This is a genomic window from Amycolatopsis sp. NPDC031561, from assembly GCF_055580625.1.
The window spans coordinates 175,298-220,104 of sequence record NZ_JBVILA010000016.1 but is presented as its reverse complement, the minus strand read 5'-3'; the positions used below and the strand labels follow the sequence as shown (position 1 = coordinate 220,104).

Below are 44,807 nucleotides of genomic sequence, written 5' to 3'. Positions count from 1 at the left end.
TTCAGGTCGATCAGCACGCTCATCCAGAACTTCGCACCCTCGCCGCCAACGCCCATCCACAGCCCCAGGACGTCTTTGTGACCGTCCACGGTGACGCCGATGGTGGCGTAGACGGGCCGGTTGGCGACCTGCCCGTCGCGGACCTTGACATGGATCGCGTCGATGAACACGGCCACATACACCGGGTCGAGCGGGCGGCTGGCCCAGTCGTTCATTTCAGCGACGACCTTATCGGTGATCCGCGAAATCGTTTCCTTGCTGACCGAGGATCCATAGATTTCGGCGAAATGCGCCGAGATATCCCCAGTCGTCATTCCCTTCGCATACAACGACAGCACGATCTCATCCACTTCAGTGAGCCGACGCTGCCGCTTCTTCACGATCTGCGGCTCAAACGTGCTCTCCCGATCCCGTGGCACAGTGATCCCGACCTCGCCCGCCGCATCCGAGATCACCGTTTTCGGCCGGGTTCCGTTGCGCACATTCGTTGACTCACGATCCGGGTCGGCCTGATTCCTCTCGCGCCCGAGATGCTCGGTCATCTCCTCGTTGAGCGCAGTTTCCAGCACGTTTTTGGTGAACAGTTTCAGCAACCCGTCCGGGCCGGTCAGCACCAGCCCGCGAGCCTTCGCCTCGGCCACCATCGCCGCCGCGGCGGCCTGCTCCGGCGACAGCTCCCGCGCCGGCTTGGACTCACTCTTGCGTGGACTCACAACCTCAGATGTCATCACTCACAGCGCCCATCCCGCCGGACCTCAGCCCGGCGTGTCAGGCCGAAAACACCGATCTTGAAACAGTCCCACTTGGGGGACGACGGCTCAGAGTGACGTGATCTCTAGAGTCACGAGCGGGTAGATACTGGAGACCGTTCCCAGTCCTGCGGTGCATAGCAGCACGTCGGTGGCTGGGCCGGTTTGGATCTGCACGAAGGTGCTGCCGGAGAACAGTCCGGAGGTGACGGTCCCGGTGTGGGTGACCACCAGGGCGGCTCCCGCGACGGTGGCAGTACGGTTGGCGGAGATGGTCGAGGTCTGGCCCGTGTTCCAGGTGATGATGTAGGTGTCGGTTCCGCTGTCCAGCAGATCTAGACAGCTGTGTGCTGGGACGAGCGCTATGGCGGTGCGGGAGCCGGAGGTCAGGGCCGGGTTGCTTAGCGATACGCACGGCCCGTATTGCGTGGTGGTGCTGGCGGTGACGGTCTGGGGGGTCATGGTTAGTGGCGGAGTGTAGGTGGTGGTGCTGCTACTGGGCGGAGTACAGGTCACGTCCAACACTCCGGCCGCGGCCGGCCCGACTGGGCCGAGCGCGAGCAGAGACAAGGCGCATGTGGCCGCAGTCAGGACCACTGCAGCAGCGCGTAACAATCTGACTACCATTACTCTCCATTCGGTCGGTGCCGGCGAGTCCAGCGTGGGGCTTGAGCATGTGCCGCACCCAGGATGACCCCATCCGGCTTCGCTGCGAAAGGACCAGACGAGCGATCGCACACTGACGCCCACCGTCTGCCGCTGTCACAGTTCCCGCGGAAACCCCCGTGAGATTTCGCGGCTCGTCGCGCCTCGATGAGAAATTCCTCGAACGTGTCACCAGAATCAAATTCTGGTGGCTGTGGCCCACCTCGCAGGACCTCCACCGTTGCCATATCACAGTCGATACTAAATACTGGTCTATTCAGAGTAGATTGGCTGCCATGAATATCTGATGACTCGTCTTCATATGAGAACAATTCTTCACCTCTCCGAGGACGCCCCGAAGTCCGCCAACACCTTAACGTCACCTTCCATCGGTGAGTTCGACTTATATCCGTCCTCCCACAAGTCGGATCGCCGCGAAAAGTGTTACGCGCATCATGCGTTCAAGATCTGCCGCGAACGACTGGCCCGCTCACCCGATCGTCAAATAGCAACCTCGCATCCTTCCACGGTGCGACGGTGCCTCCATCGTCCATACTGGTTACTGACTGCGAACGGGTCCGAACAACGACCCTGTCCCGTGTCCGGTCCGCTCACCGCTTAGGGCGTGTCCTGGGGATCTTCATCGGAGGTGGAGGATGCTGGTGGTGGTGGTGAAGATGATTTCGGCGCGGTGGTAGGCGGCCCGTTTGGCGAAACGTGTTGCTAGGCCTCGGAATTTTTGAGCCGGTTGAAGCAGCGTTCGACGACGTTGCGGAGTTTGTAGAGTTCGGGGTCGAAAGCCAGTGGCCTGCCACCGGCGCTGCCTCGGTCCACGAACAGCTACTCATCGCCCACCCCGGGACGACCGTCGTCGTCTCCTGACCGAGCACTACCGCGACGTAACGGGACTGGGTCATGACGCCTGACCCCATTCAGATCCTCGCCGCCAGCGACTCGATCTTGGTCCATCCCTGGCCTACACGGTTGACATAAACGGCCCGCGTCTCGAGGGCAGACATGACCGGAGTAACACACAGAGCAGCACACACGACTACGAATCACCTCGCGCCAAGGAGGATCCTCATGATCAAGGGCGTCGCCCTTTTCGCCGCGGCGGCTGCGGCAGCGGTCACCCTCACCGCCTGTTCCGATCGTGACGCCGGCAACCTCGCTGTCGGCGTCACGACCTCCGTCCCTACGTCGACGCCCAGCTACACACCGCAAGCGTCCTGCCCTCCGCTGCAGACCGGACAGTCATGCCTCAACGGGCAACTGGTCCAGTCCAGCCCGACCAGCGAAGCTCCACAGTCACTGCCCCAGGTCGAGTCCAGTCCAGCCAGCAAGGCTCCGCAGTACCCACCCCAGGTCGAGCAGGCCCGAGGGTCCGCGGAGTCGTATCTCGACTACAGCGCTTTCTCGCGAAACGGTTTGATCGATCAGCTGTCCTCGAAGTACGGCGACAGCTACCCGAAGAACGTCGCCACCCAGGCGGTGGACAGCCTGAAGGTCGACTGGAACGCGCAGGCAGCCAAAGCAGCACAGTCCTACCTGGACTACACCTCATTCTCGTGCACCGGCCTGATCCAGCAGCTGTCATCGAGGTACGGCGGGCAATTCACCAACGCCCAGGCCAAGTTCGGCGCACACCAGACAAAGGCGTGCAAATAAGGTCCCTGCGATGCCCGGACAGGGGGCACAGAGGTCGCGACTGGTTGTGACGCTGTGCAGTTTCATCACTCCCCCAATCTCGCTTAAGACAGCGCGATGAGCCTCAGTCAACGGGCGAAGGGTCTCCGGCATGCAAGCTTCGAAACGCACCAAACCGCGCCAGACCACTAACAACCTCGGACCTCTCGCCCGGCACCGCTCACTCAATCTAGCGATAGCGCACTCCGACGACGGGTGCCACGATAAATAAGTCTCGCGACCTTCGCTTGCTGGCGAGCCGGTCACAGGCGAACCAAAAGTTACCGTCCTGTAACTTTCTTTGGCGGCCCAGAAACGGCCCAGAAATCCATTGTGGACGTTTGCGACAGCTAAACACAGCAGTTCAGGGGTGCCTCCAGGCGAGGCCCTATGCCCAACTTCGCTTAGTGCGACATGATCCCGAACGCCGAGCACTGGCGGGTTTCCGTGCACGAGGCGCAGGAGCTGCAGCACGCGATCATGGGGTACCTGCCGGGGTATGCCACCCCGCGGATCGTGTGCGACGTGCCGTATGTCGGGAAGCGGTGGGTGCACCAGCTCGCCGACTACGACCGCGAGTTGGGCATCTCGTACTGGACGAAGAACTACCGGACCGGGATCGAGCACGAAGACCCCGAAGCCTTGCAGCGCCGGTACCCGTACTACGACCCGATCTCGACGCTGCCGGAAGCCGGTCAGCGCTGGTGGCGCGAGCAGCCCCGGGTGCCCTGACCTCGTTCCGCGGTGGGTCGTGAGTGGGGTTAGGGCGGATCAGTATTTGCTTACTCACTGGAGTGCGACTTTGCCTCGGTGGTCCGTGGGGCTCATACGAGGTGGCTTGATCAACGGAGTATCGGGGACACTCAACGTCCCCGATACTCCGTTGATCAAGCGCCAAGGCTGGAGTGATCCCGCGACGATGAAGGATTTCGGACACTCAACGTCCCAAATCCTTCATCGTCGACACCCTGCACACGCTGAGCCGCCACCCTTCATACCCGTCAGGTGATCGCGTGAACTGAGTGTGGAGGATTCGGGACCTCCAACGTCCCACATCCTCCATACTCGAACATGCCGCGCCGAGGCTCTGAGCATCAAGCTCCGAGACAGCCCGACCTCACAACGACTGCCACTCACGACCCCTCGACCTCGACGAACCGGGTGATCGACTGCGACCTTTCTGACCGAGTGCGATCGCTACGGTTTCGTTCCCGTCCACTGAAGCCAATCGCCCTGCGGGGCCACCATGACCGCTCTCCCGATGTTGATCGCATGCATGACCGAATCAATGAGGGTTTGGTAGCGATTAGGGGCACCTTCGTAATGGGGGCTGTTCTCGAAGTCACTGGGTTTGAAGTTCGCGCCGATGGTCCGGCCGATCCAGTTGTTGTGAAGGTCCATCAACTCAAGCCAGTACTTGCCATGGTTATCCGATGTGGCCTCGTGGGCGTCGGTGAACTCCTTCGCCCTCGTCGGGCCGAAATATACTGTCAGTAGGGCACTCCAGTACACGTGCTGGAATGCATTACCGATTGTCCCATCTGCTGTACCATATTTTCCGTCCTCGTTTGCAATGCGCCCGAAAAGCAGGGCGGCAGTATTTTGAGCCTCACTTTTGAGCTCGCGAAACCGAACCTTTTCATGGTGGCTCAGTTTTCCGATCAGATCACTTTCCGCTTGAGTCACCGAAAATATGAAGTATTTCGTCATCGAACCCCCTTTACTGGAAGGGAGTTCCGAGAACTGGCTCTGTATTCTCGCCATCTCGTCGATGTCGAGCACTCCCACCCCAGGGGTGCGCTCAGTAGGGCTTTTGCCGGTGGGATCAGTGAGCTTGACGGGATTGTTGTGGGCATAGGTGTGAGTGGCAAGGTTGCGGGGGTTGCCGACGCCGCCTGCGAGGTTTGAATCGAGGTAGTCAGGCAGGGCCGGGTCGGCGCTCGCCCAGAGTTGCGTTCTCGGGTTGTAGTAGCGGGCGCCGTGGTAGTAGAGACCGGTTTCCTCGTCGAGTTCCTTGCCGGTGAACTTGTAAGGCGTACCGCCTTGGCCGGATTGCTCCTCCACCCAGGTTTCACCAAAGGGCATGTACTCGAGGTGTTCGGTGACGTTGCCTTGCCTGTCGGTGACGTAGCCGGACGAGCCGAGGTGGTCGGCGTGGAAGTAGGACTGGGTGTTCTCAGGGCCGCTGGGGGCGACGGTCTTGGTGGTGAGGCGGCTGTCGCCGATGAAGATGTGCTTGAAGCCGATGCCGTCACGTTCGCTGTAGCCGCGGTTGGGGTAGAGGGATTGGCCGTCGCCCTGTTTGATGACGCGTTCGCCGGCCGCGTCATAGGTGTAGCCGACGGTGGGGTCGGCGCAACCCGCTGGCGTTTGAGGGACCGTCGCCGTGGCGGTGTCCTGGTTGCAGGCGAGCCGGTTCTCCTCGTCCCACACGTACTGGCGTCGTTTGCCGTCCGAGGCGGTGTTCACCGTGTCGGTGAGGTTGCCGCTCGCGTCGTAGGCCTGGTTGGTCGGGCCGACCTTGCTCGGCGCGTGCGGTTTTCCGCTGCCGTAGTCGTACTTGTAGTCATAGCTGGTCTTGTCCTGGACCCCGGCGGAGTTGGTCGGGTCCTCGACCGGCTCGATCGGTCCGACCGACAGCGGGCCTAGTGACGCCGGGCTTCCTCCGCCGCCGTGGTTCAGGGAAGCCACTTGGGCGGACGGGGTGGTCGGGCCGGTGATCTCGTGGTGCTGGGTTTTGCTGGTGGTGTTGTGGATGGAGTCGTAGCCCAGCGCCAGGGTGTACTTGTCCTGCTGGTTGCTCTTCGTCGTGTACTGGCCGCTGGCGGAGGTGAGCTGGTAGAGGTCGTCGTAACCGAAGGTCTGACTGCTCGGCCCACCGATCGTCGGGTTCTGTGCCGTGCTGTTGGCCAGCTTCGTGATGTTGCCGACGTTGTCGTAGGTGTAGCCGAGGTTCTGGAACTCGGTGGCACCCGGTGTCTTCGACTTCAGAGTGGCGAGTCGGCGGTCGGCCTGGTCGTAGGTGTAGGTCGTGCGCACCCCGTTCCCGGCCTGCTGCAGCACCTTCTGGCCGAACTTGTCGTAGTCCAGGCGACCGAGGTAGAGGTAATCGGTGCCGTTCTTGGACCCGGAGGCGCGGGTGACCTCGCCACCGCTGTCGTAGTCGTAGCGGAGAACCTCGCCGTCCGGGTAGGTCATCTGCAGCACGCGGTTGAACGCGTCGAAGCGCCATCCGGTGGTGTAACCGCGGTCCGCCTGTCCGGCGATCTTGATGGTGCGGGTTTCCCGGGTGGTCTCGCCCAACGGGCCGTAACCGCGGGTGAGGGTCCCGGCCGCGTCGCGGATCTCGGTGATCCGCCCGGCGGTGTTGTCCGGCGCACCGGGTGCGCCGTGGGTGTAGGTGACGTTGTTGGCCGGGAAGGTCGGGTAGCGGACCGCGGTGAGGCGGCTGTGGTCATAGTCGTACTCGACCTGCTTGCCGCTGGCAGTGATCTTCGCGGTCGGGTTGCCGGCCAGGTCGAAGCGGGTTTCGGTGCGGCCTGCGTCGGGGCTGTCGAGCACAGTGCGGCGGCCGAGGGAGTCGTACTCGGACCGGGTGGTGTTGTTCTTGTCGTCCACCACGGTGGTGATCTGCCCGAGCGCGTCATGGCCGTAGCTGGTCCAGATCACCGGCTGCCCACCGGCAGGGTTGAACTCCTTGACCGCGGTGGTCTTCTCCCGCAGGTCGGTGTAGCTGCGCTTCTGTTTGCCGTTGCCGTCGGTCGCGATGGTTTCGAACCGGGCGACACCGGCGCGGTCAGGGCCGAATCCATAGGCCATGGCGGTCGTGACCTCGTCCGGTGCGACCGTCTTGACCGGCCGGTCCAACACGTCGAACCAGGCCCGGGTGGGCGCCACGGTGTCGAAGGCGGCATTGAACCTCGTGTTGCCGTCGCCCTTGGGCTCGGTCACGGGGTGGTACTGCTCCACCACCCGGCCGAGGAAGTCGAACTTCGTCCGCCCGGACACGGTCATGACCTGTTCGGGTGTGTCACCCGGATTGTTCGCGACCGACGCGTCCTTCTTCGTCTGCACGACGCGCTTGAGGCCGTCGGTGAAGGTGACCGTGTCGATGGTGTCTTCACGGACTCCAGCGGCGTCGCGATCAAGGTGACGCGTGGTGGCGTACGGAACGGTGGCTTCGGGGTGATAGTCGAAGTCGATCGTGGCCTTGCCCGACCCGATCTCGTACGGTCCGGTGACCGTGTCCAACCGGCCCACGCTGTCGTAGGAGCGCAGCACCTGCTGGCCGTTCTGGTCGGTGGTGCGGTCCGGTTGCCCGTATTTCAGGTTGTGCGTCGCGCCCGACCGCAGTCCGAAGTTGTCGGTGATGGATTCGATGTGGACGCCGACGACGGTGTCGTAGCCGTAGTCCAACCGGGACCGCTGACCGGTCCTGTTGGCGGGCTTGGTGACCGACTTCAGGTTCCCGTCCGGGAAATACTCCAGATCGATATCGGCCGAGGTGGTGTCGGTGAGGTACGCACGGACTTGCCGCACCGTACCGGTCACGCAGTCCACCGTGGATTCGCTGTGCCGCGACACGGCGCCGCCGGTGGTGCCGCGCTGTTTGTGCAGGTTGGCGGTTCCGATGAGGTTGCGCGCCCGGCAAGCCGGGTCGGACGCGGTGTAGCCATAGGTGGTCTCCACGTCGTCGGCGGCGCCTTCGTCGGCGGCGTCGAACGAGCGGATCAGGTTGCCGAAGTCGTCATACGACATTTCGGTGTAGGTGGACTTGCCGGGACTCTCGGCGCCTTCGTAGAAGCGTTTGTCCACGCGGGACAAACCCACGAACACGCTGCCCGGCGCGGTGTCGCGCGTCTGATAGGTGTTGACGGTTTCGGTGAAGGGCCGTCCCGCGCCGTCGGCGGAGAGGGTGCGGGCCAGCAACCCGCGGGTATACGGGCCGTCGGTGCGGTACTCGTCAGTGGTCGAGCGATAGAGGGCATCAGCCGCACCGGGGTCGCGCTGTTCGGTGACGACCTTGCCGAAGCCGTGGAACTCGCGTTCGAGCCGGTCGTACTTCCCCTGTTCGTAGCGATAGGTGGCGAGCTGGGTGTCGGCGCCGTCGCCGCGATGGCCGTCGGACACGCTGGTACGGGACAGCACCCAGTGGGACTCGGGCATCGCCTGCGTATTACCGGTACGGGTGTAGTCCAGATCGATCTTCCCGCCCAACGGCCGCGTCACCGTGCGGAGCAGGTTCGTACGGCCGGTTTTGTTGACCGCGACCATCAGCTCGTTGTCCCGAGTGGATTTGACATGGTCGGCGAGGCCGTCGCCGTTGACGTCACGCAGGCCGATCTCGGCGCGGCCGATGCCGGTGGAGGCGTTGACGCCGGGGTTGAACACGAACGTGCCGATCGGGGTGGGGACAGGGAACGTGAAGTAGACGCCCGCGCCGAGGGTGGCGTTCTTGTCCACGGCGATGTCGGCGAAGCTGCCGCGGAACGGAGTGGGCGCGGTGAAGCCGGTGCCGGTGTTGATGGCCACCTTGATCGGGTTGGCGCCATCGGTGAAGACGCGGTCGGTGAGGCCGTCGCCGTTGACGTCGAGCATGCTCGCGTTGGTGTTCGAAGTGCCCAGTTCGGCGGACAGCCCCCCGGCGAACCCGTAGTTGTCGACGTTGAAACCGAGGTTGACGCCGAGGTTGCGTGTGGAGGCGTCGTTGATCGGTCCCGCTGACCAGGGTTCCTTGGCGGCGAAGCTGTAGCCGAGGTTGAGTTGGGCGTCGCCGTTGGCGAAGACCTTGTCCGGTAGACCGTCGCCGTTGATGTCGACGAGGTCGACGCGGGTGTCGGACTCGCCGCCGCCGACGCTGCCACCGATCCCGAGTGCTGGTTGGACCGGGCCGGAGGTGGCGGTGTTGTTGCTGCTCCCGGCCTCCGGAGTGGCAAGGCCCAGTGCGCTGGCAAAGGTCGCCGATTCACTGCCGGCGGAGTAGGACACGTTGCCGGACAAGTTGTCGGACTCGCGGACGTTGCCGCCGAGCGTGCCGCGCCGGGCGCCGAGCCCGCCGTTGGCATCGGTGAACTGGATCTCCTTGGCGCCGACGACATCGGGAAAGCGATCACCGTTGAGGTCGACGTAGTCGACGGAACCCGCGGTGATCCCGCCGACGACCGTGCCCCCGAACGGACCGGCGGACAACGTGCCGGACACCTGGCCGGTCACGCCGCGGCGCATCACGGTGCGGTCACCGGCGACATCGGCGTCGGTGACCACGTCGATGGTGTCCGCGCCGAGCCGGGAACTGGTCGCCATGGTGGCGGTGAACCAGGACGACTCGTCCTGCGCGGCCCAGCCGCCCTTGGCCGGGTTCGGAGCGAAGATCGCCAGCCGGGGCATGGCGATCCGGGGATTCGCGGCGAACCCCGGGATGTCGGATTCCTTGGGCTCCTTGGGAAGGGCGTCCTTGAAACTCTGGTCGATCGCGAGTTCGGCCTGCTTGATGGGCTGGGTGGCGCGGTCGCGGTTGGCCTGGTAGCCGATCACACCCCAACCGCGATAGGGCTGCGGGAACGCACCCTGCTGGGCGGAGCCGTGCACCGCGCTCGGCGCCGGGCTGAACGTCGGCCATGGCGACGAAAGATCGTAGGTGACCTTCGCCGACTGTTCGGCGACCAGACCGAACAGGTAGGAATCCGTTGTGGAGTGGTCGAAATACAGCTCGTCGCCCTCGGTGACCGGGACGACCACGTCCAGGTCCTGACCGGGCGAGCCGTACTGCCCGTTGACGATGTCGACGACCCGCTTGCCCAGCAGTTGACCGCCGCGTTTCTTGACGGTGAACGCGATCTTGGTCGCCCCGGGAAAGCCGAAGTTGAGCTTCACACCCGGCCGGACCCGCAGTTTGCCGGTCTTGGTCACCTTGTACGTCTGCTGCGGCGCGACGAGGGAATCCGCGGGGTACATGTCCACGTCGAACGGCGGGCTGATCACCAGGGACGGCTGCCCCTTGTCGTCTACCAGCGACTCCACCCCCGGCGCCTCCGTGTAGTGCGCCTTCGGTACCCAGGACACCGCGGAAACGTCGATCGAGGAGTCGGTCTTGATGTGCCAGGACATCCTCTCGAACTGGCTGACCGGGAGGCTCATGTCGATCTTGGTGGTACCGGTCGACGCGGCGGGCAGGACCTTGCGGAACACCTCCGCCGGCGCGTGCACCCCGTTGCCCTTCGTGATCACCACGGTCACGTCGTCCGAGGTCACCTTGTTCTTGACCACGTCGCCGGTCAGCTGGAGCTTGCCGCTCACCGGCACCATGACCTGCGACGAGCGGCCGCCGAGCGTGAAGTCCGCCGACGCGCGGAACACGGTGTTCGCCAGCCCGTTCACGTCCGTACCGGCCGCCAGGTCGGTGTAGGTGATCGTCGGGTCCCACGCCACCGTGTCGTACTTTCCGTCCAGAATGGACTGTGTGCGGAAGTAGAGCGCATCGCCCTTCTTAACCGCGACCGCCGCCACATTGGCCGGGGTGAACTCGGTGTGGTCGTCCGGGCCGATTCGTTGCGCCCAGAGTTCGGCGTCCTTGGCCTGGATGGTGACCCGCACACCGTCGGCTTTGGTGTACTCGGCGCGCGCGGGCGAGGGGTCCACGGTCAGTTGCACCCGGCCGTCGACGCGGACGGTGCCGTCGAACGGCGCGACCCAGCGCCGCACCGAGTCCAGCAGCGGCGAGTTGTCGACCTGCTGGTTGAACTGCGCGGTCTGGTCACCGACGATCTCGCCGGTCACCGCGCCACCGCCGACCGGCACCGGGGTGCGGGTGGAATCCGCGCTGTAGGCGGGCTGGCCGTTGGCGTCCAGGTAGCCGAACAGCACACCGCCGTTGTTGACCAGGTCGGTGATGCCGTCACCGTTGACGTCGCTGAAGAACCGATCCGACGTGGTCGTGGTTCCCACGAAGTCCAGCTGCGCGGCGATGGCGGCGACGAACGCCTCGACACCGATCGTGCCCGACAACGTCCGCTCGGTCGAGATCCCCGGGAGGTCGCGCAACCTGACCGGCGGGTCACCGAACTTCGGTTCGCCCCCCGGGGTGCTCAGATTGGGGCGGTAATACACGTCGTTGTTCTTGCGGAAGACCTTGTCCGGCAGGTTGTCGCCGTTCACGTCCACCAGCGCCGACAGGCCGTCGGACTGGCCGGCGTTGAACCCGACCTTCAGCCCGACGCCACCCTGTTTGACCGGCCACCCCTGCACGTTGTAGCCCGCGAACAAGTGCGCACCGAACCCGACGGAGGTGTTCGCCGAGATCGCACTCGCCTCACCTTCCCGGATGTTCACGCCCAGATCGTCATCCGGGACCGACCAGCCGGCGACATCGGAGAACCCGGTGTAGTTGCCCGCCTGGTCACGTACCTCGTCGAAATAGTCGAACGAGTGGGTGTTGAACAGCTTGTTGTCCTCACCGAACTGGGACACCGACGCCAGCAACGTCTTCGCGAACGCGCCGGCCCGGTAGTTCAGCTCGTAGGCCCGGATCAGCTGGTCGTCCAGCTTGACCTCGACCCGCCGCAGCAGGTCCGCGGTCACCTTCTTGAACCCGCCACGAGCGTCGATCTGCACATCACCGCGGCGCGGTTCGCCCCGGTCACGGTCGCGCAGGAACGTCACCGAGTATTTGCCCTCGGTCGCACCGTGGCCGGTGTAGGTGATCCGCCGCGGATACAGGTTGCTGCCCGGCACCGTCGACTTCTCGGTGCCGCCGTCTTCCACCCGGGCGTAGTGATAGCGCAGCACGTTGTCGTTGGTGTCACGGACCTCGCGCGCCGCCCACGTCGCCACCCGACCCGAGGCGTCGGTCAACGTGGTGTTCTCCGCGCCGCCGAACACCGTGCGAGTGCCCGACTTGTCGGTGACCTCCCACCAGTAGTTCGCGGGCTTGTCCCCATGGCGCACGATCCGATCGAACCGGCTCTCCACCTTCGCGTGGAACACCTTCTCCGCCGTCCGGGCCTGCAACGGACCCCGATGGGCCACCGGCGTCAACTGCTCACCGCCCAGCACATAGGTCTCGGTCTCCAGCCCGGCGTCAAAGCGCGGCACCCCCCAACGGGTGTCCACCGAAATGGACGGCACGGAGACGTCCCACCCGACGCCCAGCCAGCCGTTCGCACCTCCGGAGCTGTACGACACCGCCAGTTTCGGCTCCAGGCCCGCTCTCCCCTTGGGTACCTCCAGCGGATACGACATCCGGGCATCGCCCATGGAGTTCGCCGTCGGTGGCCCGATCAAATTCACCCCGGCCCCCGGATCGGCCGCCTTGATGTCCTTGATCTGATTCGGATCGAACGCCGTTCCCTCCGGATGCTCGGGAGCCGTCACCGCCCCGTCCGCGCCCGAAGCCAGCCCCGCCTCACGTACCGAGGCAGGAGGACCCGCACTCGGGACGGCCATCGCCACCAACGCCAGTAACAACACGACCACCACGGCCTTGTGGCGATGACGAACCGGACGAGCCCACGCGAAGGCAGACATGCCCCCGACCCCCTCTGGATCAATGGATTCGACTATCGGGTCCCAGCGGCGAGCGACATTTTTTGTCGCGCGCGGGATCGAACGGTGACGCGTCTGACGAAGACATTCGATCGAATAGTCGAAACGAACTAGTGCGTTCGGGCGAACTTCCCCCGCCGGGATCAGCGCATGATCCCTGCAAAAGACGAGACTTCGATCTCCGGTGACGCTATCGACGGCTCATGAAATTTCGATGAAACGCCTGTTTTGACACAAGAATCACCTGCGACCCGACCAGACGGCCACGCTCATCCGAGCGAAGGCCCACAGGCAATCCGGTCAGCGGCCGCGGAATCGCGCGGCCAGCGCGGCGATCGGTGAACGCCTGGTCCGGACGGGAAGCCTGCCGGAGGTGATGTCCCCCAGCAGGGTCCCCACGGTCTCCTTCGCGCAGGTGCGGTTCGCGCCGATCCCGCCCGAAGGACCGCGTTTGATCCAGCCGACGACGTAGGCGCCGAGGCGTCCGTCGACGCGGCCGGCGGTGTTCGGGATCGTGCCGCGGCCGTCGTCGAACGGAAGGCCCGGCACGGGGACGCCGCGGTATCCGACGGCGCGCACGATCTGGCCTGCGGCGATTTCGGCGTGCCCGTCCGGGCTCGTGACGCGCAGGCCGCGCACCTGCCCGTCCCCGACGATTTCCGTGGGAGCGGAGTGGAAACGCAGGACGATGCGGCGTCGGTCCGCGTCCGGCGGCGCGGTCCAGTCGACGGTCTCGCGGCCGAGTTCGCGCAGCAGTTTCGCCTTGCCGGTGCCCGCGTCGATCGCGGCCGCGGTGTGCGGGTCCGCGTCGTCGACGACGAGTGGCACGCCGGTGCGCCCGGCGAGCGCGAGCAGTTCCTGGGTGGAGTAGGCGGCGTCCTCCGGCCCTCGCCGGGCGAGCAGGACGACTTCCCGGATCTTGCTGGTGCGCAAGCGTTCCAGCGCGTGCGGGTCGATCGTGGTGCCGGCCAGGGTGTCCGGGTCGGCGGTGAGGATCCGGGCCACGTCGAGGGCGACGTTGCCGGTGCCGATCAGCACGACGCGTTCCGAGGACAGGTCCACCGCGTTCGCGGGGACGTCCGGATGGCCGTTGTACCAGGCGACCACGGTGGTCGCGGCGATACTGCCGGGCAGTTCCTCGCCGTCCAGACCGAGGCTTCGCGCGGACGAGGCGCCGACCGCGTAGACGACGGCGTCGTGGCGCCCGGTCAGTTCGTCGACGGTGACGTCCCGCCCGACCTCGGTGCCCAGGACCAGCCGCAGCCTCGGGTGCTCGTGGAGCCGCGAGAACGTCTCGCCGATCCGTTTCGTGGCGGGGTGGTCCGGGGCGACACCGTAGCGGACGAGCCCGCCCGCGACCGGCAGCCGGTCGATCAGGGTGACCCGCGCGTTCGTGTGCAGGAGCAGGTCCTCGACGGCGTACATACCGGCCGGGCCGGAGCCGACGACGGCGATGTCCGGCGGCGCGAAGTCGCTCGGAATGGCCCTGTCGAACGACGGCGGGCTCCAGCGGTGGAAGTTCGGCGCCGGGTCCGCCGAGGACACGACCTCGCGGTCCGCGAAGTACTCCGCGTTGATGCCCGCGTAGACCTGGAGTGGTCCGGTCAGCAGATCCGCCGGGAAGATCGCGTCCACCGGGCAGGCGTCCGCGCAGGCTCCGCAATCGATGCACGACGCCGGGTCGACGTAGAGCATCTCGGTGGTGCCGAAATCCGGCTCGTCCGGCGTCGGATGGATGCAGTTGACCGGGCAGACCGACACGCAGGTGGCGTCGCTGCAGCAGGTCTGGGTGATCGCGAAGGCCATGTCAGATCAGGTTCGCCCGCTTGTAGAACACCAGCGCGGGGCGGGTGAGCAGACCGCACGAGCCGAGGAACTCCATCAGACCGGCGCAACTGGAGCGCATCATCGACTTGTGGTGCTCGTTGGCCTTCGCCTCGCGCAACGCGCGCGCGGTGTCGAGTCCCGCGTTCTTGTAGACGTCGCGGTTGACCATGCTGCTGACGATGAAGTACGACGCGATCGCGATGACCAGCGCGTTGATCCGGCGGCGCACGGGACCCGCGCCCTCCAGCTGCTCACGGGTCTCGTCCCTGGCGAACTTCATGTGCCGGGACTCTTCGACCACGTGGATGTTGTTGATGGTGCGCACGAACGGGACCACGCGCTCGTCGCGCATCCAGTCACGCTGCATCACGTCGAGGACTTCTTCGGCGACGAGGATCGCCGCGTACGCGGCTTCACCCGTCGCCGTCGCCTTGAAGACCCGGCCGAGCTCGACGGCGAGCCGGCGCGGTCGATACGGGGGCGCGCCGAGTTTCGCGGCGCCGCGGGCGAACATGATCGAGTGGCGGCATTCGTCGGCGATCTCGGTCAGCGCCCACTGGAAGGCCGGGTCGGTCGGGTCCTTGGCATAGAAATCGCGCAGCACCATCTGCTGGAGGATCATCTCGAACCAGATACCGGTGCTCGCGACCGAAGCGGCTTCCTGCCGCGTGAGCTCCTTCTGCTGCTCCGGGCTCATCTCGGCCCAGTAGCTCGTGCCGTAGAGGGTGCTCCACTCCGGGCTCGCGCCGTGGAAGTCCTTGTCCAGCGGCGTCTCCCAGTCCACCTCGGTGGCCGGGTCGTAGGACAGCATCGCGGCCGAATCGAGAAGCCGCTGCGCGGTCTCCCGGCGACCGGCCTCGGCCGTGCGCGGCACATCGGTGCTGGTCATACGGACCTCCCTGACGACGTCGACAGATGCGCGCGGCCACATGTTACCGCGATTCACTGTTACCTAAGGTAACACCTAAATGGTCGTGTGGCCAGGCTCGTGGGGCCGGTGTCGTGAGGCGGTTCTGGAGCTAGACCGGCTCGGCGCCGAAGTCGGCTCCCCTGGTTTCGGCGCTGAACAGCAAGGCGACCAGCGTGACCGCGATGGTGGCGACCAGATACAGCACGACGGCGGTGGTGCCGTGGTTCTTGACGAGCCAGACGGCGATGAAGGGCGCCGGCGCGCCGGCGATGATCGACGAGCCCTGGAAGACCAGGGAGGCTCCGGCGAAGCGGCGCTCGGTCGGGAAGAGTTCCGCGATCCAGGCGGCTTCCGGACCGGCGAGGAGGCCGTGCAGCGCCGCGCCGACACCGACGCCGACATAGAGCAGCGGCAGGTTGCCCGATTGGACCATCAGGAAGAACAACGGCGCCCAGATCGCCAGTCCCGCGGCGGGAACCAGCATCGCGATTCGCCGTCCGACCACGTCCGACCAGTGGCCGCCCGCCAGCATGCCCGCGAACTGCAGCAGGGATCCGACGGTCACCGCGAGGAGGACGTCGGATTTGGCGTACCCGAACGAAGTCGTGGCATAAGCCACCACGAAGACGGTGTAGACGTAGAACGCGACGTTCTCGCCCAGTCGCACGCCGAGGCCGCGCAGGACCGGTCCCGGGTGAGCGAGTGTTTCCAGGATGCTCGACCGCGACCGAACGGCCGCGGCGGAGCCGGCGCGTGAACGCGCCTGCTGGAACACGGGCGATTCGTCGATGCGACGGCGGATCCAGAAGCCGATGACCAGCAGGGGAACGGCGAGCAGGAACCCGATACGCCAGCCCCAGTGCTCGAACTGCCCGCTGGGCAGCGCGATCGTCAGCAACCCCACGACCCCGGTCGCCAGTACCGTGCCGAGCGGGGCGCCCGCCTGCGGCCAGGCGGACCAGAACCCCCGGCGGCGGGGGCTTCCGTACTCGCTGACCATCAGCACGGCGGCACCGAACTCGCCACCGAGCGCGAAGCCCTGGATCAGGCGGAGGACGACGAGCGAGATCGTCGCCCCGATCCCCGCCTGCGCGTACGTGGGCAGCAACCCGATGGCCGAAGTGGACAGGCCGAGCAGCAGGAACGTCACCACCAGCATGGGTTTACGGCCGAGGCGGTCGCCGAGATGGCCGAAGACGATGCCTCCGATCGGCCGCGCGACGAACCCCAGTCCTTGGGTGGCCAGAGCCAGCAGCAACTGCGCGACGGCGTTACCGCCGGGGAAGAACAGCGGCCCGAGCACGGTCGCGGCGAGGATGCCGTATAGGGCGAAGTCGTACCACTCCAGCACGGCCCCCGCGGTACTGCCCGCCAGCACACGCCGGAACGCCGAACGGCTCACCCCCGCCAGCGTGGCAACGGTCGCCTCGTCCGGGGCGGGCAGGTCGGGCATTTTCGCTCTCCTCGGAACGGCGACCGGTCAGCGCGCGGCAGACGGACACTGACCGTCCTGCAGATCACCATAGGTGGCTGAACGCACCTGTTTCGCGCGCATACCGGCTCTCGATGAAGTCGTCGTCCGCGAGCCCTTTGATCCGGGCCGTCAAGGTCGCACCGTCGGCGGGCATCAGCGTGACCGATCCGTAGCTGCGCATGACGACGTACCGGCCATCGGAACTATCCACAAAGGACAAGGGGCGGATGGCCGTCAGTGCTTTCCCGGCAGCTCCCGGTCGCGCCGCACTCACCTGACCGGTCGCCCTCGCCCCCGCCAGAACACGCAGGAACCACTCGGCGCCATCAGGGGTCACCCCGTGCTCGATCAAAGATCGCTTGCCGGCGCTGAGCAGCCCCGATCGCCGCCACGCCCGGCGCGACCGGGCGAGAGCGAGCTCGCTCACCCGGAGAGGCCGCCCGGTTCCCGGCTGGGCATCGGGTACGGCTTCTAGCATGCCTTCCGCCATCCTCTTCGCGTTCATCCATCCCAGTTCCACGGTCTCGTCCCGCAGAACCACGCGCAGTGCCCGGCCGGTGGGCTGAGGAAAACAGCCGATCGACACCGGACCGGCGGAGTCGCTGTAGCGCACGGACAGCGCGAGATCGCGGTCGTCCATCGCCCGCAGAGCCTGCAGCAGATCGCCGTCGAGATTGTCCGCGTCTCCGAGACTGTTGGATGTCAGCCATCGATGTGCGCGAGCAAGGCATTCTTCGCGCTCCGACTCATCACCGCCGTGGCGGCGCACCACGAGAGGCGACGGCATGGGCCCGAGGCCGAGCCGTTCCCACAACACTTCGTAGACCAGCACAGGAAGGGCGGGAAGCGCCATCGTCACCGAACTGCGGATCACCTCGAAGCTCCCGCCTGCCTGTTCTCCGGGGCGAGCCCGGTTCGCAGCATGTTATCCGGTCACAGCCGCCGACGATGGTTCGTGGCGGTCGGAATTTCAGGCTCGCGACGGCCTGTTGAGTAGTTCTACTCGTGGCAGGTACCGGGAATCCCGGCAGTATCGGTGAGGACCGCTCCGCGGAGAGCGGCTGACCTTGGGGGTTCCATGAAGTTCCGTCATGCCTTCACCACACTCGCCGTCACCGCCGGCCTGGCCACCGCGTTCGCACCGACCGCAGCCGCCGAGCCCGTCGCGAGTCTCGACTTCACCGCCGAACAGGGTGCACATCCGGTCGACGGCAGAAGCGGTCATTGGATCGCCTCTCAGGAGAACGAGGTGCGGTTCTGGGAGCGCGGCGCGACCCTGCGGATGGACGCCGAGACCGACCGTGGGTTCGACTACATCGCGCTCGACTTCACCGCGCCGTCAGGAAACCTCCAGACCGGCACCTACGACCACGTCGGGGGCGCGCATATCCTGACCACCTCCAACGGCCTGGCCTGCATCGACGACTATTCGACGTTCACGATCGACCACATCGAACGCGGCGCGGAGGGACTCGTCGCCCTCGACGCGACGTTCGAACAGCGCTGCGGCAGCCCGACGTCACCTGCCTTGCGGGGTGAGGTCCACTACCGGCGCTGAGCCAGGTGTCCGGTTCAGGCGCTTTGCGTATTTCGCGACCGGGATCGTTTACAGGCGGGCCATGCCGGACTGAAGGCTCCCTTCACCGCGTCCGATGCGGTGAAGGGAGCCTTCGGCGCCGCGGATCTGAACCGGCCACACCCTGACTGTCCACACGGGACGCTTTCGGCGGGTGAATGAACGTCCATGGTCGCTACATCTAGGCGTGAAATGCAGTAGTCGCCTCGAGCGCGGCTCGCCCGGTCGTGACCCGGTTCACCGGCGCGGTCTCGTCGGCATAGCCGAAGGAGATGCCCAGGAGCAGCTTTCCCGCAGTGACACCGAGTTCCCCGCGGACAGTGTCGGCGTAGAAGCTCAGCAAGCCCTGCGGGCAGCTGGCCACACCGTACGCGGCCATCGCCAGGAGCAACGTCTGCATGTAGGCACCGACGTCCGCCGCCAGTCGCGGCCCGCCGTCACCGGTGACGAACAGGAACGCGGCGTGTGGCGAACCGTAGAACCGCAGACTCTCCGCGTCATAAGCCGCACGTGCCGCCGAGTCGTCCGAGGCTATGCCCAACGCCCCGTATAGCTCCGCGCCGAACACGGCCCGGCGCGCGTGATGCACTTCTGAATACATGTCCTCGGAGTACGGGAAGTCCACCGAGATGCGCTTCTCGGCGTGGGCCGCCTGCAAGGCATTCGCCAGGCGCTCGCGCGCCGCGCCGCTCACCACCTCCACCTGCCATGGCTGCGCGTTGGAATTGGACGGTGCGGCACCGGCCAGCGAGAAGATCGCGCGCATGGTGTCCTCGGGCACGACTTCAGGACGGAAAGCGCGCGTGGCGTGACGACCGCCTATCAGCTTCTCCGCGCTGTACTTCAGCTCGACAGGGACCGACACGCTCATGAAACACTCCTCAATGACAACTTAGGTAAACGCTTGTGTTTACCTCTGAGTCGAGGCTAGCAACCCGGTCCGCCGAAGTAAACACAGGCGTATACTTGCCCGATGGGAACGACGCCTACGGCCACTCGACGACAGGGACGTGGCGGCCGGGAGCGCATCCTGGCCGCGGCCGCCCGGTTGTTCGCGACTCAGGGAATCAACGCGACCGGCATGGAACAGGTCGCGGAAGAGGCACCGGTCTCCAAGCGCACGCTCTACGTGCATTTTCGGACCAAGAGCGACTTGGTCATCGCACACCTGCAAGACCTCGCGTCGTCGGGCGCGACCCTGGAAAGCAGCTTGACCCGCGAAGACATTCCCGTACGGGAGCGGATCCTCGGGCTGTTCAGCCAGCCTTCGGCGACCACGTCTCCGGTACGCGGATGCCCGTTCATCGATGCCGCCGCGGAGTTCCCCGACGTGGAGAGCGCGGTTCACTCCTACGCCCGCGAGCAGAAACTGCGGATGGTGCAGCTCGTCTCCGCGCTGGTGACGGAGCTGGGCTGCCGCGACCCCGGCGCACTCGCCGAACAATTGGTGATCCTCGCGGACGGGGCCGCCAGCCGAGCCATGGTGCTGAACGACGCCGACTACGGCAGGCACGGACGGGCGGCGGCGGAGGTCCTCCTCGAGCGCGCTCTGTCGCGCACGAGCTGACCAGCTACCCCGCGTCGCCCGATACGAAGGTATGCCGCATTTCGCCGATGCCGTCGATGCGGGTACGGACGACATCTCCCGCGGTGAGGTAACGGGGTGGCGTGCGCCCCATGCCCACACCGGCCGGAGTTCCGGTGAAGACGAGATCGCCGGGATAGAGCGTGCACACCGCCGAGATCCGCTCGATCAGGGCACCGATGGAAAGGATCATCTGCCCGGTGTGCCCGTCCTGGACGAGCTCATCGTTGATCCAGCAACGCAGCCTCATCGGTACCGTGAGGTCGATCTCGTCGGGTGTCACCAGCGCGGGCCCGTTCGGCGTAGTTGAGGCCGACGGCGAAGACCTGACGCGGCCTCGGTACCGGCGCGCGGAGGTCCTCGATCCGATAGGGCACGGCGATGTCGGTGCGCGCGGTGGCGGACCACTCCAGGAGTTCCGGCCAGCGGGCGAAAAGATCCCCGGGCTCTGTTCCGAAGGCCCCGCCACTGGCCTTCGCGATGTCGATCGCGGTGTTCCCACGCAACAGGTGGGCACGTCCATTCAGATTACCGATGCGCATGTGGCACCAGGATCGCCCGTCCCCTGATCCGGTTCAGCGCCAGATCGTCGAACGCCTCGGCGGCCGCTTCGAGTGGATAGCGGCGGGTGTGCAGGTTCACCTTCCCGCTTTCGGCGAGCACCATGAGTTCGACGAGGTCGCGATAGGTGCCGACCATGTTGCCGATGACGTTCTTTTCCCCCGCCACGGCGGATACGGTGGGGATCCTCAGCTCTCCGCCGTATCCGACGAGGTAGAGGGAACCGCCTGCCGCGGTCATGTCCCAGGCGTCGTTCTCCGCGCCCTGCTCGGCGACGAAGTCGAACACGACCTCGGCGCCGCGCCCGTCCGTGCTGTCCAGAACCGCGCTCACCTGGTTGCCGTCGGCCTGGATCGACGCGTCGGCGCCGAGGTCGGCGGCGAGCGCGAGTGCGGCCGGATCACGGTCCACCACGACGATCTTCGTCGCGGTCAGGGCGGACAGCACCTGGATTCCGATGTGGCCCAGTCCCCCGGCTCCCTGCACGACGGCTGTGCTCCCGGGCGGCAGTAGTGGAACCGCCTTGCGCACGGCGTGATAGGCGGTGAGGCCCGCGTCCGCCAGCGCGGCGACGTCGGCGGGATCGGTGGCGGGATCGAGCTTGACGCACGCCCTCGCGGTCGTGCGCAGGTACTCGGCCATGCCACCGTCGTGGTCGGACACCCCGGGGAACGCGGCCGCCGCACAGCCCATGTCCCGGCCCTCCCGGCAGGCAAGGCACAGTCCGCAGGAGGGCTGCGGGTGCAGGATCACCGCGTCGCCGACCTGGATGTTGGTGACCCCGGAGCCGACCTCGTGCACCCAGCCCGCGTTCTCGTGTCCCAGTGTGTAAGGCAACCGCGGGCCCATGGCGTCCGCCCACTGTCCCTCGATGATGTGCAGGTCGGTCCGGCACACGCCGGCGCCTCCGATCCGGACGATCACGTCCAGCGGCCCGGTCAGGACCGGCTCCGGCACCTCCTCGACAACGGGGTGCTTGTGGTAGTCGTGCAAGCGCACGGCCTTCATGTTCTTCCTCCTCAAGGACGGTGGATCAGGTCAGCGGTGCGGGCCTGGCGCCGGGGCGCGGTGAGCACGAGGACGGCGACGGCTGCCGCGGCCAAAGGCACGACGAGAAGCCCGAACAGCGAGCGGGGCGACCAGGAGTGGTCGAGCAGCAGCCCGGCCAGTAACGGTGCGGTCAACGCCCCGACCCGGCCGACGGCCATGGCCCAGCCGACCCCGGTGGCCCGCACCGGCGCGGCGTAAAGGCCGGGAGCGATGGCGTTGAGGCCGTTGCCGCTCGCGTTGACGAACATCCCGACCGCGACCGCGGCGATCAGCGCGGCCGCGGCCGAACCGAGAAACAGGCTCATCGCCAGGTACGACACTCCCGCGGCGAGGAAACACCCGACCGTCAGCACCCGCAGCCGCGCCTTGAGGGCGAGCAAGCCGAACAGCAGAGTGCCCGCGATCCCGCCGAGATTGAGCAGGAGTCCGGCGTTCATGCCCTCCTGGGCCGAGAAACCGCTTTGCTGCAACAGGAGCGGCGTCCAGGTCGCGGCGAAGTAGAAGGCCGCCATCATCACGAAATAGGAGATCCACAGCAGGACGGTGCGGACCGCGTCCCGGGTCAGCAACGTCGTCACCGTCACCCTGCGTTCGCCGGGCTCCGGCTCCGGCAGGGCGGCGACGGCGGGCAACCGCATCCGGTCCAGGAGCAGGTTGACCTTGCTCAGCGCCCTTCGTGGCCGTCGGCTGATCAGGTAGTCCAGCGATTCCGGCATCGCCGCGGCCACCACGAACACCATGACCAGGGTGAGCACGCCGCCTGTGAAGAAGGTGACGCGCCAGCCGTATTCGACGACCACGAGCTTGGCGACCGCACCGCCGAGCACCCCGCCGAGGGGCAGCCCCATCCCGTACAGCGCGATCATCGTGCCGCGCAGCCGCCGCGGCGTGTATTCCGAGATGACCACGGGCAGGCTCGCCACCATACCGCCGACGCCGAGCCCGGTGACGAGACGGCATCCCGCGAGCATGGTGAACCCGGTGCTGAGCCCGGCCAGTGCCATTCCGGCGGTGCACAAGACCAGGCAGATCAGCGTGAGAGGTCTCCGGCCGATGCGGTCGGCCAGCGGAGCGAGCACGGCCGAGCCGAGCGCCATCCCCACCAGGCCGCTGCTGAGCAGCACTCCCAGCCGGGAATCGGTGAGCGCCCATTCCTGTGCGACGCCGGGAGCCGCGAAGGACATCACGAGGACGTCGAAACCGTCGACGAGATTGATGACGAGACAGATCGCGACGACTCTGATCTGGAACCGGCTCATCCCCGACCGGTCGATGGAATCCCGCACGGACATGCGCTCACCCCTTCGACCGGTACGCGGTCGTGTCGATCTCGACCAGCAGGTCTTCGCGCACCAGTCCCTGGACGATCAGCAGCGTGTTCGGCGGGTACTGCCCCTGCGGATAGTGCCGGGCGAAGTACTCGTCACGGGCGGAGTAGAAATCGCCGACGTGGTCGCGCGAGGTCAGATAGCTCACGAAGCGCAGGACGTCGCGGAAAGTCGCGCCCTGCGATTCGAGAATCGTGCGCACGTTGTCGAAGGCGCGGATCGTCTGCGTCCGCACGTCGGGCCCGGCCACGGAATTGTCCTCGACGATTCCGCACTGACCGGCGACGAAGATCAGCTCGCCCGCGGTGGACACGTGGGAATACGCGCTGAAAGGCGCCCCGACTCCCCGCGGATTGTCATAATTCGGTGCGATGGTCATGGCGGTTCGTTTCTCCTCGAGAAATCGGTCAGGCTCCGGCACGAGCGAGGGTGCCGCCGGCGAGAACCCGGCCGAGTGCGGCGGACAGTTCGGCCCCGTCCCCGGCTTGGCGAGCGCGCCAGGCGACGTGCCCATCGGGGCGGACGAGCACAGCGCCCTCCCGGCCCATCGACAGCGGCCCGAGCAGGTGCGGCAACCGCTTGACCCGCAGCGGGACGACGGCCGCGGCGGCCAGGTCCCGGCCTGCCTGCTCCCATCCGTCCGCGTCCGGTCCGCAGACCAGCACGAACGTCGTGTCGAACCAGTCGATGCTCGACTCCGTCTTCTCGACGTCGAGCCAGAAATGCGGGAACCGGGCTCCGGGCCGGTCGGTCGGCCAGTAGTACCGCGAGTCGTACGGCGGGATCGGCGAGCCGTCGTCGACGACGGCGCCGTGGGTGTAGACGTATCCCAGCGTGTGGCCGTCGCTGTGCAGCTGCTTGTTCTGCTCGACGAGCAGGTCGCGCCAGCGTTGCGGCTCCTCCTCGCGACACCGGAAAGCCTCGTCCATCTCGTCCAGCCGCGTCTGGTTGAGCACGGCGAAGTCGGTGTTGGACCGCGCGACCGGGCGGCGCTCGGCGTCGTAGGTGTCGAGCATGGCGTCGCCCGCCCGCCCGGACAGCACCGTCGCGAGCTTCCAGGCGAGGTTGTGCACGTCTTGGACGCCCGAGTTGAGCCCGTTGCCGCCCGCGGTGGGGAAGCGGTGGGCGGCGTCCCCGGCAAGGAACACCCTTCCCGCGCGGAATCGTTGCGCGACCTGGGCGCTCATCCGCCAGTTCATGACATTGACGCGCTCGACCTTCAGGTCGGGCATCTGCCACTGTTCGCGCACTTCTTCGACGAGACGCTCCTCGGACAGCGGTTCCTCGCCCTCCCTCAGCTTCTGCACCGCCAGCCACCGGTCGCCGTCCGGGCCAGTGGCCAAAACGTTCACGTCGGGACGGTTCCGGTCGCGCGGCCGGACCAGGAACCCGATCGCGCTGCGTACGTGCGGCAGGTGCCCGAGGTCGGCGCGGTAGTAGTGATTCGCCATGAGCGCAAGGGTTTCCGGGCCGTCCATCTCGATCCCGACGGCTTCGCGCACCCGGCTGTTCGCGCCGTCGCACCCGACGAGGTACTGCGCCCGGACCTCGAACTCCGAGCCATCGGGCACCTGCCGCACCCGCGCCGTCACGCCCTCGGCGTCCTGGGTGAGCGACACGAGTTCGGCTGACCGCCGCACTCGGGCCCGCGGCCGGGCGGACAACGCGTCGTCCAACGCCTCCTCCACCGCGTCCTGGGGCACGATCGACCGCTGCGCGGGCGTGTGCAGGCTCGGGGCGGGCTCGGTGTAGGCCACCAACGGGCCGTTCAGGCTCTCGCACCAGCAGGCCACGTCCGCCTCCGGAGGGAGACCCGCCCGACGTACCCGGTCCTCGATCCCCCACTGGCGGAACAGTTCCATCGTCCGCGGGTGGCAACCCCGGGCCTTCGGGTGCGTGGTCGTGGCGGGCCTGCGCTCGACGAGCAGGCTTTCCACCCCGAACCGGTCCAGCAGCAGCGCGAGGCTCATGCCTGCCGGCCCGCCCCCGGCTATGAGCACAGGTACCTCGATCATCAGGGCCTTCCTTTCCGGGGAACTCAGTCGACGTAGGACACCCGGGGCTTGCACCGGTCGTCGTCGAGCTCGGGCAGCAGCACGACCCGCTCCTGTTCGAACGCGTCGGTACGGGCGGTGACGAACGCGGCGTCTTCGGCGAGGCTGCGGTTGTAGGACACGTGGGGACAGAACGGCGGGATGTACAGGAAATCGCCGACGCCCACGATCAGGTCGTGCTCGAGTTCCCTGCCCCAGAAGAAGTGCACGCTGCCGCGGAGCCCGAACAGCGCTGACTCGTGTTCGACGTGGTAGTGGACGTTCGACTTGTCGCCGGGGAGCAGTGAAGTCACCAGGAGTGACAGATGTTTCGAGGGCGTGGTCTCCCCGTTCACCCCGAAGAGGGCGTTGACGTCCTGTTTGGCCCGCTGCTCCCGGACCGGGTGCACGAGGGTGACGTCGCCGTCCCATTCGACCTTGAATTCCATGTGCCGCACTTCCTCCTCGGATCGGCGGCGGACGATCGGCGGGTCCGCCGGTGAAGCTGGGAGAACGGTGCGCCGTGAACGCCGTCCCGGTCGAGGCAGGTGTTCAGAATTTGCACAGCCGACGGCGATTTCCGGGACTTCCCCGGTCATAATCTGCGGACGGTTCTTCCGCACCGTGGCGGGGCTCCGGTGCTGGTGAGGAGGCGTGATGCGGTCGACGGAGACCCAGCTGGCTTGGGAAAGGTTCCAGTCCGGAGCGCCGGCCTCGGTCCGCCGGGAGATCGTCGCGTCGTGGCGCCGCTCCCGCAGCAGCGGTGTCGATCCGGAGCGACTGGACCTGGCACACAGCGAGATCGACCCGCGATCCCCGTTCGTCCGCGTCGCGGCGCCGGTGCTGCTCGGCATGGCCGACCTGCTGACCGGCAGCTCCACCTCGCTCGCCCTCGCCGACCCCGACGGCATCCTGGTCTGGCGCTGGGAATCCGAACGGACGCTCACGAGCGGCCTGGATCGGATCGAGTTCGAGCCCGGCTCCCAGATCGCCGAGCGGAGCGCGGGCACCAACGGCATCGGGGTCGCCGCGACCACCCGCCACCCCTCCATGGTGATCGGCGCCGAGCACTACAAGCAGCCGTGGCATCCGTGGGCCTGCGTCGCCGCGCCGGTGATCCACCCGATCACCCGGCGTGTCGCGGGCATGGTGAACGTCGCCTGCCCCACCGAGGACGCCAACCATCTGCTGCTCGTCGCGGTCCGGGCGCTGGTCGACGGGGTCACCACCGCGTTGCACGAGGCCGCGACCACCCGGCAACGACGGATGCTCGACGCCCACCTGTCGCTGCGGTCGGCCTCGGCCGGGCCGGTCGTCACCCTCGACCGCCAGACGATGATCGTCGAGGACGACGCCGCCGAGCTGGGCCTGGACCGGTCGGCGCTGTGGACCGCGGTGCAGGAGGCAGGTCCGTCGGCGACCGAGATCGCACTCGCCGACGGCCTGCGCGCCCGCCTGTACCCGGTCGCCCCCGGGCGGCTCGAAGACGGCGTCGTGCTCGTGCTCGCGCGCGGATCCGCCCCGCACGGCGGCCTGTCCGGTTCCGGCACCGCAGGGCGCCTTCGCCCACTGGAGCAGGCCGAGGTACGGGTCATCACCGACACGCTCGCCGAGTGCGGGGGCAACAAATCCGAGGCGGCGGCACGCCTCGGCATCTCCCGCGGCACGCTCTACCAGCGACTCCGCCGCTACCGCCTGAGGTGAGCCCCGTCAGGCGCCTGGCCGAAGCTCAGGTCGCGACGTAGACGGCACGCAAGCGCGCGAGGTATGCCTCGGGCCCGCTGTATGCGCGGTCCTGAGCACCAGGACGGGTATGCGCCAACCCGTGGTTCCGGCTCACGCGCAGAGTGGTGGTCGCCGCGCGCCCGGCGACGGACGAGTCGTCGGAGGCATCGAGAACGTGGACTTCCGGCGGGAACATCGCACGCGCCTCGGCGGAAGACGCCACAGGCGGGTGCCCGGTCCGGTTGGCGCTGCTGACGTGCAGGTGCCCGATGCCGGTGAGGATCGGGCGCAGCGGATCCCAGCAGGCGCCGAATACGAGGGCATGGCCGTCGCGGGTGGCCACCGACGCCCAGTCCGGCACTCGGTCGGCCACCAACGGCAGCAACAGCGTCAGCCCCTCGTGCACCAGGAGGTCACGGGCGAGGCCACGGGTGGCGTTGTCGAGGTCGAGTGCGCCGGCGAACTCGGTCCAACGCTCTTCGTCGACCAGCCACAGCGCGACGGCCTGGTCCGCTGGGCGGCCTTTGGCCGTGTTGACGCTATCGGGTGAGGTCGCAGTGATCACGGAGGTCAACGGGTACGGATTGGGAAACACGACGGCCGAGCCCGCCCGCAGCGCGTCGGCGGCCGCAGCCAACTCCGCGATCGCCGGGTTCTGCGGCGTCACGTCGCCGCCACCGGTGCGGTCGCGCGGAACGCGTCGACGAACCCGACCAGGCTCTCGACTGGGATGACGGCTTCGTTGCGGCGGAACGCTTCCGCCTTCACCCATGCCAAGGCGGCCGCCGTCTCCGCGCGGTCGAGTACCAGCCCCGCGAGTTCGCCGACGGCGCGCAGGACGCGGGCGCTGGCGAGGTGGGTCAGCACGACGGCCGGCTCGATGCCCAGAATCGCGGGGTCGTAGGGCTGGAACGTTTCCGGCCGCACGAACGGCGTGCCGGTGGAGATCGTGCCGACCCCGGTGCCGACGATCGGCGTGGTCACGGTCAGCGGCAAGCCGGTCTCCGCCGACACCGAGCGGGCGATCGCGGGAATCCTGGTCAAGTCGGGCGCGGTGTGCCAGAGGTCGGCCTCGCCCAGCAGTTCGGCGGTGCGGTGGGCGAGCAGGAACAGGATCTGTTCGGTGGCGACCATGCCACTTCGCTCGGCGACGCCCAGCCACGAGCTCGACACGACCCGGACCCCGGCCCGGACCGCTGCCAGGGTGTTCGCCAGGCCGAGGCCCAGATCGTTGTGCAGGTGTGAGGCCAGGACGACGTCCTCACCTACCCGCTCGAGCAGCCCCTGGAACAGTGCGCGGCAGCGTTCGGTGAGCAGATCGCCGGTGGTGTCGGCGACGACGATCACCCCTGCGCCCGCTGCGGTCAAGGTGTTCGCCGCGTCGGCCATCACGTCGAGGTCGGCACGGGGTGCGTCGGCGAAACACACGTCCGGGACGACGTCGGTGAGCGCTTCGATCGCGGGGCGGTGCACCATCGCGTCGGCCATCTCGTCGGACGCGGGCACCACGATCATCACCCGCGCGTTCGGCGCACCCCGTACCGCGTCGCAGGCCTGCCGGACATCGTCGAGGGTGGCGCGGCAGACCGCGGCGGGGCTCACGGATCCGGCCGCTTCCAGCGCGACCCGGCGGGTGGCGGCGAACTCTTCCGCGCACACCGCGGGGAAGCCAGCCGCGAACACCACGTGCCTCGGCCCGTCGCCACCGAACACCAGGCCCTGCTCCCGAGCCAGCCGCACGCGGAAGTCAGCACTCATCAGGGTTTTGCCCTGGGCGCCGTCGCGGGCCGACTCCTCCCACAGCACCAACCGCCCGCCCAGCGCGGATTCCCTGACCAGATCCGGCGTACCCACCTTCGTGCTCATCCTCCCCGGCAGTCCGGACGCGTTCCCGGAACGAAGACAAAGTGAACTGGGCCGGAGAGGACCACGTCAAAGTGCCGATGGTCACAGCGCGTGTCCGAGAGACGGTGTTCTGGTGACGAATCGTGACTGTGTTGCGAGGGGCTCTACGAGAACCCTCCGGAAGATGGAGTCGTGCTCAGCGCTGCGTGATGGTGCCGTAGTGCCGGCGCCGCGTCTGGCGCGATCGTCAGCCGATCGGGCGATTCCTGTCCTCGCCGCCGGGACGAGCACGACGCCGAGGCGCCTGCGCGTTCCATTCGGCACCGATGGGAGCGATTGCCCGGCGGCCGATCCGGGTACCTGAAGGATCATGTGGATGGTGCTGGTGATCCCGCTGCTGGTCATGTCGTTCGCGCTGCTCATGGAGCGTGTCGAAGCGAATGTGCCCGAACCGGATCCGAGTCGCGCCCCCGAACCCATCTGAGTCACCGCACGGCACCGGGCGCACGTGGTCCGGCCGGATCACGCGCGCCCGGGCGGCTAGCAGTGGCTGGTCATCCGCATACCGTTGATCCGGTCGTAGAACCGGGAGTCGAACGACCCGGCGTCGAACCACCAGTGCCACTGGTTCTTGACCGTGCCCTTGAAGAACTTCGGGTCACCGCCGTGGTGGATGGGTCCCAGCACGACACCGGCACTGTCCAGCAGGTTCACCCACATCAGCCAGGCGTCGTTGCTGTCGCTGCTGACGAGCCTCGCCTCGAACGAGGCACTGCCGTTCGGGAACAGCGTCCATTTCGCGCCGTCCAGCGTGCAGTCCCCCGCGGTGATGCGGCCCCAGGTGAACCAGCACGAGCTCGACCCGGTGCACGTGGCCTGCGCGGTGGTGGACGACGCGGTTCCGGCCGACGCGGGTGCGGCGAAGACACTGAGCCTTTGCCAACCTGATCATGCGCTGGCGATCATGAGGGTCTGAACTGCGGCGATGAGCCGGTGGGCGGTGTTCGGGCTGGAGCGGATCTTCCGCAGGACCCGCCAGTTCTTCAGCTCGGCGTTGGCCCGCTCGCCGGGTCCACGGCGGCGGGCGTGGGCGGTGTTGATGTCCTTCTGGTTCCGGGACAGGCGCCGGTAGCGGCCGGTACCCAGATCCTTCGGACGGCGCCGCTGCGGAACCGCGACCGTCGGCCCGGCGCCCTGATAGGCGGTGTCGGCCGCCGCGGGGATCTCGTGGGTGGCCAGTGCATCGATAATCCCGTGCTCACGGGCAGCGCCCATGTCATGTCTCGCGCCGGGCAGCGGCGGCGAGATCCACACCAGCCGGCCGATCGGGTCGGCGACGACCTGCACGTTCAGCCCGTGGGCCTTGTGCTTACCGGAGTAGAAGGCCCGGTCATAGCCCGATGTCATGCCTACCCGGTCGATGCGCAGCAGGGTGCCGTCGAGGATCACGAACGCCTTGCGGCGGGCGACCTCGATCGCCTGGGCCAGGGTGGGAGCCATCGCGGCGAGCAGTTCGAGCGCCTCACGGATGTACCGGTACACCGTCGAGGTCCCGACGCGGAAGCCGCAGGCCAGGTCGGCGTAGGTCTCGCCCTTACGCAGGTGCGCAACCACGAGCAGCGCCTGCCGGCCGGGCGAGAGCTTCCGCCACCGGGTTCGGCGCTGGTTGCGCTGCGCTCGCAGCGCATCGGAGAGCACGCCGAGGGCGCGGCCGGACACGGTCATCCCGGACGGGTAGAACAGCACGTTGAAGCTCCTGGTGGGACGTGTTGATCTAGGCAATCGCCCGTCTACCAGGAGCTTCACCCATTCGAGGTCACGCCACGCTGCACACCGCTGACTGCCCGCCCAGGTCGGCAAAATTCATTCGTTACTTCTCGCGTCATGGCGCGCCAGCAGGTATCCGGCGGGGGGCTTGCCTGGCGCCGGAGCAACGATTCGCAGGCGTCCGAGCTCGGCGAAGTCGTGCTCGCGCAGTCGGTCGGCGAGCGCGTCGAGGGTCCACAGATACGCCGGTGAGGCTCTGTGGTCGTACGGGACCCAACCGTTGGCGTCTGCGGTGTCGGTGATCTGCACACCGATCAGCAGGGGTCCGCCCGGCTCTACCACTCGGGCGAACTCGGTCAGGATGCGCGGAAGCAGGTCCGGCGGCGTGTGGATCAACGAGAAGTGCGCCAGGATGCCCGCGATCGACTCGTCCCCTGCGTCGAGATGGAGCATAGAACCGACCTCGTAGCGCAGGTCGGGACGATACCGGCGGGCGATCGCGACCATGGCCGGTGACAGATCGATCCCGTAAGCCCGGATACCTGCTCGATCCAGGTGATCGGTCCACTGTCCGGGACCGCAACCCGCATCGACCACAGCACCCACCGACCCACCGGCGCGGACGAGGTCGGCGAAGGCGTTGATCATCCCTGTTGACAGCGCATCGATGACTTGGTCGCCCTGTCGCACCATGTCGTCGTACAACTCGGCGACCTCGTCGTAGTCTCGGCGGGTCTGATCCAACGCTTCGTTCTCACTCACCCGCCGGACTCTAGGGAACAGGTCGGACGTAGGAGTGTCGGACACTCCAACCGCGAAGGCGACGCGATCGATCCGTCCGCCCAGGACGGTGGGCACCACCTTTACCACCGCCCCCACCAAGCCGTCCACGACGGCCGCAGCGCTGGCACATCCACTCCCGGGCCGCACGCCACGCCGCACAACCGCCGGCCAGCCCCCTCACCAGGTTGGCAAAGGCTCACTGCCGATCCCGAGTACGAGAATTGTCAAAATGGTCGCCATACGGCGTGTTTTTGTCATCATGGTGTCTCTCTCCGGTGATGGTCGAATTCCTGCCGATCGCGAAAGACCGGAAGTCGAACGCTAACTTTCCGGAGGTCGCCGAAGCGATCACTTACGCGCGGCCACAGGGGTCGCCGATAGTGCGGATCCACTGAACGGCAGGACAATCAATCGACCGGCGGAGCCAGTTCGCCGGGGCAGAACGTACCGGGCGCCGGCAGCGTGCCATCGAAAAGGTACGCGTTGCCCAGCTTCCGCAGACACCGGTTGCCCAGCAGGTAGGCGGCGTGCCCGTCACCGTGCCAGACCGTGCTCGCCCGGGGAAGCTGCCCGGCGACGTGTGCCGCTCCGAGGTTGGCGGTGTTGTTGTCCAACTCGCCGATCGTCACCAGCGCGGCAGGTGCCTTGGGCGCAGACAGCGGATGCGGTGGGTACGCCGGATCGCCGGGAACACCCACGCACCGGCCGAGTTCGAAGCGGCCTTCGATCCAGCCGAAGCGCGGCGCGAGGGCCTTGAGCCTGCGCTCGATGCGGAGGAACTCGCGGTAGCCGGGCACCTGGGGCATGAAGTCGTGGCACAGGGTCGCGTTCTGCACGGACCCCGTCGGCCCGTCGGGCGGGTACCGGAGAACGGTCAGGAAGTCGCTCGCGTCGCCGGCGGCCGCTTCCGCGATGGCATGGGCCAGTGCCGGCCATCGCGGCGGGGTCATGCCGACGAGCGCGCCTGCGAACAGGTCTCCCGCCGTGGCGACGCGGCCAGGTCCCGCGCCGGGCGCCGGCACCGGCGCGCGCTGGGCCGTCGCGACGATTTCGTCCCACACGTTCGCGGCGTCCCTGCCATGCAGGGCACAGGACACCGCGCGGGCGCACCAGTCCCGGAAGCGGAGGAGCTGCCGTTCCTGGGTGCGCGCGTAGTCGGCCAGCCAGTCAGCCAGCCGGGGCCGGGTGTGGTCGGCGACGCCGTCGAGGTAGAGCCGCTCCAGCCGGTCGCCGAACAACTCGGCATAGGCCTGGCCGTAGGTGGTGCCGTAGGAATTGCCGAAGTACCGCAACTTCGCCTCGCCGAGTGCGGCCCGGATCGCGTCGAGATCGTGCGCGGTCTGCCAGGAGTCGAGCCCGGCGAACACCGGACCCGCGGCTTGACGGCACCCGGCGTCGTAGGCCGCGTTCTCCCGGACCTGGGCCAGCCAACCCGCTTCATCCTGATGCCGCACCAACCCGAGGATCGAGGCAGGCGGACGCGGGCACACGATCTGCGTGCCGCCGGTGCTCCGCCCGAGCCCACGGGGATCGAAGACGACGACGTCCAGCCGCTCGGTGAGTTCGTCGAGCCAGGTCCGGAGCGGCGCGGGCCTCGGTCCAACGATGCTCGCCGTGCTGTTCCCGGCGCCGAGGTTGGCCACCACCGTGCCGGTGCGGCGAGCCGGATCCTTCGCCGTCACCCGCACGACGTCGATCCCGGTGGACGGCCCGCCGGGATCCCTCCAGTCCACCGGAACCCGCAGCACCGCACACTGCGCCCCGTCGCCGCAGTCCTGCCAGTTCAGCGCCGGGGCGGCCGAAGCCGGAGCCGTCGACAACGCCAGCATTCCGGCCACGATCACCGCGCCGTACCTTCGACTTGTCATCCGAGAAGATCCTCCTTGGGTTGCCGCCTCACCGTGGCACCGCGAGCACGGACGACGCATCTGCCGCACGGCATAGAACGGGAGCACCATGAGCACGGTCGCCGTCAGGTGGAGAGGCTTTCCGCCGCTCGCACAGGACGCCCTGATCGCCCTCGGCGTCCTGTGCGTCTCGCTCGGCCTGCCGGCACTCGACGGCGCGGCGATCGAGGTCGACGTTCTCCTGTGGACTGTGGCGGCCTGCGTGCCGCTGCTCTGGCGGCGTTCACTGCCCTTGTCCTCGGTGGCGGCCACCGGCGCGGTGACCCTCGGCTCGCTGTGGGGCGGCTCCCCTGTTTCGCCGTGGGCGGCGATGGCGGCGGTGTTCTCGGCCGCATACCACCTGCGGCGCCACCGGATCGTGCTCGTCCTCGCGGCCACCGCCTGGATGATCGCGGTGGCCGCGATACGCGGTGTGGCCATCGTGCCGTCCGGCGTGCTCACCTCCGCCGGGCTCGCGGTGCTGCCGGTCAGCCTCGGTTACGCCCTGCGCCTGCACGCGGACCGGGCGGACGCCATGCGGCGGCTCGTCGAATCGGAGGCCGGACGCGCTCAGGCGCGCGAAAGGAACCGCGTCGCCAGGGAGGTGCACGATCTGGTCGGGCACCAACTGAGCGCGATCCGCTTGCGGGCGTTGGGAAGCCGCAAGGCGGGCGTCGACGCCGTCCCGGCGCTCGGGGCCATCGCCGACCTGGCGGGCGAAGCCTTGGGGCAGGTGCGGTCGCTGGTGGACGTCCTGCGGGAGGACGGCGCACCCTCTCTGTCCGATTTGGACGGTCTCGCCACCGGGATGCGGGAAGTGCTGCGCGCGGACATCGTGCTGGACCTCGGCGGCCACGATCTTCCCGGCCCGGTGCAGACGGCCGCGTACCGGATCGTCGAGGAAGCGCTCAGCAATGTCGCTCGGCATGCTTCGGTTCGCCGGGCCGGGGTGACGGTCCGCTCGCGAGACGGCGAAGTGGTGATCACCGTGGACGACGACGGCGAACATGACGGGAAGCCGCTGGAGGGCAACGGGATCCGCGGTATGCGGGAACGGGCGGCATCACTCGGCGGCACCCTGAGCGCCGGTCCGCGAGACGGCCGTGGCTGGCGGGTCCGGGCGACCATCCCCTGTGCGGGAGGTGGATCGTGATCAGGGTCGTCGTCGCCGACGATCAGGAAGCCGCCCGGGAAGGGATGCGGCTGCTGCTCTCCGGCGAACCGGACATCGAGGTGGTCGGCGCGGCGGTGGACGGTGTCGATCTGCTCGCGCTCGCGCGGCGACGGCGGCCCGACGTGGTGTTCACCGACATCCGCATGCCCGGTCTGGACGGCATCGAGGCGATCAGAAGACTGAACGGGCTGGATCCCGGGCTCGCGGTCATCGCGGTGACCACGTTCGATCTCGACGAGTACCTCTTCGGCGCCCTGCAAGCCGGTGCGGTCGGGTTCGTCCTGAAGGACAGCGCGCCCGAGTTGTTCGTCGACGCGGTGAGGCTCGCCCACCGCGGCCAAGGACTGATCGACCCGCAGGTGACGCGGCGACTGGTGACTCGCTTCGCCCGCACCTCACCGCGCCCCGCGCCACCGGAACTGGCACTGCTGACCCCGCGCGAGACCGAGGTGCTGCGCGGTCTCGCACGCGGCCTGGCCAATGCCGAGATCGCCTCGGAGTTCGGCATCGCCGTGGGCACGGTGAAGATCCACGTCGAGCGGCTCCTGGCGAAACTCGGGGTCGCGACCCGGGTGCAGGCGGTGATCCAGGCGCACAAGTACGGAGTGGTCACCTGGGACGACTGAGCGCCGGGAAATACTGGGTCATGGCCAAACGCCCCGCGAGCGACCTCACGGTACTGAAGAAGTGGTTCGCCACCCTCGATGACGCAGGCTTCCTCACGCTCGCCCCGCCTTCCCGGGGCCGGTTCACGCAGTCCGACGGTCGAGATGACGCCGTCGCGGAACTGGCGGACCGGGCCATGTCCGCGACGACCCCGTACGCGTTCTGGCACTGGCAGTCCCACAAGCGGGCGTTCACCGGCAAAGGCGAACTGATGGACGACCTCCTGGTGCACTGGCACGGAGCGCACGAGGACGTGGCACGACGGCTGGCCACCGCGCCGGAGCCCTTCACTCTGCTGGACATGGGTGCGGAGCAGGCGTTCGTGGTGACCAAGCCCTTCCCGCTCCCGGCGGCAGGCGACCGGCGCGCCACCGGTCCCGCGGTCCGGCGGCTGGTGCGCACGGTCGCCACCGGCCGGGACGTCACCGGCGACGAGCGGGACTGGCTGCTCGCGGTCGCGGACGGGAGTGGTGACGTCGCCGACGACGCGTTCGCGTTGGCGTGCGACCTGGGTGTGCTCACCCGCGACCTGGTGACCGGGCGCCTCGCGGACTGGGCGGGGCCCGACGACGAGGATCCGGCGGAAACGTGGCTGTGGATCACCTCGGTGAGACAAGCCGCCCCCGACGCGATGGCAGGGCTCCTGGCACCGCACGCCGCCCATCCGCTGGTCGCTGCCGCGCTCGGGAGGCCGGTCGCGGACCTGGACACCGACGCGGACGACGCGCTCGCGGTCACCGCGGCACGACTGTGGCGGTCGCAGGACGCCGAGGAGGTGGTCGCCGCGGTGACGCCATGGCTCCGGCGGGAACACCTCCAGTCCACATTGGAGGAAGTGGCCGGGCTGCTCGCGACGCGGGTGCACGGCGGTGTCCACCGCGACATCGCTCCGGCCCGGCTGCTGGACCTCGCGGGCGACGAGCGAATCCCGCTCTTCTGGCGCGGGCTGGCGGTTTCCGTCGTCGACTCGCTCGGCGGCTACGAGCATCTCGCGGACCGGCTCGACGCCGTTCGCGAGCTCGGGCCTCGACCGTTCAGCGCCTATTGGCCCGCCGACCGGGACGCACCCGTGATCGCCGGTGACCGTGCGCGGCTGCGGGAACTCGCCGCGGACCACTGGCAGCTCGGTAGCCAGCCCACGACGCTGCGCACCGACCCGGACCGTACCCGCGAGCTCGCGGCCACACTGGACTTCCCGCTCGGCTGGTTCTGGACCTGGCCCGCCGAACTGGACGCGTTCGACCGCGACGGCCGGATGACCGGCCCGCTGCCGGTGCATCTCCTCGACGCGACGGCCGACGACATCGGGGAGACGCTGTCGCCCCGGTTCGAATTCGTCGCCGAGCCACCGGCGATCCATCCCAAGTGACCACACGGGTGCCCTGGCAGCCTGACGCCTACCGCGAACACGCCATTGGCGACTTCACCGCCGACGAATACCTCGCCATCCAGACGATCGTGCACCGCGCGGGCCGCGCGCTCACCGATCTGCTCCCCACCGAACGCCTCTACGTACTGGCCCTCGGCAGCCAACAAGCCAACAGGCACGTCCACTGGCACCTCGCGCCACTGCCACCCGGCGTGCCCTACGACCAGCGGCAGACGGCCGTCTTCGCCCCGGAACGAGGCCATCTCGACATCCCGGACGACGAACTCGCCGAACTGGCCCGGCGCCTCGGCGAACGCATGGCCTAAGTGCCTGTACGCCATGTTCCGGGCATGACGACATCGACCACTCCGCGTGATCATCGAGGCCAGGCATTTCAGCGTCACCCTCCGGATGGACTCAGCGAAAACCACACAGAGTAGGGTTTAGCTCAGCGTTACCGAATTCGCATTCTCGCCCTGATCGAGTGAACTATCGAGAGGCGCCTGACCTGCGGAAACACTGCAAAACACCAGGCAGATCCGTTCTGATCACTGATCGTGTTCATTGATTAACGCCCGACCTTGCTGTTAGAGATGTCCATTCCGGATTCACATCCCGTTGCGGATAACTCTGCGCAAGGACAGGCACTGAATGACCCAACAGCAGACCTCTTGCGGTGGCGCACGCCCTCGTGCGGTTCATGCGCTCTTCGCCTTGGTGCTGGTGGTGCTGCCGCTGTCCGGCTGCGGTACCACGACAGGCGGTGCGGCAGCGGCCCCCGTCGCCACGCTGTCGCCGTCGCCCGAGGCACTGGCCGCGCTGCCCGAAGCGAACACCTTCGGCGAGCTGGACTCGGCACCCGCCGACCCGGCCGCCGCACTCCCCGCCGGCGGGGAAGTGCTGCACCCGGCCACGGACGTGGCGGTCTACCGCGCCCCGGGCGCGGAACCGATCGCCCGGCTGCCGGAGACCCAGATCGGCTCGCCGACCTGGGTTCCGGTGATCGCCCGCCAGGGCGACTGGGCGCAGGTGCTGCTGCCCGTGCGGCCCAACGGCGCGACAGGCTGGCTGCACGCCACGCCCGAAACCGTCGAATCGGCGCGCAACGACTTCCAGGTCACGGTGGACCTCAGCGAATTCCGCCTGGAAATTCTCGAAGCGGGCAAGCCGACCGGCTCGTGGACCATCGGTACCGGCAGGGCCGAGCACCCCACACCCACCGGCCGCGCGTTCATCCTCGCTTCCATCAAGGAGAGCGTGAACACCTACAGCCCGATCGTGTTGCCGCTGAGCAACCATTCCGATTCACACGAGACCTTCGGTGGCGGGCCCGGCACGGTCGGCCTGCACACCTGGCCGGACGAAAGCTTCGTCGGCAAAGCAACCAGCGACGGCTGCATCCGGGTCACCCGCGAGGCGCTGGACCGCCTCGTGGAGTTGCCGCTCGGCACCGTCGTGCAGATCACCTGAAACCCGAAACCATGGAGGTAATTTCCTTGTCCCCACGTACGACCGGCGTGCTCGCCTGCACGGCGGCGGCCTGTCTGGTCCTCGCCGCCACTCCCGCCACGGCCGCTCCTGCCGAGTCCGCGTACGCCCTCGCCGCGTCCGGTCTCGTCAAGATTCCCCGCACACCCGCCGTTTCCGGGCCGGGCAAGGAATCGCTCGCCTCGGTGGCGCTGCCGAACCCCGGCCCGGCACTGATCAGCGCACGGGCGCTGAACGCCGAAGTGACGCCGGGGCACGCGAAATCGAGTGTCGCCGGACTCTCGCTGAACCTCGGGGTGCTGCCCGCAGGGGTCGCCCTGCCCGGTCTCAGCGCCGAGGTGATCAAATCCGAATGCCGTGACGGCAAGGGGTCGGTGTCGATCGCGAACCTGAAGGCCGGTGGCAAGGCGATCCAGCTCGACCAGGTCCCGCCGAACACCACCGTTCCGCTGGCGTCGCTGCTCGAACTGGTGGTGAACAAGCAGACCGAGAACGCGGACGGCACGCTCACCGTGACCGCCGTGTCGGCCAAGATCCTCGGCAAGACACAGACTCTCGACATCGCGTCGTCCACCTGTGCCAAGTCCCCGGGCGCCACGCCGAAACCGACGAAGCCCGCCGAGAAGCCCCGGCCTGGCGGGAAGGCGCCCAAACCCACCCCGGTTTCCGCGCATCTCGACGTCACCGGCTGACGTCCGGCGCACCTCCGAAGCCCGCCAACGGTTCAGTCCGTTGGCGGGCTTTGCTCCTGAGGCGCCTTCGCTGCCTGGAGTCCGCGTGCGGGCAACCGGTTCGCTCCCCAGCTCCGTTCGATGTAGTCGACGATCCGTGTGATGTCCTCGGGGGGCACCTTCTCCTGCTCCCCGTGTTCGAGCGGGTCGGTGTGGAAGATGTAGAGCCGCGAGGCGAACTGGTCGAACGGCAGCGAGGCCTCACCGAACCGCTCACCGTTGCCCGCGGTCGAGACCACGACACCGTCGCCCCAGTCCTGCCCGCTGTCGTTGTTCGGGTTGTAGAAGTACACCCGGGTGACCTCGTGCGGATCGGCGGCGACCCGCAGGATGGTGATCGCGTGCCAGCCGACGTAGCGGGCGGCGCTGTCGGTGACGGCGACCCCGGCGGGCTGCGGGTGGATCAGCGGCTGTCCCCCGTTGTAGGCCGGGTGGTAGCTCGCGTGGAACTGCCGCAGGAAGGTGTCGAGGTCGATCAGGTTCCCGGTCTCGACGTCGACGTTGATCCGGAACCCGCGCGCGGTCCACCAGCCGTGGAACTCGGGATTGACCCAGCGGTGCGGATCGCCGGGCCTGCCGATGCAGCGGCGCCCCATCTCGGCGTAGATCCGGTCCAGATGCGGCACCACGAGCAGGGAAACCGGGTCCAAGTCGGACGGCGGGGTGCTGGCGAGGCCCTCGGCGCTGTCGTTCGAGGAGATCCGCTGGCCTTCGAAGTGCATGACGACCTCGTCGTCCCGCGCCGCCCAGACCACGATCTGCAACAGGTAGTCCGGGTCGTTGTACGCCCACATCGACAGCGCGCGAGCCGATTGGCAGGTCGGGTTGTCGCCCTGGCCGACGCCCAGCGGCAGCCCCAGCATCGACAGCACGCCCGCGAGCAGCCGCGCCTCGGGTCCTGGCTCGTCGCCGAACACCGCCGTCAGCCGCTCGCGCGCGGGCTCGGACAGCTCGAGCCCGAGTTGGCGCCACAGCGCGGGCACCATCGGCGGCAGGTAGAGGATGCCGCGGTCGAGCAGCAGCGCCAGCCCGTAAACGCACTGCGCGGTCTGGGTGTGCACCGCCACCTCGATCAGCCGGTGGATCAGGTCGCGGTGGCGCAGCAGGCTGTTGCGGCCGACGTCGGACAGGCCGAGCGCCTCCACGAGCAGATAGTCGCTCTTGTGCCGCAGGAACCGCAGCAACTCGGCGTGGTACGGCGAGACCAGCCCTGTGTCGTGCATCGCCCTGGCGAACCCGGTGGCCTCGTACTGCAGGCCACCGTCGTCCATCGCCTCCAGCCGAGAGCGGAAGACCGCGATGCCCGGATCCTCCCGGCAGGCCTCCGTGGTGCCGAACAGGGCGCTGATCAGCCGATCGACGCCTTGTCCGGACGCGTTGCCGAGGTCGACCTCCGGATCTCCCCGATAGACCGCGATCCGGGTGATCAGCGACTGCACCTGGTCGACCTGGATCGGCCGCTGGCGCAGGATCCGCCAGATCTCCTCGACCAGCTTGTCCAGCACGCTTTCGTAGCCGACCTCGTCGGCTACGTGCCGGAACAGGTCCCTGATCAGCTGCGCGGTCCGGCCCTGCCGGGTCCGCTCGGCCTCGGTGGGCGGGGTGAACAGCAGTTCCAGATTCATCGCGAGCACCTGGGACAGGAACTCGCGGGCGTCCTCGGCGGACAACGTCGGATGCGCGTAGTCACCGCTGGCCACGGCGAGCGTGCGCAGCTCGCTGCACGCCTCCATCACCACGGTGTCCGCGTCCCCGGCGTGCAGGCCCGGCCCGACCAGCGCCGGGATCAGGATCTCCGGAGTGGCCCAGTCCGTCCCCAGGAACAGACCCGCCTCCTCCAGTTCCCGCGCCCTGACCTGGACCGCCGCAGCGCCGCCTGGCTGTACCAGCACCCGCCGCAGCGCCTCCAGCATCCGCCGCAGCTTGGTGTGCTTGCCGAAGTCGCGGGTCTCGGCCATCGCCCTGATCGCGTCGTCCAACGAGGCCACGCGCTTGTCCAGCGTGGTGGCCGCGCCGGGAACATCGCCGTTCGGTTTCAAAGGCTTCCCTCGGGTCGGTCTCCTGGTCCGGGGTCGCCCTCAGACGTAGAAGTCGAACTCTTCCTGTTGCTTCAGCAGCTCGCGCATCTGATAGGAATCTTCGCCGAAGAAGTACAACAGGCCCCAGTGGGTACCGAACGCGGTCCGCTTGGTCACGGTTTCCTCCAGCGGAGCCGACAGGTCGTGTGACTCGTAGTAGTCGTGGTCCTCGGTCTCCGGCGGGATCCGCAGCTCGCTGACCACCCGGCGGCGCGGGTAGACCCCGAAACAGCCCGCGACCCCGGCGGCGTCTTCGACCTCCTTCGGGAAGAAGGCATCGATCTCTTCCTCGGTCGTCTTCGGGTCGAAAGCCAGCGCGAGTCCCTGGTAGGCGTTGAAACCGTAGGCGCGTTCGAGCAGCTCGAACACCTTGAAGCCCGGAGGCCGGTAGGCGACCTCGCCGAAGTACATCTCTCCGTCGTTCGTGACGAAGTACTCCGGGTGTACGAAGCCGAACTCGATGTCGAAGGTCTTGATCAGCTTCTCGATCTGCGCGGTGATCTGCGGCCGGTACCGCTCCAGCTCAGGGGTGGCGGGCACGAACACCGAGTAACCCAGGGTCACGTACTCGGAGATGTTCAGGAACTTGATCTTCCCCTTGTGGATCCACGCCTCGACGGCGAACTCCCAGCCGTCGAGATGCGACTCCATCAGTACCGGGAATTCCTCCTCCGGGATCGCGTCGACGTCGTCAGGGGTGCGGACGATGCGGTGCCCGAGACAGCCGGCCTTGTCGAAGGCCTTGAGGTGGATCGGGTCGTTCGGATCGCCGTCGAGCTTGAGCAGCGTCTGGTTGACGCGCTTGAGGAAGCGGATCACGTCGTCGCGGTCGTGGGCCTCCTCGAAGATCCCGACCCGGATCCCGCCGAGCTGCGCCCGGCGCTTCATCAGGGACTTGTCCCGCAGCAGCATGGCCTGGCCGAACAGGCGCGGGTTGTCCATCAGCACGGAGTTGATCGCCCCGGCCCACTCCACGGTTTCCTCGAACAGCGGGATCGCGACGTCGACGCCTTCACGCTGCAGCGTCTCGGCGATCTCCAGCGAACGGTCGTTGAGCCGCTCGAAATTCCATGACAGGTAGGGAATGTCGTGTTCCACGCAGTACTTCTCGGCCCAATCCGGCGCCACGACGACGTACCGCCGATCGAACCGGTCGAGCGCCTCCACGGCGTTCAGGCTCCACCCTAAAAGAGCCACGTACCCTTTGTCTGGATTCTTCGTGGCCGGTTCGGGTCGCGTCATAGGACCGTTCCTCCGTGTCGGCGTCGGCAACTCCTCGGAAAGCATGAGCCGACCAACCGTACCTGGAGAGTGACACCACCCGCTGAATGGATGACGAGCCATCTTGCCGACAGAGGTCGGGAAGGGGCCGTTTTTCCCTTTCTCATAAGGGTTCCCTCCACGAGTGTGACCGGCGTCATCGTCGATCGATCCAAAATGGACGATCGGCCGAACCGCTTTTCCGAGATGTGTCAATGAGAACGACCTGTGGCGGCCGAGAGATGGTCACCCCTCGGCCGGGTCGACGGTGATCTCACGCAGAGTGAGGGCGTACTCGGCCAGGCCTCCCGGCGAGTACAGGCCTGCGACCTTCCTGATCGATACCTCATCCGGTCCAGTAAGGTCCCCGGCAGTTCGCCGTCGAGCGAACGGAACATCTGACTGGGGAGTCATAGTGAAGAAGATCGGAGCGGCCGCGATCGTGGCCGGAACGGTACTGGGCACCGCGATCACCGGGGCCGGTGTGGCCAGCGCCGCCGGCGGTGCGGGCCCGAAAGAGTGTTTTACGACGACAAGCTGCTCGCTCGCGTCGGGTTTCTTCCCCGGCGGGACCATCCACGTGGATCTCGAAGCGACCGCCGCACCCGGCTCGCCTGACCACTGGTTCAAGTGGACGATCGGCAACTGCTCGGGCGGCGGTTACATCCACGCGCCGGCGAAGACGGAATCCTGCGTTCTGCCTGCCAGCTACTACACGCTGACCGTCGGCGAGCTGCAGTACCCGGTGAACTGGCGGATCGGTATTCGCTGGGACCACTGACCCGGTGAGCCGGGGAGGGGGTGCCGCCTTCGAGCGCCCCTCCCCGGCCAGGTTCGACACCGGCGTCAGCGGGTGGCCGACGCCGCTCGATAGGCGGCGATCCTGATCCGCAGGCCGCGCAGGTGGACCAGGTCGATGGCGAACGTCGAGACCGGCCGATACCCCGCCGTCGGCCCATCGGCCCGGCAGGGACCCGAGAGGTAGACGAACTCGTCGTCCGGGTCGCATCTCGGCTCCGACCAGATCGCGGCGTCCCCGGCCCCGAGATTCCCGCACCGGGTCCGCGCCAGCCAGTAGACCGGCAGCTTCATCACCTCGCCGAGCACCTTCTCAAAACCGGCGAGATCGGTCCCGGCGATCGCGAGCCCGCGTCCGTTCCACACCCGCGGCGCCCAGTACTCGCCGACAGCGGCGTGGGTGACGCACGCGAGGTCGTCCGACGCGGTGATCGTCCAGCAGGCCACGGTGGTCAGAGTCGGCATGACGGCTCCAGCTGTCAGGCTTCAGGTGCGACCGAACGTAGTGGATCATGCGGTCGCGGAGGTACCACCGATGGCGCTTCCGGTGTTGCTCCGACTGGCAAAGCCCGAGTTCAGCGACGCGGGACGAGATCGAACCCAGGCGCTGTTCATTCAGTGTTCATCGGATCCGTACGGCCGGGTGAGAATCTCCAGCGCATGACCGTCGGGGTCGTCGAAGTACACACCCCGGCCGCCGTCATTGGAGTTGATCTCTCCGGCGCCGCGGTGCCCCGGCCCCGCCCAGTACGGCAGACCTCCGTCGCGGATCCGCCCGAAGATCGTGTCGAACTCGGCCTCCTCGACCAAGAACGCGTAATGCTGCCTGGAGAACTCCTCGGTGCTGTGCATGACGTCGAGCGAGACCCCGTTGCCGGTCTGGACGACCAGGAACGGGCCGAACTCGGCGGGCTCGGGCAGCCCGAGGATCGAGACCAGGAAACCCGCCGTCGCGGCCCGGTCGGTGGCGTTGATGATGGTGTGGTTCAGCTGCACTGTCATGAAAGCACGATAAAATCTCAAGTTTGCTCGAGGTCAAGCCCCGTTCGTAACGGTTCCCGGTTCATCGCGACTTGAGTACTGCAAGCCGACACGAAGGGGACGTGATGCGTGCTTTGGTGATGGCCGGTGTGGCCGGTCTGCTTACCCTGACCCTCGCTCCGCCGGCGGCGGCGACCTCCGCCGTACCGGAACAGTGGTCTGCCGGACCGTTCACGGCGCAGGTCGCGGTCATGGCGGGGGATGTCAACGGAGACGGCAAGGACGACCTGGTCAGCTACAACACCTACCTGTACGGGTGTTACGTGCTGCGCTCGAACGGTTCCGGCTTCCAGCCGCAGCAGAACTGGGGTGCGGGCAACTTCCTGAGCAGCGGTTTCAACGGCAACGCCAACTTCGTCGGCGACATGGACAACGACGGCCGCGCCGACGCCATCGCGGTCCGGCGGCCCACGGCCTCGACACCACGCGGCATCTTCGTGGCGAGGTCGATCGTCGACTACTACGGCGTGGAACGCTTCGGAACACCCTCGCAGTGGTTGAACAACACCATCGCGGGCGACTACGGGAACCTGGCGGCGGATCTGGACGGCGACGGGGACACCGACGTGATCGGCCTGTTCGACGTGGCCACCCTGGCCGCGAGGTCGGACGGCACCACGACACTGCCGCTCACGGCATGGGCACCGCCCATCCGCGGCGAGAAGGCGACACTGGCGGCGGACGCGACCGGTGACGGCAAGGCCGACCTCATCCTCGTCGACCTCGCCGGCACGAGAGTGGTGGCCGGCACCGCGAACCGCTGGTTCGACACCCCGGTGTCGTGGTCGACGACTTCTTTCCACGGCAGCAAGAAAACCCTCACCGCGGACATCGACGCCGACGGCGACGCGGACCTCATCGCGATCAACGACAACGACGTACAGGTGATGCGCTCCACCGGTACCGGCTATTCCTCGCCGGAACCGTGGTACGCGGGTTCCTTCTTCGGCACGAAGGAAACCCTCACTGCCGACGTGGACGGAGACGGCGACGCGGACCTCGTCGCGGTGAACGCCAACGACGTCTGGGTGTTGCGCTCGCAATAGGTGAACCGGATGTGGCTCTTTCAAGCGGCGTGGGGTGGTCAAAGATGGCGTGTTCGTGGGCGGGGCCGGAGACGGGGTGAAGGCGTCTTTCGCCGCGTCCGATGCTGAGCGGCCGTGGGGGGGGAGAACCCCTCGGGGCGTCAGAAATCCCAGAAAAAACATTCCCTGCGCCCCCCAAGAACGGGA

38 protein-coding genes and 1 pseudogene are annotated in these 44,807 nt (G+C 67.5%); 14 read left to right on the top strand and 25 right to left on the bottom strand.

The window, feature by feature from the left end; all coding sequences use genetic code 11:
• Both ACZ5IK_RS28290 and ACZ5IK_RS28285 read right to left on the bottom strand, forming a co-directional pair.
• On the bottom strand, positions 1-728 hold a 728-nt coding region (locus tag ACZ5IK_RS28290; RefSeq protein WP_465490455.1), incomplete at its 3' end, for an IS256 family transposase.
• A 90-nt stretch (positions 729-818) separates the two neighbouring features.
• Entirely contained in the window at positions 819-1,211 is a 393-nt protein-coding gene (locus ACZ5IK_RS28285) for a hypothetical protein (protein ID WP_465490454.1), read from the bottom strand.
• Positions 1,212-2,477: 1,266 nt separating this feature from the next.
• On the opposite strand from ACZ5IK_RS28285, the gene ACZ5IK_RS28280 reads away from it, so the two are divergent.
• On the top strand, positions 2,478-3,062 hold the full coding sequence (locus ACZ5IK_RS28280) for an Ltp family lipoprotein (RefSeq protein ID WP_465490453.1): 585 nt from the start codon (positions 2,478-2,480) through the stop codon (positions 3,060-3,062).
• Positions 3,063-3,488: 426 nt separating this feature from the next.
• A pseudogene (locus tag ACZ5IK_RS28275) lies at positions 3,489-3,812 on the top strand (lysine 2,3-aminomutase); the annotation flags it as partial.
• Between the two features lie 465 nt (positions 3,813-4,277).
• On the opposite strand, the gene ACZ5IK_RS28270 reads toward ACZ5IK_RS28275, so the two are convergent.
• From ACZ5IK_RS28270 to ACZ5IK_RS28250, 5 genes are all read right to left on the bottom strand, one after another.
• The gene (locus ACZ5IK_RS28270; RefSeq protein ID WP_465490452.1) at positions 4,278-12,602 is read right to left on the bottom strand and encodes a SpvB/TcaC N-terminal domain-containing protein; all 8,325 of its coding nucleotides are present in this window, start codon (positions 12,600-12,602) and stop codon (positions 4,278-4,280) included.
• A 318-nt stretch (positions 12,603-12,920) separates the two neighbouring features.
• Positions 12,921-14,426: an FAD-dependent oxidoreductase gene (locus tag ACZ5IK_RS28265; protein ID WP_465490451.1), complete on the bottom strand. Its 1,506-nt coding sequence runs from the start codon at positions 14,424-14,426 to the stop codon at positions 12,921-12,923.
• A 1-nt stretch (position 14,427) separates the two neighbouring features.
• Positions 14,428-15,336, bottom strand: a complete 909-nt coding sequence (locus ACZ5IK_RS28260; RefSeq protein WP_410601312.1) for an AurF N-oxygenase family protein — start codon at positions 15,334-15,336, stop codon at positions 14,428-14,430.
• A 130-nt stretch (positions 15,337-15,466) separates the two neighbouring features.
• A complete protein-coding gene (locus tag ACZ5IK_RS28255) occupies positions 15,467-16,810 on the bottom strand; it encodes an MFS transporter (RefSeq protein ID WP_465490450.1) in 1,344 nt (447 codons plus the stop codon).
• Positions 16,811-16,874: 64 nt separating this feature from the next.
• Entirely contained in the window at positions 16,875-17,705 is an 831-nt protein-coding gene (locus ACZ5IK_RS28250; protein WP_465490449.1) for an ESX secretion-associated protein EspG, read from the bottom strand.
• Between the two features lie 204 nt (positions 17,706-17,909).
• On the opposite strand from ACZ5IK_RS28250, the gene ACZ5IK_RS28245 reads away from it, so the two are divergent.
• Entirely contained in the window at positions 17,910-18,389 is a 480-nt protein-coding gene (locus ACZ5IK_RS28245) for a hypothetical protein (protein ID WP_465490448.1), read from the top strand.
• A 199-nt stretch (positions 18,390-18,588) separates the two neighbouring features.
• On the opposite strand, the gene ACZ5IK_RS28240 is transcribed toward ACZ5IK_RS28245, so the two are convergent.
• Positions 18,589-19,278: a nitroreductase gene (locus tag ACZ5IK_RS28240; RefSeq protein WP_465490447.1), complete on the bottom strand. Its 690-nt coding sequence runs from the start codon at positions 19,276-19,278 to the stop codon at positions 18,589-18,591.
• Positions 19,279-19,380: 102 nt separating this feature from the next.
• Here ACZ5IK_RS28240 and ACZ5IK_RS28235 point away from each other — a divergent pair, with 102 nt between their 5' ends.
• Complete coding sequence (locus ACZ5IK_RS28235; RefSeq protein ID WP_465490446.1) at positions 19,381-19,974, top strand: TetR/AcrR family transcriptional regulator; 594 nt, start codon at positions 19,381-19,383, stop codon at positions 19,972-19,974.
• Positions 19,975-19,978: 4 nt separating this feature from the next.
• On the opposite strand, the gene ACZ5IK_RS28230 is transcribed toward ACZ5IK_RS28235, so the two are convergent.
• The 7 genes from ACZ5IK_RS28230 to ACZ5IK_RS28200 are packed head-to-tail and all read right to left on the bottom strand — an operon-like array spanning position 19,979 to position 25,413.
• A complete protein-coding gene (locus ACZ5IK_RS28230; protein WP_465490445.1) occupies positions 19,979-20,275 on the bottom strand; it encodes a fumarylacetoacetate hydrolase family protein in 297 nt (98 codons plus the stop codon).
• Entirely contained in the window at positions 20,214-20,534 is a 321-nt protein-coding gene (locus tag ACZ5IK_RS28225; protein WP_465490461.1) for a hypothetical protein, read from the bottom strand. The genes ACZ5IK_RS28230 and ACZ5IK_RS28225 overlap by 62 nt, the downstream gene beginning before the upstream one ends.
• Positions 20,521-21,561, bottom strand: coding sequence for an NAD(P)-dependent alcohol dehydrogenase (locus ACZ5IK_RS28220; protein WP_465490444.1), 1,041 nt, complete (start codon positions 21,559-21,561; stop codon positions 20,521-20,523). Before ACZ5IK_RS28220 ends, ACZ5IK_RS28225 begins: the two co-directional genes overlap by 14 nt.
• 11 nt (positions 21,562-21,572) lie before the next feature.
• Positions 21,573-22,895, bottom strand: coding sequence for an MFS transporter (locus tag ACZ5IK_RS28215; RefSeq protein ID WP_465490443.1), 1,323 nt, complete (start codon positions 22,893-22,895; stop codon positions 21,573-21,575).
• A 4-nt stretch (positions 22,896-22,899) separates the two neighbouring features.
• Positions 22,900-23,310, bottom strand: a complete 411-nt coding sequence (locus ACZ5IK_RS28210; protein WP_465490442.1) for a RidA family protein — start codon at positions 23,308-23,310, stop codon at positions 22,900-22,902.
• A 28-nt stretch (positions 23,311-23,338) separates the two neighbouring features.
• Entirely contained in the window at positions 23,339-24,946 is a 1,608-nt protein-coding gene (locus ACZ5IK_RS28205) for an FAD-dependent monooxygenase (protein ID WP_465490441.1), read from the bottom strand.
• Between the two features lie 23 nt (positions 24,947-24,969).
• Entirely contained in the window at positions 24,970-25,413 is a 444-nt protein-coding gene (locus ACZ5IK_RS28200; protein WP_465490440.1) for a cupin domain-containing protein, read from the bottom strand.
• A gap of 208 nt (positions 25,414-25,621) precedes the next feature.
• Between ACZ5IK_RS28200 and ACZ5IK_RS28195 the strand changes: the two genes are divergently transcribed.
• Positions 25,622-26,668 (top strand): helix-turn-helix domain-containing protein, encoded by a 1,047-nt coding sequence (locus ACZ5IK_RS28195; RefSeq protein ID WP_465490439.1) that lies wholly within the window; start codon positions 25,622-25,624, stop codon positions 26,666-26,668.
• A gap of 25 nt (positions 26,669-26,693) precedes the next feature.
• Here the strand turns inward: ACZ5IK_RS28195 and ACZ5IK_RS28190 are convergent, their stop codons facing one another.
• The 3 genes from ACZ5IK_RS28190 to ACZ5IK_RS28180 form a co-directional block, all read right to left on the bottom strand.
• Positions 26,694-27,356, bottom strand: coding sequence for a hypothetical protein (locus tag ACZ5IK_RS28190; RefSeq protein WP_465490438.1), 663 nt, complete (start codon positions 27,354-27,356; stop codon positions 26,694-26,696).
• Positions 27,353-28,555: a 2-isopropylmalate synthase gene (locus tag ACZ5IK_RS28185; protein WP_465490437.1), complete on the bottom strand. Its 1,203-nt coding sequence runs from the start codon at positions 28,553-28,555 to the stop codon at positions 27,353-27,355. Before ACZ5IK_RS28185 ends, ACZ5IK_RS28190 begins: the two co-directional genes overlap by 4 nt.
• Positions 28,556-29,074: 519 nt before the next feature.
• A complete protein-coding gene (locus ACZ5IK_RS28180) occupies positions 29,075-29,323 on the bottom strand; it encodes a DUF6294 family protein (RefSeq protein ID WP_465490460.1) in 249 nt (82 codons plus the stop codon).
• On the opposite strand from ACZ5IK_RS28180, the gene ACZ5IK_RS28175 reads away from it, so the two are divergent.
• Positions 29,208-29,510, top strand: coding sequence for a hypothetical protein (locus tag ACZ5IK_RS28175; protein ID WP_465490436.1), 303 nt, complete (start codon positions 29,208-29,210; stop codon positions 29,508-29,510). The two genes, ACZ5IK_RS28180 and ACZ5IK_RS28175, sit on opposite strands and share 116 nt — an antisense overlap.
• Here ACZ5IK_RS28175 and ACZ5IK_RS28170 read toward each other — a convergent pair.
• The 3 genes from ACZ5IK_RS28170 to ACZ5IK_RS28160 form a co-directional block, all read right to left on the bottom strand.
• The gene (locus ACZ5IK_RS28170; RefSeq protein ID WP_465490435.1) at positions 29,483-30,280 is read right to left on the bottom strand and encodes a transposase family protein; all 798 of its coding nucleotides are present in this window, start codon (positions 30,278-30,280) and stop codon (positions 29,483-29,485) included. The genes ACZ5IK_RS28175 and ACZ5IK_RS28170 overlap by 28 nt on opposite strands.
• Positions 30,281-30,397: 117 nt before the next feature.
• On the bottom strand, positions 30,398-31,063 hold the full coding sequence (locus tag ACZ5IK_RS28165) for a class I SAM-dependent methyltransferase (RefSeq protein ID WP_465490434.1): 666 nt from the start codon (positions 31,061-31,063) through the stop codon (positions 30,398-30,400).
• 428 nt (positions 31,064-31,491) lie between these two features.
• Positions 31,492-32,952 carry an alpha/beta hydrolase gene (locus ACZ5IK_RS28160; RefSeq protein ID WP_465490433.1) on the bottom strand — a complete coding sequence of 487 codons (1,461 nt, stop codon included), beginning with the start codon at positions 32,950-32,952 and terminating at the stop codon, positions 31,492-31,494.
• Between the two features lie 88 nt (positions 32,953-33,040).
• Between ACZ5IK_RS28160 and ACZ5IK_RS28155 the strand changes: the two genes are divergently transcribed.
• The 6 genes from ACZ5IK_RS28155 (at position 33,041) to ACZ5IK_RS28130 (ending at position 38,359) form a co-directional block, all read left to right on the top strand.
• Positions 33,041-34,123, top strand: a complete 1,083-nt coding sequence (locus tag ACZ5IK_RS28155; RefSeq protein ID WP_465490432.1) for a sensor histidine kinase — start codon at positions 33,041-33,043, stop codon at positions 34,121-34,123.
• Entirely contained in the window at positions 34,120-34,770 is a 651-nt protein-coding gene (locus ACZ5IK_RS28150) for a response regulator (protein WP_465490431.1), read from the top strand. The genes ACZ5IK_RS28155 and ACZ5IK_RS28150 overlap by 4 nt, the downstream gene beginning before the upstream one ends.
• A gap of 20 nt (positions 34,771-34,790) precedes the next feature.
• Entirely contained in the window at positions 34,791-36,179 is a 1,389-nt protein-coding gene (locus ACZ5IK_RS28145) for a hypothetical protein (RefSeq protein ID WP_465490430.1), read from the top strand.
• Complete coding sequence (locus ACZ5IK_RS28140) at positions 36,176-36,505, top strand: hypothetical protein (RefSeq protein WP_465490429.1); 330 nt, start codon at positions 36,176-36,178, stop codon at positions 36,503-36,505. Before ACZ5IK_RS28145 ends, ACZ5IK_RS28140 begins: the two co-directional genes overlap by 4 nt.
• Before the next feature lie 325 nt (positions 36,506-36,830).
• Entirely contained in the window at positions 36,831-37,649 is an 819-nt protein-coding gene (locus tag ACZ5IK_RS28135; protein ID WP_465490428.1) for a L,D-transpeptidase, read from the top strand.
• A gap of 26 nt (positions 37,650-37,675) precedes the next feature.
• Positions 37,676-38,359, top strand: coding sequence for a choice-of-anchor P family protein (locus tag ACZ5IK_RS28130; RefSeq protein WP_465490427.1), 684 nt, complete (start codon positions 37,676-37,678; stop codon positions 38,357-38,359).
• A 32-nt stretch (positions 38,360-38,391) separates the two neighbouring features.
• Here the strand turns inward: ACZ5IK_RS28130 and ACZ5IK_RS28125 are convergent, their stop codons facing one another.
• Together ACZ5IK_RS28125 and ACZ5IK_RS28120 are read right to left on the bottom strand one after the other, a co-directional pair.
• A complete protein-coding gene (locus ACZ5IK_RS28125; RefSeq protein WP_465490426.1) occupies positions 38,392-40,437 on the bottom strand; it encodes a hypothetical protein in 2,046 nt (681 codons plus the stop codon).
• A 39-nt stretch (positions 40,438-40,476) separates the two neighbouring features.
• Positions 40,477-41,718, bottom strand: coding sequence for an ATP-grasp domain-containing protein (locus tag ACZ5IK_RS28120; RefSeq protein WP_465490425.1), 1,242 nt, complete (start codon positions 41,716-41,718; stop codon positions 40,477-40,479).
• Positions 41,719-42,151: 433 nt separating this feature from the next.
• Between ACZ5IK_RS28120 and ACZ5IK_RS28115 the strand changes: the two genes are divergently transcribed.
• A complete protein-coding gene (locus ACZ5IK_RS28115; RefSeq protein ID WP_465490424.1) occupies positions 42,152-42,517 on the top strand; it encodes a hypothetical protein in 366 nt (121 codons plus the stop codon).
• 65 nt (positions 42,518-42,582) lie between these two features.
• Here the strand turns inward: ACZ5IK_RS28115 and ACZ5IK_RS28110 are convergent, their stop codons facing one another.
• Complete coding sequence (locus ACZ5IK_RS28110; protein ID WP_465490423.1) at positions 42,583-42,999, bottom strand: hypothetical protein; 417 nt, start codon at positions 42,997-42,999, stop codon at positions 42,583-42,585.
• A 150-nt stretch (positions 43,000-43,149) separates the two neighbouring features.
• Positions 43,150-43,536, bottom strand: coding sequence for a VOC family protein (locus ACZ5IK_RS28105; RefSeq protein WP_465490422.1), 387 nt, complete (start codon positions 43,534-43,536; stop codon positions 43,150-43,152).
• 104 nt (positions 43,537-43,640) lie between these two features.
• Here ACZ5IK_RS28105 and ACZ5IK_RS28100 point away from each other — a divergent pair, with 104 nt between their 5' ends.
• Positions 43,641-44,621 (top strand): FG-GAP repeat domain-containing protein, encoded by a 981-nt coding sequence (locus ACZ5IK_RS28100; RefSeq protein WP_410663787.1) that lies wholly within the window; start codon positions 43,641-43,643, stop codon positions 44,619-44,621.
• Positions 44,622-44,807 lie beyond the last annotated feature (186 nt).

Coding starts and splice junctions, on each gene's coding strand:
- ACZ5IK_RS28200 (WP_465490440.1), bottom strand. CDS start 25,413: ATGGAATTCAAGGTCGAATGGGACGGCGACGTCACCCTCGTGCACCCG.
- ACZ5IK_RS28260 (WP_410601312.1), bottom strand. CDS start 15,336: ATGACCAGCACCGATGTGCCGCGCACGGCCGAGGCCGGTCGCCGGGAG.
- ACZ5IK_RS28210 (WP_465490442.1), bottom strand. CDS start 23,310: ATGACCATCGCACCGAATTATGACAATCCGCGGGGAGTCGGGGCGCCT.
- ACZ5IK_RS28215 (WP_465490443.1), bottom strand. CDS start 22,895: ATGTCCGTGCGGGATTCCATCGACCGGTCGGGGATGAGCCGGTTCCAG.
- ACZ5IK_RS28245 (WP_465490448.1), top strand. CDS start 17,910: ATGAAGTTCCGTCATGCCTTCACCACACTCGCCGTCACCGCCGGCCTG.
- ACZ5IK_RS28220 (WP_465490444.1), bottom strand. CDS start 21,561: ATGAAGGCCGTGCGCTTGCACGACTACCACAAGCACCCCGTTGTCGAG.
- ACZ5IK_RS28135 (WP_465490428.1), top strand. CDS start 36,831: ATGACCCAACAGCAGACCTCTTGCGGTGGCGCACGCCCTCGTGCGGTT.
- ACZ5IK_RS28175 (WP_465490436.1), top strand. CDS start 29,208: ATGGGTCCCAGCACGACACCGGCACTGTCCAGCAGGTTCACCCACATC.
- ACZ5IK_RS28185 (WP_465490437.1), bottom strand. CDS start 28,555: ATGAGCACGAAGGTGGGTACGCCGGATCTGGTCAGGGAATCCGCGCTG.
- ACZ5IK_RS28235 (WP_465490446.1), top strand. CDS start 19,381: ATGGGAACGACGCCTACGGCCACTCGACGACAGGGACGTGGCGGCCGG.
- ACZ5IK_RS28100 (WP_410663787.1), top strand. CDS start 43,641: ATGCGTGCTTTGGTGATGGCCGGTGTGGCCGGTCTGCTTACCCTGACC.
- ACZ5IK_RS28155 (WP_465490432.1), top strand. CDS start 33,041: ATGAGCACGGTCGCCGTCAGGTGGAGAGGCTTTCCGCCGCTCGCACAG.
- ACZ5IK_RS28205 (WP_465490441.1), bottom strand. CDS start 24,946: ATGATCGAGGTACCTGTGCTCATAGCCGGGGGCGGGCCGGCAGGCATG.
- ACZ5IK_RS28195 (WP_465490439.1), top strand. CDS start 25,622: ATGCGGTCGACGGAGACCCAGCTGGCTTGGGAAAGGTTCCAGTCCGGA.
- ACZ5IK_RS28105 (WP_465490422.1), bottom strand. CDS start 43,536: ATGACAGTGCAGCTGAACCACACCATCATCAACGCCACCGACCGGGCC.
- ACZ5IK_RS28240 (WP_465490447.1), bottom strand. CDS start 19,278: ATGAGCGTGTCGGTCCCTGTCGAGCTGAAGTACAGCGCGGAGAAGCTG.
- ACZ5IK_RS28145 (WP_465490430.1), top strand. CDS start 34,791: ATGGCCAAACGCCCCGCGAGCGACCTCACGGTACTGAAGAAGTGGTTC.
- ACZ5IK_RS28285 (WP_465490454.1), bottom strand. CDS start 1,211: ATGACCCCCCAGACCGTCACCGCCAGCACCACCACGCAATACGGGCCG.
- ACZ5IK_RS28270 (WP_465490452.1), bottom strand. CDS start 12,602: ATGTCTGCCTTCGCGTGGGCTCGTCCGGTTCGTCATCGCCACAAGGCC.
- ACZ5IK_RS28120 (WP_465490425.1), bottom strand. CDS start 41,718: ATGACGCGACCCGAACCGGCCACGAAGAATCCAGACAAAGGGTACGTG.
- ACZ5IK_RS28225 (WP_465490461.1), bottom strand. CDS start 20,534: ATGCGCATCGGTAATCTGAATGGACGTGCCCACCTGTTGCGTGGGAAC.
- ACZ5IK_RS28110 (WP_465490423.1), bottom strand. CDS start 42,999: ATGCCGACTCTGACCACCGTGGCCTGCTGGACGATCACCGCGTCGGAC.
- ACZ5IK_RS28280 (WP_465490453.1), top strand. CDS start 2,478: ATGATCAAGGGCGTCGCCCTTTTCGCCGCGGCGGCTGCGGCAGCGGTC.
- ACZ5IK_RS28255 (WP_465490450.1), bottom strand. CDS start 16,810: ATGCCCGACCTGCCCGCCCCGGACGAGGCGACCGTTGCCACGCTGGCG.
- ACZ5IK_RS28160 (WP_465490433.1), bottom strand. CDS start 32,952: ATGACAAGTCGAAGGTACGGCGCGGTGATCGTGGCCGGAATGCTGGCG.
- ACZ5IK_RS28265 (WP_465490451.1), bottom strand. CDS start 14,426: ATGGCCTTCGCGATCACCCAGACCTGCTGCAGCGACGCCACCTGCGTG.